Genomic DNA, 57,671 nt, shown 5'->3' with positions numbered 1-57,671 from the left:
TATCGTGGGTATTGCACAGTATTCTACATACAACAGACAAGCTGATATAGCTGCAAATGCAAATAAATTATCCCAATATCAATATAGATTTGAATTTTATGAAAAATTGGAAAATATACAAAAAACTACTGCTATAATAAAGAAAGAGCCGCAACTAGATTTAGAAGAATTTTCTGAGTTGAATTTTGAAATATTATCTCTACTTAGAGAGTCAGAACTGCTTTTTAACAAAGATATATCTCAGAATATAAAAAAAATTTTAACGGAACATATGGACTTTTTAGTAAAGCTAAGCAATGAAGGAATGTATCATGATGACTATACAAAGGAAATGTTTAAATTGAATACGGACTATGGGGATTTTTTAAATAGCGTTAGTTTTAAAAAGTATTTAGATATCAATATAATAGAATGATATGACTATCAGCTAAAACATATATAATTAAAATTTACTGTTGTAAAAAACAACATTGACTAAGATCAATAAACACATTAAATAATAAAGCAATTCTGTGTGTCTAAGATTCAGTTTAGTATCTTGAAAATAGATGAATGCTTTATGTAATAATGAACTGCATTCCCCAAGTTGGCTGAGGACGCGATGCGGCTTGTTCGGTCTGCTATGGGGTTATAAGGGGCGAGAATATAAGGAGTTAAGATAAAGTGTACAATACTAAATAAAATAAGAGTGGTACGTAGGCCAGCAATGCCTCACGTCCCGCTCTTATTTGCTGACTTAGTCTTTATTTTGAATATTCTCATATTCACTCTCTATTATCTTAAAAAAGTCAGAGGGCCGTATATGGAGGGGCGGCCCGAAGCAGCAAATTCATTAGTACTTTCATATAGAACTGACGAGCGAGATCAAAGAAGGGCCATCCCGTGAAGGATGGCCTTAAAACATGCCGCTTCAACCATCTCGGAGAACCTTATCATAAGTAGGGCAAGTTTTCTCAAAAGATTGAACTTAATATAATAGATAATCGAGTTCATCCTTCTTATAAAATCAAATAAATCGTATAATATTCTTAGCATTAATTTTCCATGAAGGGGAAAGATAAATAAAACTGATATAACTTTTGCTGCAAATTAAAAGGCGCAATCTATAAAACAGGCAGAAACTAAAAAGACGCCTTTAGCCAAAATCGTTGATTTAGCATCAATTCGGAGAAAAGAGAGGATTCAAGCGAGGAACATGTGCTTAGGATCTATTACCGGCTCGCAATGCTTGAATATAGGAAATGACTGGGGGGTAAAGATTTGGATCTTGATATTTTTATTGAACAAGCGGAATATATTGCATCAAGTGAATTTCAAAAGTGGAGCGTTGAACATCCGGAGGAAGAGGATATCATTAGAAAACTATCTCATGGTGGAGCTAAACTTTTAGTGGGTCCGAGAGGATCGGGGAAAACTACTTTGATGTTAAAGACATACTACAAATTGTCAGCTAACGGAAATGTGAGTAATCCCAAATCCTCCTTTCCTGTTTACGTTAACTTTAAATCATCACTAAAAATTGAGCCTTTATATAAGCTAAATGCAAATGCTGTATATTGGTTTAATCAATGGATGTTATTTAAGGTTTACCTTGGTTTATACCAATCATTAGAAGATTTTAAAATCGATAGCTTAGGGATGTTAAAATATACAAAGAGTAATGTTGAAAAAATCATTAGTAATATTGAGTTTAGACATGTGGAATTAGTCCAAGATGAAGTGCTTATTACTGTTGAACAAATAGAAGAAGAGATATCCAAGATATTACAAGCTCTAAATAAATCACACTGTGTACTCTTGCTGGACGATGCAGCTCATGCTTTTTCAGCTGAGCAACAAAGAGACTTCTTCGAATTTTTTAGAACAATTAAAAGTAGGATAGTATCTCCAAAAGCTGCTGTTTATCCAGGTGTTACAGTATACTCACCAACCTTCCATATAGGTCACGATGCAGAGGAGATTGATGTTTGGATAAAGCCAGATTCTATAGGATATATTGAATTTATGTTAGGATTATTAGAAAGAAGACTTCCCGAGAATGTTTTCAATGAGTTTTATAAGAAACGGGATCTATTAGAAGTCGTTTGTTATGCTTCATTTGGTATGCCGAGGGCACTGCTTAATATGATTAGAAATTTCTATAAAATTGCTGAAGAAGATGACGATGATTTTACTTATTCTTTTAACAGGAAGGCTGTTAATAGTGCAATTAGCAACAATTTGAAGCAAACATTGGGAGTCTACTCATCTCTAAGGGTTAAACTTCCAACTTATGCTGAATTTATTACAAAAGGTGAGCAATTATTTGTAAAAATGACAGAGCTAATTAAAGACTATAATAAGGATAAAGAAGCAACTTCTCAAAGCGTATCAATAGCAATAAGCAAGTCTTATCCAGTAGAGTTCGGGAAAGTACTAGGGTTTTATCAGTATGCAGGTTTGGTGATGCCTAAAGGAGAAGTAAGTAAAGGACGTGAAGAAGGAGTCTATGAACTTTTTACCATCCATTACGCATCGTTAATTGATAGAAATGCATTTATCGGTAAAAAAAATATAAAAGTTCAGGACTTAGCTCTGTCATTAAGTAAAAGAAGCTCACACTTATTTAAAAAAGTAACACCTCAAGTTCTGCTTGGAACTGAGAAAGTAGGGGATATGTTCCCTCTCTCACTCCCACCATGTCATAACTGTAAAGCCCCTAGGACAGATGAGAATGCAAAATTTTGTCCTAATTGTGGAACTATGTTAAAAAGTGTTTCTATATTTGAAGCTCTAATCTCAAATGATATTGATAAGTTACCTTTAACAACACGGCGGGTAGAGAATATAAAGCTCAATTCAAATATAAGAACTATCAAAGATATATTAATGGATACTGATAATAGTGAGTTGCGTAAAGTACCACGAATTGGACCGGGTTGGACAAAAAAAATATATTCCTACGCAGAGGAATTCATAGTATGAATAGTACTGAGTGGTATAACTCCATTAACCAAGTAACCGGTACACAGAAGATTGAAAATATATTTAATTATATTGTCGAAGAAACATATCCCTTCCCATCGCCCATTGATAGCTATTACTTTTCTCTAAGAGAATTACTTAGGGTTGGGTCTAGGGAAGTACTTGATAAGAACAAGACCCTGGGTCCATTGCTCTTAGTGGGAATAATCTCAGCCACAGAAAATTATTTTAGAGATATATTAGCTAATATCATTAGGATATGTCCATCTGCTCAGGAATCTGCATCTAAGCAAAATATAAACTTAGGCTCAGTAGTTTGGCATGGTACTAGCAATTTCGAAAGAAGTGCTTTTGAGAATACATCCTTTGCTGGTGTTGATGGAATCACAACTGCGTGTAAAAATTTCATAAAGTTTGAATTGAAAAATAATAGCTTAATTTCAGGAATACTTGAGGATTTTGGTCACATTTGTGAGATGCGTCATGGAATTGTACACTCAAATTCTATTCTTTCGGGAAAAAACGCAATAAAACTAGGGGTTCCAAGGAAATTAGGGTCTGTTAAGCTTAAAGTTAGTTATAAAGAATTTCAAGAGTGCGCATCCATCTGTACAGTGCTAGTCGCTAGTTTTAACATAGAGCTTTTTAAGGAGATGGCTAAGAGATGGGCAATTGATTGGAGAAGAAAAATAAGCGTTGATGAATCAAATGAGAAGGAACTTTTTAAGCAGATTTGGGACTTGTTTCTATCTAATATTGATGCCAATGAGAGTAATGTGGCGGTAAAACTAACTATGGAAGAATGTATTGAATCAATAAAAACCCAATTCCAAATATGAACGTTCCTTTCGATAGGAGGATTAATTAGCTTAGTTAATGAGATGATAATTCACAGTGTTAATAAATTATTTCAGTAAGTATTGTAAAGAGGGGAACCTGTGCCCCTCTTTACATCTCTTTTTAAAAGTTGCTTACTCTGAATATGTTTCAGTTCAGAGATAAATCAAAGTATATCTTTATTACTGCTGCTCACCATTTTTAAATATCCCCATAGCAGCAATCACTTCCCGCACCACCCGAGTGATTGCTGCTATTTCTTCTGCACTCTTATTGCTAATCAAAGTCATATGCTCATCGAGCGCCTTTCGGTGCTCGGTCTCATCATCGAAACGAAAAACTTCAATGGCGGGAACTTGAAACGCTGCAATGATTTTTTCCAGCGTCTCTAAAGAAATGTTTCGATCTCCCCGCTCGACACCGCCTATGTAACTGTAGTGAAGCGATGCTGCTTCAGCCAGTTGTTCTTGAGTCCATCCTTTTGCTTTTCTAAGCTCACGTATGCGATTGCCGACGTTTTCTGGTAAATTCATAGGATCACCTCTACATTAAGGTTAGAAGAGGGGAGTCAACCGTTACAGACTACTATAATCAAAAAGAAAATTAATTAAAAAGTACTTATGAGTACTTTTTATATTGACCCTCTGAATCCTGAAATATACAATGAAGGTATAAATGGATAAAAAAGGAGGGTTTTCGCATGCATCTCTCTATCCTCAAAGCCTTTAACCCGGATATTCTTGTTGAAATGCTGAAAACCGCGTATTCGTTTGAAGAATGGAATAAGTTGCTTTATACGGCGGATATCCTGCATAACTATGCTCAGCGTATTTATGAAGAGGGGCAGTATTGCAAGGCGATGGGGCTGACTAGAACCCTAATTAAGATGCAGCATCCGATTGTTTATTATTTTGGGTTTAGTCAGCAGATGCGGGGAATTGCATATCAACAGCTAGGGGATTACGAGCAGGCCAAAGATAGCATTTACAGATACGCAGAACTTGGCTGGTTGGAGGATTTGGGGAAAGAAGGCCTAGAGATCGCTCGTGAATTTCGGTTTTTAGCAAAAGTGAATTTATACGCCGTAGAGATTCTGTCAGGAAAAACAGAACTCCTGAACGACTATGTGCGCTTTGTTCAGACCTATCCGAAGGGAATTCCGGATGGACTGGTTGTAATTATGCAAACTGCGCTGTGTTATGATTTAAATGTGGACGAGCAACTGCGTCTCTTAACTGATGAAATAACAGGAATCAAGTCTGAACAGGATGGAGACGTGCAGTCGAAGTACAGAAGATTTTGTTATCTCAGGGGTTTATATAATAGGAGGACGGCGAAAAATTTTGTTACGGAAAGTTGTAGAGTGTTGTAGAGATTCGGAATAGTTCGACAGAGGGTGTCCCAAAAGGCACTCACGAGGGTGCCCTTTTTGATTTCGCAGAATGGATGTTACGGTGAACCGTATCATTAGCCTAGCAATTGCGCAATGCCGTTCTCCTTTTCCACAAGGGTTTGTGAAATTGCTTTGCATCCTTGATAAGTTCAGCTTATATAGCCTACTTTTTTTGGAGAAAAATTATTGTCTACTGTATTGATTTGGAGTATAGTATATTCCCATGTTGGAAGGGAGAGGTTACTATGAAAAATAGGATTGAATCATTTAGAGGCTCCGAGCATTTTCGGCTGAATTATATCGCTGATAGTGTAATTGCAGCGATTGCAGTTCCGGGTACCGGTTCTTTGGGGAATGCAGCAATCATTGATCTAGGCGATATAACTCTTGTCGTGGATACATTCTCGACAATACAGGCTGCAGAGGATTTGAAAGCTGCTGCAGAGTACCTCACGGGAAACCCTGTATCCTATGTAATCAACACGCATTGGCACAGTGATCATACCTCTGGAAATCAAGTGTTTTTACCTGCGGCTAATATTATTTCAACATCAACTACTCGTGAGATTATGAATACTTTTGCCAGAGACAGGTTAGCCCAATATCGGGAAAACACGGTGCAGATGTATCAGGCTATCAAAGAATTTGAAGAGCAAATACAACAAGAGACGGATGAAAAGTTAAAAAGGGAAATGGCATGGGAAAGTGCTAGTGACCGTGAGTTTATGAAGATGCTACCCAATCTAGTACATTCGCTGCCGACAATAACTTTTGATCAGCAGATGACCATACATGGCAGTAATCGTAGCATTCAACTCATTACCTTTGGTGGGGGACACACGCAAAGTGATGCAATCGTGTACATTCCGGAAGACAAAATTGTCGTAATAGGGGATCTGGTGCTCTCAAAACATCACCCGGTTTTGGCGTATGCAAATCCTCAGGAATGGCTGAATATTTTGGAGCAGGTCGAACTGCTGGATGTAGAAACTATCGTACCGGGACATGGCGAAGTATGCTCTTTGCAAGAACTTCACGAAGTGAAGGGATATATAACCGATATAATGGCAATTGTGGCAGAAGCCGTTCAAAGTAAGAAAAGCATTGATGAGATTGAAGTGCCGGAATTGTATCATAACTGGTACTTTACTACATACTTTAAGACGAATTTGAGTAAGGTGTATGACATGATCACTAAATTAGAGGGTTAACGAAGAATATTCTTTATTGGAAGTGGTTTGATCGTTATTTTAAAATGATATCGCAATATAACGACAAGAGCGGAACACAGGTCAACAGCCTTATGTCCCGCTCTTATTTACATTCACTCGTTCTCTCGCGCTTTCTCATACTCCACCTCAACCATTTTGAAAAAGTCGGATGGCTGGATTTTTAGCCCTTTGCAAAGGTCAAAAATTTTTTTGACGGAAGGTTCGTTTCTGCCAACCTCAATCATGGAAATATAGGATCGGTCGACATTGCATTCATGCGCTAGATCTTCTTGGCTTAAGCCTTGTTTGATACGTATCGCTTTCACCGTTTTACCGATAATTTGCTTAATGATATTGGACGGATCGCTCAAGGAAATTTACCCCTTTTAAGTCCATTATCAATCTGATATAATGGCCACAACAGATAAAGTATTCAACAAAAAGTAAAATATATACAATTTATATAACAATCAACCCGGATGTCATTGTGGAGATGTTAGAGATGGCTTGCCGCCTGGAGAAGTGGAACAAGGTGAAAGAGACGGCGGAGATTTTGTACGAATGCGTGCAGTGCTTGTACCAGGAGCAGCAGTACCGGAAGGCTAAGTCCTTGCCACTGTTGACATTCGAGCTGGAGCATCCAATGGTCTATTACTACGGCTTCAGTCATTTGATGAGGGGAATGGCTTGCCAGGAGAAGGGACAGTATGAGGAATCGCGTGCGTACATTGATAAGTATGCCGAACTGGGATGGCTGGAGGATCTGGGTGAGGATGGGCTGGAGGTTGTAGAGGAGTTCCGATCCCTGGCCCAAGCGAATGGGCATGCGCTGGAGCTGCTGTCTGGCCATGTGGAGGTGCTGGCTGCCTATACCGATTTTTTGCGGGAGAATCCCGAAGAAGTGTTACCGGGGCTGGATACAATTCTGCGGGCCGCGCTGCGGCATGGACTGAATGTGGATGAGCTGCTGGAGACATTTTCGGACCAGACGGCTGAATTCGGTACATATGAGGATGAGGGCAATCTCGCGCACTATTACAGCTTCAGCCATCACCTGGCGTTGTATCTGAAGCGGGCGAGAAGAACGGAGGAGGCACTGGAGCAGGTACTGCAAGCCGTAAGGCTAGCCCATAGGTCGGGGAACGACAGTTATTTTACAAGAAGTCTGGCGCTCTTCGAATCGCTGCGGGATTGGGCGACGGCAGAGCAGGTGCGGGAGGTTCAGAGGAAGATTAAGGAACGATGACCTAAGGGGCGTGTTTGCCCTGAATCAACTGCGGGAGTCAGTATGCGTACTTGTCGAAGTCATGCCGCCGGATGAGATCAATACCGAAATCGCCCTGCGTTTGAATCGGGTGGAATCTCCGGGGAGTTAATTGAAGCGTTGAGCCGGGATTAAGATTACTATCACCAAGAGAATAGAAGAGAAGTAAGGAGAGGGACTATGTACACAATAGGTCAGATCGCTAACATCATGGGAATTTCCAAGGATAAGTTAAGATATTATGAAGAAAAAGAGATTTTGACACCAATACAAAATGATGAAAATAATTATAGACAATATGATTTTAAAGATATAGATACTGTATTGGCAATAGAGTTCTATAGATCATTGGATTTGGAATTTAAGGCTATTCAGAAGCTATGCAAAGAAAGTGATATAAAAGATATGCAAGGTATTTTGGATGAAAAACACAATGAAATAATTCAAAATATAGCCAGATTAAATACTATAGCCCATAGAATTGAAAAGGCTAAAAAGGATTGCAACGATATTGAAAAACACTTAAATAATTATTCGATTAGGCCCATGGCACCTATAAAAATATTGGGGGAAATATCAGATTTCAGAGCTTATAAGGAATTTGAAGTTATACATAATAACAGAGATCAATTAGCTGAGGAACCAATTTTCAAGAGTTTAAAACGGTATATCATTTTTAATGAAGAGGGAATACAATCCAATACAATGCTGGTTACGAAAGATATAGAGGCTGATAATGCTGTAGGGGAAAAGGATATTTTAGACTATGAAAAATGTATATATACGATTGTTGAAGATGGAGTACAGTATGAAGACGTGATGGAGGATAACTTTATAAAGGGTGAGAAGTGGATGGATGCCAATAATTATAAACATAAAGGCATAGTAATTATAGGGATGTTATTAGTAGGCTACCACGAAGGAATATTAAAGTCATATTTAGAAGTTTATATCCCCATTGAATAAGGTTGTTTAAGTAATTTATTGACCTTGGGATGGCCCCATAGTTTAAGTTATAGAAGAATTAAATTATGGGGGGAACAGGATATGAATAATGAAAATGAGATCAGAAGCATATGGAAGCTTATAATACTTCACTTATTTCCAGGAATAGCGTTAAGTCTATTTTATATATTTTTATTAAAAGCGGGCAGTTTAACAGAATATCCTAAAATTGTTACGCTAGGCATAGCCGGTTTTTTCTCAGTATTTCCTATAGAACTGGGATATTTATTTTATGTCGCCAAAAAGGAAACGGGGAATTTCAATATCTTTAAGGTACTGGGCCTAAAAAGTAAGATGAAGGTTGAAGAATATGTAGTCTACACTCTTCTATTGCTTACAGTGGCAGGAATACTTATGAAGGCATTACAGCCATTTTCAAATTACATATTAAATACAGTATTTCATTGGCTTCCAAGTGAGTACAATTATGTCCAGGACATGAGCCTATTCAGTAAAAATTTTATCATAATCGCAATAATAGTAAGCTTTTTCTTTATTACACTTATACTACCCATAACGGAGGAACTCTATTTTCGAGGATTTCTACTGGCGCGTATGAAATGGATGGGCAAGTATAGTGTACTGGTCAATCTCGTATTATTTGCAGTTTATCATTTCTGGTCTCCTTGGCTTATAGTCTCAAGAATTGTGGCATTTTCACCATTATTTTATTTGGTATACAAAAAAGATTCTTTGAAATTGGGAATATTCGTACATTGCTTGGCTAACTTTACAGATGTAATAGCTTTAGTGATGTTATTGTGAACCGTACTGTAATCCCGTTAAAAAAGGATTATCACTATTCGGGGATCAGGGATGTGTGGCGCTGGCTTAGCTCTCATGTCGTTCTGCGTCTTGAACCAATTGACTTTGAAAAAACCTCATGATACATTGTGTATACACGGAATACACAATTTGTTGAGGAGGTATGGTATGCTGGCATTAGATATTAGAAATTTAAATAAAAGATATCCTCACTTTCAGATCAAAGATGTATCATTTCAATTGGAGAAGGGTTATATTATGGGTTTTATCGGGGTCAATGGCGCGGGAAAAACGACCACGATAAAATCAATCTTGAACATGGTTCAAGCCGATAGTGGCGAGATCAGCATTTTTGGCAAGAACATCGCTGAACATGAAATCGAATTGAAGCAGGAAATTGGATGCGCATTCGGTGATATCGATTTCTATACACGCAGCAAGATAAAAACGCTAACCAATATTACAAAGAAGTTCTATAAGAATTGGAATGATGAAACTTACTACAACTATCTAAAAAGATTCAAATTGGATGAAAATAAAAAAATAGCGGAACTGTCTACAGGAATGAAAGTAAAGTACAGCTTGACCCTTGCTTTATCGCATGGCGCAAAGCTGCTTATCCTTGATGAACCGACCAGTGGACTCGATCCTGTCTCAAGAGACGATCTTCTAGATATCTTTCAGGAGCTTATCATTGGCGGCGAGATCAGTATTCTTTTCTCTACCCATATTACATCCGACTTGGAAAGATGTGCGGATTATATAACCTTCATTGAACACGGGCAAATCGTCGCCAGTTCCGAGAAAAACGAGTTTAAGGAGTCCTATCGTTTAATCAGCGGCAGCGAGGCCCAATTGAGCGAAGTAAAGGAATATTTGATTTCCTACAAAATCAACTCGTTCGGCTTTACCGGATTGATTCATGCCAATGATTTCGATCCATCCTCCAACCTAAGGGCAACCACGCCCAGCCTCGATGAAATCATGATCTACTTCGCGAAAAAGGAGGATGTATATGTATAATTTGGTGATGAAGGATTTGAAATTAGGAGTAAATCCCTGGTTCTTCGTATTACCCTTAATTCTGGGTGGCCTAATGCTTATTCCCGGTTGGGTCTACTTTCTTGTCCCGCTATATTTCTGCTTCATAACTGTACCGAACATGTTTGGCGGATTTAAAAGTCAGAACGATTTGATGTTTAGTACGATGATGCCAGTGGCCAAAACAGATATCGTGAAGTCCAGGATAGCCGTTGTTGTCATTCTTGAACTAATGCATCTTCTTGTTGCGATGATCTTCAGTATATTTACGTTTCTCTTATACCCTCATCTGACTTACATTTTCTATGCACCACACATGGGTTTTTGGGGATTATGCTTTATCATGCTTGCGATCTTCAACATCATATTTATATCCATGTACTACAAGACGGCGTATAAGTATGGCGCGGCAACGACCGCATCCACTACGGCCGCTATACTTTTTGCCGGAGTGGCCCAATGGGCCGGAATCCAAAGTCCTTGGATGAACGACATTTTCTATGGCTCCGGGACGGATAATAAAGCGCTGCAGCTATCCATTCTGATCGCGGGCCTCGTAATTTTTATTTCATTCACCCTGATTGCCTATCGGATTGCGGTAAAGAGATTCCTAAGAGTGGAGATATTATGAACGTAACGATTTCGAGCACATCCGAGAAACCGATTTATCAGCAGCTTTACGAACAGATCAGCGCACAAATTCTGAAAGGTGAGCTGGAAAGCGGCTATTGTTTACCGCCCATTCGTCAGGCAGCCCTGGAACTTCATGTTAGTGTTATCACCGTAAAGAAAGCGTGGGAAGAACTTGAGCGAAGCGGTTTGATCAATACGGTAACAGGTAAAGGATGTTTTGTAGCCGAATTCTCGCCCGATGAGATGCTGCGGATACGCAACGAAATGATCCTGAAGCAAATGGACAGCGACACATCATATTACAAGTCCTTTGGCCTCACCCTTGATGAAGTGATTGGGCTGCTGAACAAGATTTATTAACAGTACAGAAAAATGAAATAAGGTATCATGAAAAAGCTCGCAGGAGCCTGTATTTATGCTGCAGATTAATGATTTACCTTGAAGGGACTTTTACAGGTCCTGGGTGGGTCTTTGGTATGGTCGAAACAAGCGGCCGACTGAGACTATGCGACGATTTTTTTCCGAAATGCGTTTGGGATGTTGTCATGGCGGGGGTGGCCGGGTAATAGACATGATTAGAACTTTCAAATTTGGCTGAATTTGGAGTAGGAGCCAAGGAAACGGAGGGGAAGATCATGGCGACACAGATGGTATCAGGCATCAGCCCGGTACAGGCCATTACAGCTTACGGTGGCACACAAAGCGATGTCAGTTCCCTGGAGAAGCAGCGGAACCGGTTGCTGATGGAACTGGACAAGGTGAATGCAGCGCAGGGCGGAGAGATGCAGACTCCTTATCGCCGGGAGCAGCTGCAGCGGCAAATTCGACTGATGGAGGCCCAACTGGTGCAGAAAAGTGGGAGTAGCACCCCGGTCGATTTTGTACTGGCTCCTCCGCTTCAAGACCATCTCCCGCTCTGGCGGACTGAAGGAAAGGGAGACCTCAAGGGCGTCGGTCTGACCGATCCCCGGACGGCGACGGTCAACTCAGAGGGCCATTTCAACGCGTTGATTTAGACAAAAAAGCGAAGGTGCGAAAAGCGTCCGGTGATGAACCGGCTTCTCGCACCTTCTTTTTTTTAAGAGGCCGCAGAACTCCAAGGTTGGCTGATCTGGCTGTTATATAACTTCTACTGTACCAAACTATCCAATTCCGGCTGCAATTTGTTCCGCAGAACATACAGCATGACGGCACCGACAAGGAATGCGGCGGCATCCGCAATGACAATCGACCAGACCACCCCGTGGAAGCCGTTCATTTGATTGGCGATATAAAGCACAGGAATCAGCGTAACTCCTTGAATAATTGACATAATAAACGCGGCCGTTCCTTGCGCTGTTGCCTGGAAGACCCCGGTAAACAGAGTGGTCATTCCTGTAATGAACAAGGATAAGAACGTCACATGCAGAATGTAGCTGCCCATTTCAATTAATTGCGGGTCATTTGTAAAAAGACCAATTAAATGGTCGGAAACTAAATAGACGATGATGCCGAATACGGCTGCTAACCCCACAATCACTTTGATCGTAAATCCAATGGTATTCTTCATGCGCAATTTATCCGCTGTAAAAGAGAAGGCAATGAGCGGCACGACTCCCTCGCATAAGCCCATCAGAATAAACTCAGGAAATTGCAATAAACGTGATGAAATTCCGTAAGCCGCTACGGCCGAATCTCCGTATTCGACAAGAAAATGGTTGAAGATAAGCGACATTGCCCCCAAAAAGATGCTCATAATAAAGACGGGAACCCCGATTTTGAATACATTGCCCAGAATGTCTTTGGTAGCCTTGAACCATTTTACGGAGACAGTTAAGAATTGGCTTTTATATCCCATATGGAAGGCGTAGTATACACTCGCAACCAAATTAGAAATGACCGTAGCTGACGCAACGCCGATCACGTCCCAGTGGAACACAAAGATGACGAGCGCATCGAGAATGATATTTACAACAACACTGAGAATCATACCGATCATTGACGTGATGGCTGCACCCTCCGAGCGCACGATATTCTCCAGCGTGAAAAATAACACGACGAACGGTGAACCGATAAGCATAACCGTGACATAGTCCTTCGTGAATCCGAAGGAGTCAGGCGTTGCCCCCAGGCCATGAACGATGGGATCGATCAACGGGAGACCCGCGGCCATCACGAGAAGACCGAGAACTAAGCTGCTGTAAAAAGCGAATGAAGACACATGCTTTACGTCATCATACTTTTTCTCTCCTAACATACGGGAGATGTAGGTACCGCTGCCCATGCCAATCAAGTTGCCCAGCGCCATAATGATTGCGAATAGCGGCAAGGTTAGCGCGAGTGCGGTTAACATAGCAGTATTATGGAGTGTACCAAGGAAATAGGCATTCAAGATGGAGTATATGACATTCATTGATGTGCCTAGCATCATCGGTACAGCGAAGTGAGCTACGGCCTTTGCGACCGGTGCTTTCTCAAAATAATAAAGGTTTTCTGCATCCATGTTGGATCACCACTTTCTTTATTTTATCCAATCTAACGGCGTTAGATTGAACCTTACAGTGTTAGATGATATCATGAAGCTATAAACCTGTAAAGCATAAACTTACACTGTTAGATAAAGGGCGGATAACGATGAAAAAGCAGCAGCCTCAAATTTCGGAGGACAGGATTCTGGAAGCCTCGTGGGAGCTTCTTGGAGAGGAGGACATCGAGAAATTCAGCATGAGACGATTGGCCGACAGGCTGGGGATTCAGGCTCCCTCCCTGTACTGGTACTTCAAGAGCAAACAGAATCTTTACCAGCGCCTGGCCAATCAGGTATCGAAGGTGATTCTGGAGGAGTTCCACTCCGAGGGAGATTGGAAGGAGCAACTGACAGGGCTTGCGGTAACAGTACGGAGCGTGCTCAGCCGATATCCCTGCTCTACGCAGCTCATGATGATGACGCTGCCCCACGAACCAGACATCATCCGGTTCACCAACCGTATGCTGCTCTGCGTGGAATCGACGCCGCTTGCGCAAGCGCAGAAAATGCAAGTGATTACTACGCTTGTGAACTATGTCTACTACTTCGTCCTAGACGATTATCAGCATGAGCGCAATGTCTCCGCTATCCTTAAGGAGGACCCGGGAGCAGCTCCGGGTGAGGAGATGATTCGCCTTCTGGATTCCATGAGCGAGACGGATACGGGCCTGTTCAGGAGGATGTTTACGAACGGGCTGTTCGAGCTAATGGGGACCGACGGGGCGTTTGAGTTCGGCCTGAAGCTGATTCTGCTCGGGATTGAGCAGGTGATAAAGGAGCAGGAGAAGTAGAATGTCATCTGGAGAGTTTGACATGCTCAAGGAGTTGCGTTCTGAACTAATCGGTTATTGTTATCGGATGACGGGGTCCATTTTTGAAGCGGAAGACGCGGTACAGGATACCATGCTCTGCGCTTGGCAGAACTGGGACCAGTACGATTGAATTATGCCTACCAGCAAGAGGTTGCAGTCTTCTATGAACAGGATGCGGGGCAGGCGTTTACCGTTATGGAGCAGGGGCTCTTATCGAAAGGGAGCGAAGCGATTTCAGAAAATAACAGATGATCTGGGCCTCTATAAGAATATTAAGCGGAGGATCTTCGCAAAGTAACCGTAGGCAGATTCTCGCCTTTGCTCGCGAAGCTGTGCAGCCCTGTGCCTGAGGTGGACCAGCTTGAGCAGAAGATCCGTAAAGTCTGTACCCGAATCGTTGAAGAGAGGGGATCCTCGTTATTTCCTTTGAATAAAGAAAATAATCTCAATATACAACTCTGTCATTTCTTTAGGGGTTTTATCTAAACCATTTCGAATCCATTGTTCAATTAATCCTAAAAAAGCAGAGGTTATAAAGGATAAAAAGTATTCCATTGGGACCTTTAAATTTGCATAGAAGCTTTCATGCTTTTCTAAATTAAAACGTACCTTTTCTGAAAAGGCATCATTAAATCGAATGTGAAAACCCGCTCTACCATGATTGCTTAAAAATATCTTTAAAATTGGCTCATTGATTTCGATAAAACTGAACAATGAATCAGCTAATTGTTTTTGTTCTATATCGAACGTACGAGTAGGCAAATAGCGAGATTGTAATTCATCAATATGATTTCCTATATCTGAAAATAACTGCTCTTCCATTTGATCCAGTAAATCGAATTTATCTAAATAATGCAAATAAAATGTCCCGCGATTGATTTGTGCTATTTTCGTAATGTCCCCTATCGTAGTCGATTCAAATTTCTTTTTTTCTAAAACTTGGAGAAATGATTTTTGAATAAGATATTTTGTTTTTTGTTTCTTCTCTTTATATATACTCATTAAAAATCACCTTCTTCTTTAAATACAACAATTTCCCTACTTCTGTTTATTGCTTATGCTATTCCCAGATTATAAGATAATCACATGCTGAAAATCAACGTATTGAAAAATGAGAAGGATAAAATTTATTGAAATTATTTATAGAAAAATTAGCATGGGCCGCTCCCGTTACTGTTATTTTAATCATCGCTTTATTTGGTAAACTTACTCGTTCAAGGAGATCCAAAAGCAACAAACCTACCATGTGCGTGATTCTTGGTTTCTAACAATTTCACAATTTCTGCAAACGATGACAAATAGTACTTCATGTTACCTCGAGAGAGACTAGATGGGAGTGAGGCATAATGAGAGGGAAGAAGTTCATGATGACGATCAGGAACAAAGTAATTCTAACGGTCGTCGTTACTGTAATCACCAGCCTTGTGATCGGAGGCGCTGGGATTTACAATTTGAAGCGGGTGCAATCCTCGCTTGAGGAGAGCCTCAGTGTCAGAGCGGAAGTCATCGATATCATTCGTACAGCGGACGTCGACCTATATCAGATGCTGTTGGCAGAACGTTCGCTGTATAGTTATGAACCAGGGTCGGAACAATTTTTAGAGCAACTGGAGGATTATGGAAAACAGAAGGAGTCGGCGAAGAAGAGACTTAATAAGTATAAGTCAATCGGAACTATTTTTGATAATGAGGAAAAGTTGATTCAAGACCACGAAGCAGCGGTTGTAGCGTATGAATCGGTCTCCAAGAGAGTGATTGACGGATTATCGTCAAAGGATTCAACTGTCCGTGAAAGGGCGAATCTTCTTTCGTATCAGGAGGGCAGCGAAAAGTTTGACCAGATGGAAGACACGTTGGATGACATAGGCGATCTGTACTACGATGATAATCAAATCATGTTGGAAAGCACACAAAAACAATACAGCTTCCTGCGATTGATCACTATCCTCTTAACATTGGCAGGCTTGATCGCTTCATCGTTGCTTGGTTATTTGATCATCCGATCCATCCATCATCCGATCCGTTATTTGCGCGGACGTGTCCGAGAGATGGCGGAGGGCAATCTGGCCGTCGATATACGTACCTTCTCCCAGGATGAGCTTGGGGAATTAACCGCTGATTTTAATATAATGGCATCTCATATGAAAGAACTCATTTCGATAGTAAGCCAATCGATTGGCGATGTAAATACTTCCGCTCATGAACTTACCTCTATTGCGGAACAAACAACGGCAACCGGCGAGGAAATGACATTGGGCATTAATGAAATTGCATTTGGTGCTTCCGAGCAGGCGTCCTTGGCAGAGACAACGAGCCGTGAAGCGATGGCGCTATCGGACACGATTGAAAAGGTAAATGTAAGGAACAAAAAAATGACCAGCTTGTCTTCGGAGGCGGAAATCGTCTTAAGAGGCGGCATGGATAAAGTAAAGAAATTGCAGGATCACAATCTCCAAACGACAGAAGCAAACCAACTGGTCGTACAGCATATTGAAGGCCTGGCAGGACAGATGCTTACGATTTCCACAATCGTACAAACGATTAATGAAGTATCCGAGCAAACGAAGCTCCTCGCATTAAATGCGAGCATAGAAGCGGCGCGTGCCGGCGACTCCGGAAAAGGATTTGCAGTCGTCGCTACAGAGATTCGCAAGCTGTCGACCATGACTTATGACTCAACAGAGAGAATTAACACAACTATTGCACGCCTCAAGGAAGAAGTTTCTCAAACGTTGCAGGTCATGAATCAGACAGAGGTGGTTATCTCCGAACAATCTCTTATTGTTCAGGAGTCGGGAACGGTATTTGAATCGATTACGGATATGCTAAAGGAAATCATCTGCTCGATTCAAGAGATGGATGGGGATATAGGGCAGATGAATGTTAACAGGGAACAGGTGGTCTCATCCATTATCAAGATATCCGATGTAGCTCGAGATGCAGCGTCTGCCACAGAAGAGATCAGTTCGGCTTCTAACGATCAGAGTCAAGCGTATTCCCATCTGCATAGTGCAGCTGAACAATTGAAACAATCAAGCCAACAAGTGAGCGAAATGATCAGCAGGTTTCGAATTGTACAAAAATAATTAGTACTGAGAATAAGAAAAGGAGCTATCTGACTACGCTTTGGACAAAAATTAATAATATAACACTCATTGCGTTAGCAGCAATCACTTCTCGGGTTAGCCGGGTGATTGCTGCTATTTTTTCTGCACTTTTATTGCTAATCAAAGTCGTTGAAGTACAGAAGATTTTGTTATCTCAGGGGTTTATATAATAGAAGGAAGGCTCAATACAATGTTCTGCCTTATTTAGTTTGACTATTCCCAACCCCCATAATATTCTTACTATGAAGCATATAACAAGGCCAAAGCATGGCCGTGACCTGACCATTCAGAGGCGTATCCCCCCGGAAAGGGGAGAACCGCCTCTTTTTAACATTGTTTCATTAATAGTTTCAAAACTCTACTACGCTCTCTGCGCAGTTTCGCTGTTCGGGTGCGGAGGGATTTAGAAAGGTTGGATTCAAATGCTGTTGACGACTGAGGACCAATTAGTCAACGAAATCGCGGACTGGCTGAAAAAGCATTTTTCGGCTGAGTTGCTGTCCGCCGAGCGTGTTAAGCGTGGGCTATTGAACGAGAAGTGGATTGTCGAGACGAACAAGGGGTGGCTGTTCGCCAAAAGCTATCACCCTGAGCGGTTTAAGATGCATGATCCGGAATTTCGCGGCAAGATTGAAAATGCGCTGCAACTGCAACTTCTTTTTTACCAGTCGGGAGGACCGTGTCCTGAGCCGCTGACTTTGGATGGGCGCTGCATGCACATTCTGCCGTGCGGAAGGTACATGACCGTCATGACGTGTTGTCCGGGCGCTATGGTGCCTGCTGGCAAGATCGGTGAGCATAGGATGCACGCACTCGGACGGGCTGCCGCGGATATGCATACCGTCTGGGATTCCGCGATGGCATCAGGCCTCGGAGCAGCAGTGCCGCCAGAGGAACCTGTTTGGCGGTTGTCTCGCGAGGAGCTGGAGCGCACCTGGGAGGTAAGTTGGGAGGCGGCTCGTAACTCGTCTGAGCGCGTCCGGAACGCATTGCAATTACAGAAGGCGATTGTTGATTCCCTTGGAGATGATGACTTTAAGCCTCTGACTGCCGGCTGGGCTCACCTCGATCTGTGGGCAGACAATTTGCTTTTCGAAGGAGATGCTCTGGCAGCCATCGTTGATTTCGACCGGGCACGCTACTCGTTTCCGGCGCTGGACCTCGGGCGGGCTGTCCTTTCCGGCACGCTCAGCGAGCGCGGATTCCACAAGGATGCAGTGGTCGCTTTCACTGAAGGCTACCGTAGTGTGCGGCGGCTACCGCCGGGCTCGCTTTTGAGGGCAATCAAGTACGACTGGTGTATCGAATCGCTTTGGTGGATTCAGCCGTCGTTCGAATCGTCCAGCATGGTCCCTGTCCGTTTTGCCGAAGAAATGATCCACACTGCGGAGCGGTGGGAGCAACTCGACGCTCTTCTTGGGGACATCTAACTGGATGTACACTAACCTAATGCACGGATACGGTAGTTGAATAAAGCGATTTTCGAAGAAAGGGGACTGATCAACAGGTCGCCTTGTCCCAAAAGAAAAACATTATACTTCGTCGTTCGAATCGTCCAGCGTAGTTCTTGTCCGCTTTGCCGACGCTTTTCTGTGTGATCTCCCCTGAAAATTTACTAAATCTTTAAACGTTCTTTAAAGGAACTTAGAAACTGCTGTTTATACTAAGTACATTCACCAAGAACACAACCAAAAAAATATTGGAGGGATGTACAATGAACAACAATCAGGATGGTAATAAGACAACGAAGAATGCAAGGAAAAAGTGGGTAGTGGGTACAGCGATAGCAGCAATATCATTAATGGCGATGGGAACCTCAGCGTTAGCTTCAACAGATAAGGCTGTTTTCAAAGAGTTTTTCAATGGAAATACCGAAATTTCTAGGGAATCTGCGACTTTGATTAATCAGTCTAAAGTAACGGCAGGGATTAAAACAACGGTAGAAGAAAGCATTATTGGAGAAAATAGTGCGATGATCATCGTTTCTTTTGAGAACGAAGACGGCACGGTTTTCCCTCAAGATGCGGCCATTGCTACGCCTGAACTAAATTGGGCAAAGGATGCTAGTTACATGGTGGAGCAACGAGTGACAGAGGATGGTAAAAAGATCATCGCCATGTTTGATGTCGACACACCAAGTCCTTTGAAAGGAAAGAAAGTTACGATTAAGGCGGATGCAGTAGTGAATAATACAGGAGCTGTTATTGCTAAAGGTCCATTCCAAAATACATTTACAGCACAAGAGAGCAGTACATCGTACAATATCGGAATTGATCAGACCCTTTCACAGCAACAAGAAAAGCTGTCCATTCAAACCATTAATATTTCTACGATTGGGATTGGCATTGAAGGTAATCGTTTAGATGGGCAAACGGATCAATTACCGAAATATAACCCCAAAGTTAGCATATCGACGTCAGATGGCAAGGATACTGAACTTCATTTAGGCTCGGCAAGCACATTAGATCAAGGGTTTAAATGGAACTATAATTTAGACCGAGAGGGAAAAAAAGTCTTCTTAAATACAGCGAAGATCACAAGTATATCGATCGATGGTCATATCATTCCGGTTACTAAATAATGATGGATTGATAAAATGGGGCTGTTTCAATCAGTCCCATTTTTTCTTGTCAAAATTAATGAAAGACAGTCACCTAAATTAGGAGGAAATAACGTGGAACAATCCATTGTGTTTACGATTCAATCAACATATTTTCTGGTACCCTTATTCTTATTAGTTCTTCTGTATCTGATTGTAGGTGCTCCGTGGAAAGAAAGAAAACTAAATGTAGGCCAATATTTTATAGTAATAACGTTTAGTATTTACTTACTGTGTGTCATCCAGTTAGTGTTCTTCCCCATCGATGTGAATATTGGCAAATATGCTAATCTAACTCCTTGGTACAAAACGATTAATTTCATTCCAATATTAACGATCGACGTAAAAACCTTTGTATTAAATATCATAATGTTGATGCCTTTTGGTGTGTATCTGCCACTGCTCAATAGAAAGTTTGACTCCTTAAAAAACGTAGCTTATCACGGATTCTTTTTAAGTTTATTCATTGAGGTATTTCAGATGATGATTAGAATTATTTTTGGCAACGGCAGGAGCACAGATATTAATGATCTTATTGCCAATACTGTTGGAGCGATTTTGGGATATATAGTAATAAACGGACTATTAAAGAGAAGCAATGGGAATAATTTATTTAATAAGATAAGATTATGATAGGGGGACGTTGGACATGGTTTTGAAGGGGGGAATATATGACTACCGAAATACTTATTGTAGACGATGATAAAGAGATTGCCGAGTTAATTGGGGTGTATTTGCGCAATGAAAGCTATCAAATTTATACAGTGCAGGATGGACTTGAAGCACTTCAATTCATGGAGCGTCACTCTATTGACCTCGTGATATTAGATATTATGATGCCCAAAATGAATGGACTGGATGTTTGTAGAGAAATTCGAAAAGAGCATGAAATTCCAGTCTTGATGTTAAGTGCAAAAGCAGAAGACATGGATAAAATTGTTGGTTTGATGACAGGTGCTGATGATTATATGATTAAGCCTTTTAATCCATTGGAATTAACAGCGAGAGTAAAGGCATTACTACGCAGAGCTAATTATCAACCAACGGTTAAAGATCCAGATAGCATCTATATTCACTCCTTGAAAATTGATAAACAAAGCCATGCTGTTCATGCTCAGGGACAAGAAATAAGGTTGACAGCTATTGAATTTGATATTTTATATTTGTTAGCCAAAAATCGCGGAAGAGTGTTCGGCTCAGAAGAGATTTTTGAAAAGGTATGGAATGAAATAGGATCAGGATCTAATAAGACCGTTATGGTTCATATTAGTAACCTAAGAGACAAAATTGCTGCTGCAACAGGAGAGACGATTATTCAAACGGTTTGGGGAGTTGGTTATAAAATTGAAAAATAATACGTTTTTCATTATAAAAACAATCCCAGTTTGGAAAGCAATTCTCTATGCTCTGCTATCGCTAATAGCATCAACGATAACGGTAGCTATGCTACTTCCTTCGATTTATTATTATGAGCAGCAGTATAGTGCGTTAGATTTCATAGCGAGTATCCTTTTTTCTCTAATGGGAAAGAGTATACTTGTACTTTTGTTTGTCTTGATTCTCTGTTTCTATCTGTTCTTGTTCTATCGAATGGAAAAGAAGCGCTATATTTCAACTGAATTTAATCGTATGATACGTGAAGTTGAGCTTATTGCTAACGGTTACTTTGATTATAGAATAGAAGAGAGAGCGGAAGCTGGTTTAGATGAACTTGCTGCCCACATTAATAATGTCGTAATTCAAGCCCAGAAGGCCATTGAGGAAGAGCGAAGATCAGAACAGATTAAAAATGATTTGGTGACGAATGTTGCCCATGACCTTAGATCACCTCTAACCTCTATCATCGGATACTTGAATCTTATAAATGAAGATGAATATAGGGACGAAGTGGAGCTTCGAGGTTATATACAGATTGTGTATGCAAAGGTCGAACGCTTACATCATTTAATAAATGATTTGTTTGAATATACCTATGTTCAAAACAAAGAAACCCTTATAAGCGATCAATTTATTAATATTGAAGAAATGATTAATCAATTAGTTGTACAACACAGGATTCAGATGCAAGAAGCGGGCATGCAGATGAGGACATTCATAACGACTGATAGTCCTGTCATAGTAGGAGATGGCAATAAAATTGCCAGGGTGTTTGAAAACCTTATTCAAAACGCTATGAGATATGGAAAAGAAGGAAAATACATTGATCTTATAGTAAGTGACTCGAGGCAAACCGTTGAAGTTGAAGTGAAAAATTATGGAAAAGCAATACCAAGTGTGGATCTCCCCTATATTTTTGAGAGATTTTATAGAGTAGAAAAGTCACGTTCTGAATACACGGGTGGATCAGGCCTAGGACTTGCTATTGCTAAAAGTATCGTTAAATTACATGGCGGGGAAATTGAGGCAAAAAGTTCGATGGGGAAAACCTCCTTTGTCGTTACATTATTGAAAAAACCATAAAATAATAGCACTTTACGTATAAGATGAAGCGTAATGGTTGGATTGCAATACTAGATGGTAAAAGTGAACCGTCAGCCCGCTGGGGAGGGAACCCGAAATCGGATTTACGAGGAAGCCGAAAAAATGCTAAAACGCTACTGACATCACGTTGTCAGTAGCGTTTTTATATATTAGGAGTATGCGAATTTCGCAGTGTTTTGGAGATAGGGCGACCTTTCTCAGAATCTTATCATAAAGGTGGAATTTATTCATGAGCAATGTCAATTGGGAAGTAGATCCGGACCACAGCTCCGTTGAGTTTTCGGTGACGCATTTAATGATCAATAAAATAAAAGGAGTATTCGAGCATTTCCAAGCGGCCTTAAGCTTTGACCCCAACGATTTAACAACCATGGGGATACAGGCTTCCATAGACGCAAATAGTCTCACAACTCGCCAACGGCAACGGGACGAACACCTGAGGAGCGACGACTTCTTTCATGCAGCTAAGTATCCAGCCATTACGTTTCAAAGCACCAGCTGCGTCCTAGCTGGCGAACGGCAATATGAACTTACGGGCAATTTAACTCTGCATGGAGTCACAAAGCCCATCACTTTTCATACCGTTTTTGAAGGGCTAAATAAAGACCCTCGTGGCCGGGAGCGTGCAGGTTTTCATTCAATAGCCAGTATCGAACGCAACGAATTTGGTTTGTCATTTAACTCGCCGCTGGAAACGGGTGGTATAATCGTCGGAAATGAAGTGAAGATCGAGCTTTATATCGAGGCAATTAGAATAGATTAGCGATATGAATATAGATCATTACGCTCAGAATCAAATAGAAGGAGTTAGAGAACAGTATACCTAAGGAGTGGTGAATATGGCGCGTGTCTTATTTATTAATGGCGGATCAGAGGGACATATCAATCCAACGATTGGAGTTGTGCAAGAGCTTATTCTGCGTGGAGAAGAGGTGGTGTACTTTTGTATAGAAGCTTTTCGGGAACGTATGGAGAAGACGGGGGCTTCGGTACGAACATTTGACGATCAAAAATTTATAAAAGCCTTTATCTCAGGCGGAAGAGACTATTTACCCGAGAGAATCAACGGTCTTTTACTTACGGCAGATATCGTCATACCAAGCGTTCTTGAACAGATCGAAGGAGAGCATTTCGATTACATCATCCATGATTCCATGTTTGGCTGCGGACATTTGCTTGCTCAAATTCTTAAGCTTCCTGCAGTCAACTCTTGCACTTCTTTTGCGCAGACAAAAGATTCATTCGATAAAATGCTGGAACCGTTTTTCATAGAAGTATCTACAGAAATAGCTAAACCTATAAACGATAAATTTCAAAGCCTGACGGCAAGGATGAAAGAAAAATACGATGTGGACATCCAATCTCCGTACGAAGTGTTTTGTAATCCTGCGCCGCTTACAATCGTTTATACAACAAGGGAGTTTCAACCGGATGGAGAAGCATTCGACCAAACTTATAAATTTGTAGGTCCATCCATCTCTTCGAGATTTACTCAAGAAAACTTCGACTTTCCTGCAATCAAGGAGAACAACCTCATTTACATTTCACTGGGTACGGTCTTTAACCAAGCCATTGATTTTTATAGGCTTTGTTTTGAGGCATTTAAGAACACAGATCATCCTATTGTCATGGCAATTGGGAATAAAGTTCAAATTTCAGATTTAGGGGAAATTCCTAAAAACTTCATCGTGAAAAATTACGTTCCACAAACCGATGTCCTGCAATACGCGAAATTATTCATTACCCATGGCGGAATGAACAGTACCCTTGAAAGTCTCTATTATGGGGTTCCGCTAATTGTAATCCCACAAAGCGCGGATCAGCCGGTCATTGCCAGGCAAGTCGCCAATATCGGAGCAGGCATTCAATTACAAATGCAGAGCTTGACCGCAAATCAACTCCGTGAGGCTGTAGATCATGTGATAGGCCTCTCATCTTTTAAGAAAGCTGCCGCAAAACTTAGGGAATCCTTTCGAAAAGCAGGCGGGTATCATCAAGCCGTTGACGAGATATTAGACTTTAAAAGTCAATATCACATCTAAATGTAACGCGGTATCAGGAGCGCAACCAGGATGGTGCTACATTGTAACGATTGTTCAGAAAGTGTTTATGCTGATGGCCATCATATGGTATCCGGTATGTTACCAAGAGTATTCGATGTGAACACCGTCAATAATGTTGCCACTTTTGCTGGAGCGGTTGGTATAAATGTAAAGGATGCGGAGAATCAGGATCAACATGACTTAAAACTGATTATCATAGAGAGAAGGAATACGTCTACTCACTATCCTTGAAAGCTTTATATGATGAGAAAAGGCAAATATGGAGTATTGATGAGGCGAATAAATACATTATCACGAGTGCGAAAAAATAGAATTGTACACGAACTAAGAATGGCCACAAATAATCTGCGTGGCCATTCTTGGTTTTTGTACACATTAATTGCTTCCGGTTTGAGCCGGCATCCCACGTTTTGTACACATATTATAGAGATACCCCACTACCAAGTTAGACTTTTGTACAGTTCTATACTTCGTCAAATACCTCTTTTAAAATATTGAGTGCTTTCTTTTGTTCCTTAGCACTTCTTTTTAACAGCAAAGCATGAATTGCCATAATATCTTCGCTTTCTTGTTTGCTTCCTAAATTCATTAGTTCAAAGAATTCTATATTCAGGGCGGTCGAAATCTTTATGATAGTTTCTATTGTTATGTTACTTTCACCGCGCTCAACTCTGCCCACAAAGGAGAAGGATGAGCCTATTTCATCTGCTATTTCCTGCTGGGTTAAACTCTTTTCAGTTCGTAACTTCCTTACAATAGCACCAATTTGTTCAGCAATAGTTTGATTCATATAAGTTATCTACTCCCTTACTAAGAAGTGTAGACAATAGACGGAATGTAGTGTAGCCATTAAAAGATTCAAAATAATAAAATGTTGTCCGTGTATGTATCGTGAGGTATACTGTAAATATCTTCAAAAGGACAGTGTTCTGTTGATATTTAGTTTAATGATTAATCTCAATGCTATTGGGATTTGACTGATGGGGAACACATTGGTTATATTTGTAATAATTTAGATAATATTTCTATAACTACACCTAAGAGGCTCCTTTTTAGTGAAAAATATATTTTACGGAGGCGTTGGTAGTGGGGAACGATATAGACAATGATGTTTATCTGCTTTCAGAGCATATACATGCCCTGGATAAAGGGTTCGACTTATTCCGACTGAGCTATAGACAGAACAATTGGGACGAAGCGGATCGTATTGCTAATCAAATTTTATCCTTGGCTGAACATTTGTATGAAAATAAGAAAAAATGGGGCGAAATTGTTAGTCCTTTGAACCAAATGATCAAGCGCCCTTTGATATTTTATTTTGGCTACGGGTATTTAGCGAAGTCTATAGTTTATCAGAAGCAAGGTCTTTTTGATCGGGCTAGAGAATACATAGCTAAATATGCGGATTTGGGATGGTATGAGAATGCTACAAATGAGGACATAGAGGAAATCGAGCGTTTTAAAGGATTTTCGAAGGCCAACGGGTATGCCGTTGATTTGTTGTCTGGCAAGAGGGGATTATTGAAAGAATATATTGATTTTATACAAGATAATGATGAAGAAACACTGCCCGGACTGATTACAATTTTTGAGGCTGCAAACTTGAATGAATGGAATATAGACGATTATTACTATAGCTCTATTCCTGAACAACTAGATGCTTTTTCCGAGCTTGAAGACCTTGGAAATCGGGTGTATTACGTAAAATTACTGAATCAACTTGCCGCCTATAGTTTGAACCAGCGGCGGAACGATATCGCAATAAATTATATGCTTGATTATATGCAAATAGCAGTTACAATGGACTTATACAGGGAATTTTTTACAATTATAACCATGTTTGAAAACGTTCGTCCACTCGCTACAACGGAGCAGCTGAGTAAGTACAAAAATATTTTACAGGAGGTGCATCATGAAAAAAGCATTAGTAGCTACATTTATGCTGATGACATTTCTTAGTATTTTAATTCCGGTATCCACTTCACCTTCAAATGCAAAAATCACTCCATTCAATCATGGTGTTAACGGGTAATGAAAGGCCACTTGCAATATGCAGGTGGCCTTTCATTTTTTGTATCTTGTCAATGTGTAGCGTTATTTCTCGATTTAGTCTGTGATGCTAAAAGCCAATATGGATCGGAATTGATACTAAAGAATAGATGATAAATGACAAATTGAAAATTGTCTTATGCTGAAAAGTCTGTGCTTGGATATGGTCACAAGATAGGTACATAAGTAATGCCGAAACAAAAACATATTTGTTAAATTTTTTTTGCTTGTACTGATCCGCAGGATTACCGCATGAAGCCACGATACAAAAGATAGAATGGCTATAGTAAATACCGTTGCCATCTCTTGATGCTCTCTTCTAGTGATATTATACCCATTATGTAAAAGTTCTAGCCCTGTACACATATTATCGGCTGCAGATCGGCGGGTCGAGGTTAACCGCTGAAGGAAGTGCGCCGTTACAGTGTTGCGGTAAACCATATCACAAATAAACACAAAGTAGAGGCATGGCTTACTGATTATAGTAATATTCCATCACAACCAACTTGGAAGACATTTGCTGATACTTTATACGCTTCAAAGATATATGAGTAGGTAAAAACAACCAAGCATTGCCCCAGGGCATCGCTTGGTTGTTTGCATTCCGCTTAATCAGCTCATCCCGCCTAAATCCCTACTCCGGAACTCCCTGTGTCACTCCATGCACATACGTCTGCCAAGGCGTGTCGAGCGCTCCTTGCCCCGGGTTGTAGGTGAAGGAGTATTCCACTGTATCCCCTTGCTGCAGGTTGAGGAGCGGGTAGGTGAAGTTGCCGTTCCCTGTAGAGGTCATGGCAACGTTGATCTGGCCGCCGCCATTGATCTTGTAGTGCAGGTCGGCGAAGGTCGCGCCGTTAACGTAGAATTGCAGGTTGTTGGCGGTCTTCTTCAGGCCGCGCACGCTGTCACCGATGACGACGGTACCGGGGGACGGCGTGACGACGGTGATAGTGCTGGCGGCCGTTTTGCTGCCGTCAGCGGTTGTGGCTGTTACGGTGACAACGCCCGGCGCGAGGCCGGCTACGCTGCCGGTTGCGTTGACGGAGGCGATGCCGGGATTGGAGACTGACCAGTTGACCGCTTTGTTGGTAGCGTTCGAAGGCGCTACGCCCGCAGTTAACTGGACGCTCTTGCCTACCTCTACTTGGGAAGAGGACGGTGTGACGGTGACTCCGCTAACTGGAACGTTGCCGGGATTTTCGCCGCCTGTGCCTTCTTTGTACACCCGTACATAATCCACCTGCATTGTAGCCGGGATACTGGATGGGTCCGGTATGCGGCCACCGTCGAAATGGCCGCCGACTGCCAGGTTCATGATGAGGTAGAACGGCTGATCGAACGGTGCGTCGGGATTGTTCGGCGCGGCGACAGAATACCATTGCTCACGGCTTACTTTGAAGAAGAATTTGCCGTCTACATACCATTTGATGTTGTCATCTTCCCACACCATAGAATAGACGTGGTAATCGTTCGCGAACGTCTGCCCTTGCGGGAAGTGATACTCACCGGCGATATAGCGGTTCACCGGCCATTGGCCGCCGAAATGGATAGCGCCGCTGGTGGTGCCGGGCAGCCGCCCTTTGGCTTCCATGATGTCGATTTCACCGGATGCAGCCCAGGCTCCATATACGGAATTCTCCGGCAGCATCCAGAGCGCCGGCCAGATGCCGTCGCCGGTAGGCAGCTTGGCGCGGATGTCCACCCGGCCGTATTCAAGTGACATATGAGCCTTGGTGTTGATTTTGCCGGAGGAATACTCCGCGTACCGGTTCGGGTCCTGCGGGAACGAACGGTGATCGTTCAAGGCCCGGATGTTCAGCTGTCCGCCAGTCACGAATACGTTCTGTGTGCTGTTCGTGTAGTGCTGCATTTCTGCATTGCCCCAGCCCCAGCTGTTAGCATCATCGCTGATGTAATAGCCTGTTTCATAATTCCATTTGCTTGTATCGAGTGCGGTGCCGCTGAATTCATCCTGCCAGATGAGGTTCATGCCGGCGATCGCCGAATCACTTGGCGTCCCGATGGCAATGTCTCCCTGGTCGGTTTCATCGGGACGCGGTGCATTGGGGTTGCCAATAAAGTTGTAATACACATAGTTGCTGCCGACGTTTCCGCCGGACTGCCCGTTTAACGGGTAGCCGATACGGATTTCCATGTTCTCCTGAATCGGCTGGAACCAGAGGCCGTAGACGTAGTCTGCCCAGTATCCCCACTGGTTGGCGGCGGACATGTTATTGTATCCATTGCCCGAGTAGATGAATCTGCTCTGGCCGGAGTTGCTGAGATCGACCCATTGCCCGCCTATTTTAATCTGATACACGAAGTTGCCTAGTTCGCTGCCAATCGGTGCGCCTCCGTCAATCTTAGGTAACGGGAAGCCGATGGCGCCGCTCTTGTCCGCCGTGTAGGTGGTACCGTCGTAAGCGGAGAGGAGGAATGAATTGCGGACAGGCTGATTGAAGGTAATGGTGTAGATGAGGCTGGCGGAAGAGGTCTTCGACTCCAGCTTGACGTTGATCGATTCTGTTACCTTAAACCAGTAACCGCCGCCCCCTTCAGTAAATTGGCCGAAATTGCTGTCATAGATCCAGCCGCTGGCCGCATTGTTGTCGATGTTAATCCACTGGCTGCTGCTAACAGGCTTGACGGACAGCTTCAGATCGTGAGCTACTGCATCATAGATGAGGCCCGGATTGTTGTTGAAGATGGGATACGTAAAACCTGCGCTGCCGGTGAAGTCCGCCGTAAGCGCCGGCCCTTGCGTCGGCGTCATCGACGTGATGGTTGCGGTGTTAACGTTCTGGAACACAAGCGTGTAATCCAGTGTAACTCCGCTATTGGCCTTGGAGTATAGCTGAATTTCTGTGGTGGCCGTTAGCGTGAACCAGTAGCCATTCGCGCCGCCGTCGCTCCAGTGTCCCCAGTTCTGGTTATAGACATAACCGCCTGCGCTGTCGATGTCTACCCAATTGCCACTTTTCTTCACCTTAACGCCCACATCGCCGGAAACGTCACTCCAGCTGGCGGCGCCTCCATTGAAGACCGGCATAACAAACCCGAAGCTGGCTTGCCCCACTCCGGATTTGGAGATGACCGGCCCGTCTGCTGCCGAGAAATAAGCCATGGACGTTACAGTGTTGCCCGCCGCCTGAACCCTGGAAGCTGGTAACAAGCCGATGCCCGACAGCATCACCAGCGCGAGGAACAGGCTCCATACTTTGCGTGTAAACCTAATCTCAGCCTTGAACATTCGTTTCATACTTGCCCTCCTTTAGAATCGTTTGGCACAATAGAAAACGCTTACAGATTATTACATCTATATTTTAACCAATGGAATAATTCGGTTAAAGGTACAGGATTTTATATGAAGGCCCATTATTTTGGCTTTAGGCAGGATGAACCCAAAAAATCCCCCATAAAGGGGGATCGGCACACTTATTTCCGCCGGATCATCTGTCTGTATTCCGTGGGCTGCATGCCCATGACTTCGCGGAAGGCCCGGGTGAAGCTTTTGTAGCTTTCATACCCGACCAGCGGCGTGATCTCGACGATTTTATATTCCGTCTCGGCCAGCAGCCGCCGGGCTTTATCCAGCCGCACATCACGCAAGTATTCAGCGAACCCTTTACCGACATTCTTTTTGAACAGGTTGGAGAAATAGGCGTAGTTCAGCGACACATGGTTGGAAACCATGGCGAGATCAAGCGGCTTGTGGTAATTTTCGTGGATGAAGCGGATCGCTTCGTTCAGGTCCTGCGAGTTACGGTAGCTGCACTTAAACTCGTAATAGAAATGGTTGAGACGCAGCATCTGTTGCTGCAGCGCCTGAATATAATCACGGATACCCGGATAGTCATACAGGTTACGCAGCGATTCAATATCGAGCGCATCCTCCCCCATGTAAGGGCGTATCACCCACTCGTACTCCTCCAGCATCTGCACCACAGCCCGGCATAACCGATCGGTATATTGAATGTGATAACGCTGCAGCACATCTTTGTGAAAAAGCATCGAGATGCCCTCGGCGATTTTGCCGTCGTTGTCAGCTCCAATGAAACGGAACAAAGCGTACAGCTCCTCATGGGGAAGCTGCCACTGCTGCATAAGCCCCGCGGTGTTCTCCGGCAGCAAGCAGCGCAGCTCGGGGAATAAATAGCTGTGCCGGTATAACTCCTGGACCTCGGTGTAGGCGCAGGGAAGCGCCTTTAACCCTTGCTGCGGCCCGGTCATGACGGCTGTAGCGCCAATCTGTGCGGTCTTGAGAGCGGCGGGCAGCTTGTCGGTCGGAACAGAGGCATCAACGGCTAATATCAGGTGCGGCCGGTGCTGAAGGCAGATGCAGCCCTCACTGCCATACACGCGGTAGGCGATGGATTCCATGCTGTGGGCGCTGCTGGCACCCGGCTGGTTAATCCGCCGCTCCTCGCGCAGCAGGCAGAGCCGGTAGCTGCGCCATAGCTCCGCATTTTGCTGCTCCGTCTCGCCCACCCACACCTCATCGCTTACCGAGCCCTGCATGTATAGGCTGAGTTCCTTGCGGTCCGTCTCCCGGGCGAGCCGGGATAGCTGCTCCATGTTGCGCGAAAGCGCCTGCCGGGTCCGGATTTCCTGCCACACATGCTCAACCGAGGCTTGCAGATCCTCACGGTTCACCGGCTTGAGCAAATAGCCCTTCGCCCCCAGTTCGATCGCCTTCTGGGCATAAGCAAAATCGCCGTATCCGCTAATGATCAGGTAATCAGCTGTGATGTGCTCTTCCCGTGCGTGCGCCATCAGCGTCAGTCCGTCCATATCGGGCATGCGGATATCGGTAATGACGAGCTGGATGCTGTTCTGGCGAAGCAGCTGCAGCGCCTCTATGCCATTCCCCGCGCAGTAAATGCTGTCCGGCTGGAGCGGGAATTGGCGCACCATAGCCTGCAGGCCGTCGCGGATATGCTTCTGATCGTCCACAATCAGCAGATTAATCAACTTTTACCATCCCCCCAGATTGACTTGTTCCCAAGGCAACCGTATCGTGACGCATGTATAGACGCCCGGTATGCTATCAATTGAAAGGCCGCTGCCCTTGCCGTAGTGCAGCTGCAGCCGTTTGTGCACATTCTCTAATCCTAGGCCGTTTTGGCTGGCGACAATCGGGTTATCCGACTCATCCTCCAGCGCCTCTTGCAGATTGCTGAGCGTCTGAGAATTGATGCCGGCTCCGTTGTCGCGGATTTCAATCAGAAGCATGAGGTTGTTCTCCACGGTTACGTTAATTTCGATGATCACGCTGCCCCCCTGGGGCGCCGCATGATGTACGGCGTTTTCCACAATGGGCTGCATGCACATTTTCGGAATAGGGTAGCGCAGCACCTCAGGCGGGAGGTCCGCCCGCAATTCGAAGCAGCTGCCTTCCATAAAGTTAATGAAGCGGATATAGCTCTGAATATTGGCTAGCTCATCCCCGAGACTGACGGTATCGCCCCGCCACTGCATGCTGTAACGCAGCAGCGAACCGAGTGACACCAACGCACCGGCGATAGCTGGCTGCCGTTCCACTTCCGCATGCATCCGGATCGACTCCAGTGCGTTGTAGAGGAAGTGGGAATTAATCTGCGAATGGAGCGAATGGAGCTGTGCGTTTTTGGCGATCAGCTGCTTATCAACGACCTGGGTCATCAGGCGCTGGATTTCATCAAGCATGTTGTTGTAGCTGACGGCGACATAGTCGATTTCATCGCCGGGTTCATTGTCGCCAAGACCTGTATGGATCTTGGCATCAAGCTGGCCTCTGCGCACCTTGCGCATGGAAGCCAGTACCATCTCCAGACGGCGGAAAATGCGCCGGGTCATATATGAAACTAACAGCAGCATCATCAGCAGCACGCAGGATGTAATGGCCACGACGAGCAGGTACCAGCTTCGCGGCCCCTTCATCAGATCATGGCGGGAAGCGATATCAATGACATAGGCATCCAGCGGCGCGATGTAACGGTATAGCGCATAATAGGTCTGATCACCGGCCCGGACCTCGACGGGATTGTTATGCTGCAGTACGTCGAGCTGCCCGTGAACGCGGGTAAGGATCTCATCCAGCTGCCCGCCTGCGTCCAGGGCAAAAGCATGCGAGGTATTATAAACATGGCGTGAAGGAGCGGTCCCATCCATGACAACAGAGAAGAAATTACCGCCTGTCTCCTCCTCCAAAAGATTGCTGAAAAAGATGCTGTGCCGGGTCCGGATTTCCATGATGGTAGGCCGCTTGTACTGTTGTCCCTGAAGGCGCACCAATCTGTAGTAGGATAACGTATGCTCCCCGTCCTGAAGGGAGAACAAGCGGTAAGCGGCTCCGTTCTCTCCACGCAGTGACATCCAGTAGTCCTGCGGCCAGAACCGGTCGTAATGATAGATTTCCGGCCAGATCTCGTACAGGTTCGGGTTATCGACATAGAAGCTTAGCTCGCTAACCATGTCGTAGCTTTGAATAATATTATGCATTTGCTCGTATTGATTCTGCCTGAACTTGACGAGCCGCAGACCGTCGGCCCGCATATCGGAATGAATGAAGTCCACAAATGCTTTCTGTGTCAGAGCTGTTGAGGAAGCGTTCTCAAGCATATCCATGCGGCTGCGCAGCTGTTCCTCCAGGCGCGAGACGTGGCTGCTGCCGGTGGCCATGGCGTCCTTGTAGAGCTGGGTTTCCTGCGCCCGGATAAACAGGAAGGATACCACAATGGCAGGAATGGCAATCATCAGGCTGAAAGCCAGAAATAATTTTTGTGATATACGGGAATTGCGGTAAAGCTTCCTTATTTTCATCCATACAGCCTTCATTCCCATACCTCCCTACATTTGTAATATACCATGGATTACAAACCTTCAGGCAGGTAAACAGGAGAATGGGCGAACTTGCTGAAACCCCTGCGTAAGCAGACAAGACCGGCTGCCCCTCAGGCAGCCGGCAGTGCTGTTAATCGGCCATTTTCGCTTTCCGCACATCCAGCTCGGTCTGGCGGAACTCCATTACCTGCTGGAAGCCGTAACTGTCACGGCGCTCAAGGAAGCTTGCGAAGATTTTGTCAAACGCAGCCTCATCCTTGGCTGTAATCAGCTCCGGCAGCACTTCCTCCCAGTTCTGTGAAATCCGTGACCAGGCTACTGCAACCTCGGAATCGCCCAGCGGGTCCAGCCCCTTGTAAATGCCGCTGTCAATATCGGCCTGAGCGTTGGCGAAGTCCTCCATCTGCTTGATCACAGGTGCTTTCTCCGGTCTCCACTGGTTAACGATAACCGGGTTACGCATCATCCAGTACGTATCGAGCACGCCATACTGTTTCTCCAGCGTCTCAATATCGCTCTCAATCAGGTTCAGCATATCAGCCTTGAGCTGAGGCTTGCCGTCCACCGTCTCCCACGTTTCTCCTTCTTTGCCGAGGAACAGATCGTGCTGCCCTTCTTCGCTGGAGAGATAGGTCAGGAAGCGGATGGCCCGTTCCGGATTTTTCGTCGACTTGCTGATCATTGTCACCATCCAGCCGTCCATATTGCCGGGGAACAGCTTGGCGCTGTCGCCGCTGCTGTTCTGCGGTCCATCCACAGCGATATAATACGAATCGGGATTGGTGCCGGCAGCCAGCATCGGATTCACGGCCGTCATACCGGACCATTCACGGATCATCATGAAATAGCGCGCGTTATTCGTTTTCTCCTCCACCTGCGTATCGGAATCCACCAGGAAGTCTACGTTGATCAGCCCGCGCTCGTAAGCGGTGCGGAATGTTTTCAGCCAGGCAATATATTCGGGATCGGTTACGCGGTCATATACTTTTCCGTCCTTCTCGTGCGGTATGGCCAACAGATTATGCAGATATTCAGTCATGCCGTATGGCACATTGCCTTGGGCGAAGAAGGGGCTCATCGGCTGGCCCTTATATTTCGAATATTTATCCTTGAACAGTTGCAGCGCGTTCAGAAAGCCCTCCGGGGTGCTGAGGTCTGGACTGCCCATTTCTTCATACAGATCCTTCCGTACAAGGAACGTCTGGTTGGCCGCCGTCATACCCGTTTCATGCATCAGGTTCGGGCTGTAGGAGTCGTTCGGAATGCCATAGGTGTTGCCGTTTTCCTGCCGGTACCATTTCAGGGTCCCGTCACCCGCCACCTTGTAGAAGTAAGGGTCATACTGGTCAGCCAGTTCGTTTAAGGCATAGACATGGTCGCCTTCCCACAGTTTTTTGACAGCAGTTTCCCATGATCCCATGGAGATAAGGTCCGGCAGCTGGCCGGAGGTCATCATTAAGGTGATATGCTCGTTCGCTTCGCCGGAAGGGACTTCGAGCTTAACATTGACGCCTGTTTTCTCTGTAATGTACTTGGAGGTCAAGCTTTCGCCCCAGGAGTGGGCGTACCAGTTGGCACCGACGAACCAGGTTAAATCGATTGGACTCGTATCCAGTTTCCATGCGGGCTCATCGGGATTCAGCGTTGCTTCGTTCTGCGGCGCTTGTGTAGAGTCTGCGGGCTGTGCGGTCGGGGCGCTTTCATTATTGCCGGAATTGCCGCTGCACGCGGCCAGAGCCAGCGACAGCATCAAGGCCAGCATGATAGTCAGACTTCTTTTAACGGGTTTACGCTTCATAAGAAGATCATCCTTTCGGTTTTTTGTAAGTTACTGATTAGGGAATCCGGTTCACCCCTTAATAGCGCCGATCATAACCCCTTTGACCAGATAACGCTGAATGAAGGGATAGAACACCAGAATTGGCAGGGTAGCCACCATCATGGAGGCGAACTTTATGGAGTTGCCGGGCAGTCTTGCCCCGAACTGGGCCATCGCCTGCTGCTGCATGAAGGACATGGAGTTTTCGGCAATGATTTTGTACAAAATGGTCTGCAAAGGCAGAATCTCCTGCGAGCGGATATAGATAACGCCCTGATAATAATCGTTCCAGTGATAGACTGCCGAGAACAGCGAGATGGTAGCGATCACAGCCATGCTGTTAGGCAGTACAATCCGGAACAGCACGCCGTAATCTGATGCCCCGTCTACCTTGGCCGATTCCTCGAGACTGTCTGGAATGGTGCGGAAAAAGCTCATGAAGATGACCATATTAAAAAAGCTGTACATGCCGGGAATGACGAATACCCAGAAGTTGTCGTACAGGCCCAGCTTCGTCATCAGGATAAACGTTGGAATGAGTCCGCCTGAAAAGAGCATGGTAATCAGGGCGATTTTCATATACAGCTTGCGGCCGATCAGCGTCGTCTTGCTCATGCCGTAAGCTATTATGGCGGTAAAAAAGACATGTGCAGCCGACCCGATTACGGTGCGCAGGGTTGTAATTACGAACCCGTTCATCATTGTCTTGTCGTTAAATACGACGCTGTAGCTGGCCAGCGAGAACTGCTCCGGGAACCAGTTGACGGTGCCCAGCAACGCCTGCTCCGGCGCATTAAGCGAGTTAATAAGCACGAACCACATGGGGTACAGCGTCAGAAAGCATACCCCTAGCATCAGGAGGGTGTTGCAGACTTCAAATACTCCGATGCTCCTTAGTCCTGAGCGTCTTTTCACCGGTTGGCCCCCTTTCTAGAAAATGCCGTCGCCAGTCAATTTTTTGGATGTCTGATTCGCCATAAACAGCAGCCCCAGCGCCACGATGGAACGGGCAAATAAAACGGCTGTTGAGAAAGAATGGCGTCCCGACACAAGTCCCATGTTATAGATATAGAGATCGAGACTCTCGGCCATCTTCATGTTCATATTGTTTTTTAACATAAAGATCTGCTCAAAGTTACTGCCGAGAATGCCGCTGACGGCGAGGATGAACAGAATAGCGATGGTCGGACGGATGCTCTGCACGGTAATGTGCCACATGCGCTGCCAGCGGCCCGCTCCGTCAAGCTCTGCGGCCTCGTACAGACCAGGGTCGATGCCGGATATAGCCGCGATGTAGATGATGGCGCTCCAGCCTGTTTCCTTCAGCGTATCGGTAAAAAAGGTAATCCACCAGAAATATTTCGGGTCACTGTTAAAGAGAATTTCGCGGTTCTGCAGTCCGAGTGTGATCATCAGCTGGTTGACCACACCACCTTCGCCCAGCCAGTTGAGCGCGATGCCGCCGAAGATCGTCCAGGCGATAAAGTGCGGCAGGTACGAAATGGTCTGCACAGTGCGCTTGAAGCGCAGGCTGCGGATTTCGCCCAGCAGCAGAGCAAACAAAATCGGAATCGGAAACCCCAGCACAAGCTTGATGCTGCTCATCCCCAGCGTATTACGGATCGAACGCCAGAACCGGTCGTCCGTCACAAAATCCTGAAAGTGCTTCAGTCCGACAAACGGCGACTCTAGCATAGGCTTCGCGATACTATAGTCCATAAAGCCGATAATGAGCCACAGCATCGGAAAATAACAAAAGATCAACATCCAGATGATTCCCGGAATGACCATGCTTTGCATCTGCCACTGTCTAAAAAACGCTTTCATTTGTTTCGTTTGAAATTGAAACATGTCTCGTGTCCCCCCCTTCCTTTTCATCGTAAGAAAAAAGACCCAGGAAAAAAAGGGCATGATTTTTGACCCTATCCCATTTTTTTGGATTCATTCGGGCCGGGCACTGAAATGCATTATGCTGTGGTTAAATGGAAAGGAGAGTGTCTTGGATGAGTAAGCTGATATGGGAGCAGGATTTTGTGAACGGCGGAGGTGATTTGAGTCTCTGGAACATCCGTATAGGCAACGATCTGCTTGATAATAACGATAATCCCATCTATGCCGGTTGGGGGAACGGCGAGCAGCAGTTCTATACGGATCACCCGAACAATCTCTATTTCGATGAGTACGGCTTAAACCTGCGCGCGTGTCTTGAAACAGTTGAGAAGGATGGAAGGAGCTTTGCGTATACATCGGCCCGTTTAGATACAAGGAATCACTTCTCTTTCTGCTACGGTAAGCTTGTCATACGCGCCAAGCTGCCGGTAGGGCAGGGTCTATGGCCTGCCATCTGGCTGCTGCCGCAGGATCTGGCATACGGGCCTTGGCCAGCCTCCGGAGAGCTCGACATTCTAGAGGCCAAGGGCCGCCTTCCCCGGCAGATCGCCGGCACGCTGCACTACGGAAAGGACCTTGACAGCAAAGTGGTTGAGGAATTCACCCACGAGCTTGAAGACGGAATCATCAATGAGTTCCGCGATTATACGCTGGAATGGGATGCGGGTTCTATTCGCTGGCTGGTAGACGGGTATTGCTTCGCGCAGCGCCAGCTGGAGCCGGGCATCATGCCGTTCGACCAGCCCTTCTATCTGCTGCTTAACCTGGCCGTGGGCGGATGGTACGACAACGTGGAGGTGGACGAGGCAGTGCTGCCCGGGTTGATGACGGTGGCGGGGGTTTGGCTTTATGCGTAGGATGAAATTGACTATTTAGATTGAACTTGAGAATATACATTTAGGGAAAAGAAATCGAAACCTAACAGCGGTTGGAAGTCCAAACATTCTCTGTAGTCACGGCCAATAATCCCAAAATAGAAGAATTATAAGTTCAATCTATATAGCAATGAATCAATTATGCTCAGGTGTCTTTTTGATAAACCAACCGAGCACCAAAATAAGTATTGCAAGAATAAATTCAATCCAAAAAACCGTTTGTAGACCGGAAACCATGCTTTGTGTCTTCTCATGCATTGCAGTGGGATCGAGCGAATGGTGAAGATAACGAGTGGCTCCAGACGACATGATGCCGACGAACAATGCAATGCCAATTCCACCTGCAATCTGTTGAAGCGTATTGTATATGGCTGTGCCATGAGGGACCAGGTGACGTGGAAGTTGATTCAATCCTGCCGTCTGAGCCGGCATGACGACGAATGACATGCCTACGAATAAGAGGACATGATTGAACAGCACAGAACCTTGTGTTGTATCACTGTCGATGCCGGCAAACAGCCACAACGATATGGCGATCAGGAGCAGACCGGGCACAATTACGCGTCTCGGCCCGAATTTATCGAATAATTTCCCCGACACCGGCATCAGGATCCCGTTCAAAATGCTACCTGGCATAAGAAGTAAGCCTGTCGCGAATGCTGTCAACTTCATCACATCCTGCATATAGAACGGCAGCAATGTTGTTGTGGAGAATAGAACCATCATCAGAATAACAATCAATACCGCAACGAGAGAAAAAGTATGATGCCGGAATACTGAAAGATCGATCAACGGCTCTTTGATCTTGAGCTGTCGCCATACTAGCAAGAGCAAGAAAAGGCTGCCTATTGCAATCAATCCGTAACCTTTAGGCCCAAGAGAGACACTTGTTTGGCTGAAGCCGTAGGTGACGCAGCCGAAACCGGCGGTTGACATCACAATGGACACAAGATCGACCCTTGGCTTGGTCAGTTCTGTCACATTCTTTAAGTAGATGAATGCATAAATCATCGAAAACAGTGCGACAGGAATCACCATGTAGAACAGCCAGCGCCAGTGTAAGGTATCGATAATCAAACCAGACAAAGTCGGCCCGATGACAGGGGCAAGCATGATGACCAGCCCCATGAGACCCATGGCGGCACCCCGGCGTTCTGGAGGATAGAGGGCGAGAATCGTATTCATCATCAACGGGATCAATAATCCTGTACCGCAAGCCTGAATAACCCTGCCCGTCAGCAAGATTCCGAATCCCGGGGATACTGCACACAAGCAGGTACCGGCCAAAAATAATGCCATCGCAGACATAAACATCTGGCGAGTTGTGAACCATTGCTGCAGTAATGCGGTCACCGGCACGAGTACACCGATAACGAGCATATAACCTGTCGATAACCACTGTATGGTCGCGGCAGCAACATTGAATTCCCGCATCAATCCAGGAAGCGCATTAGCAAGCAAATTTTCGTTAAGAAAGGCAACAAATGCACCGATGAGTAGTGCGGTTAACATCGGCCCTCTCTTCATTCCACTTGCCTCTTGAATCCGGTTGTCCATTTTCTACCTCCCGAATAGTTATTTCGTAGTGCCTTGATACCAAACCGCCAGCTTGCCGTGCAGATTACCCCACACCATCACTTTCTAACAAGGAGTAAAAATTATCGCGGTCTTCGTTATCGAATTTGCCAAGCGTCCGCACCCTGATAAATTCATGTCCGCCATACATGTCTATTTCCTCGCCATACCTGTTATAGAGCGCGATCATATTGCCATCCCGATTCAACTCCATGTACCCGTAACAATCTGCTTCAGGTGCTTCGCCGTAAAAGAGCGTAAATTTGATTTTGATCACTTTGTGCATGCAGAGCCTCCTTTTCCCCATCAACCTGAAGTAAATTTTACGTGAAACCGGATGAATTGGAAAAAGCGATATCGCTCTTCCTACCCGGAAATTCATTCATATTTCGAAAGCATGAGGGGGATACCCCGCTACGCCGCTAATTCACACATTATCTCTTGACGGGATGAGATTAGGGGAGTATTATAACGTGCCAGTTAACTCTGCAAGATAAATCAAACGAAAGAGTATGCCGCGGCCGCTCCTTTAGCAATCAGCTTACGGGAGACAATAGTAGACTGATGATGAGGAGAGAGTAGAACATGTTCCTTTTTAAGAAAAATAAAGGTATCACTCAAGAGGAGCTGCAGGCCACAGTTGAAGGCTTGGAGCAGGCTTATATGGATAAGGATGAACAAGGTTTGATCAAAAGATTTCATCCGGATAAGAGGGGGATGTCCTTCTTAAATCACTTTCAACTGATGCTGACATTTCAAATCTATAATATAAAATCTGAAATCCTCAAATTTGAATTACTGTCGGTAGACGCCAATAAAGCAGTCTTTACTTACACCCGGAAGCACATGCATACCTGTGTCAATCCCGCCGATGAACGTGAGGAAAAAAGAAATCAAATTAACAGTTATTACGTTGAGGCTGTGAAGGAGAACGGTTCAATTTGGATTACGAGGTACAGCTCTTATAGCACGATTTATGTAGATAAGCAGGGTGAACTCCTTATGGGCGTGGATGCGGTCATTCCTCCTGGTGAAGAGATCGACCCAAGCATTGCCCGGTTCATCCCGTATTTTCAGCTTGATAGCTATGTACCTGCAACATTCCATGTTTACAGTAACAGTCAATTTATCGGATATTATCCGCTGGGCGAATACCATCGGTACCAGCCTTCGTGTACGTTCACGATTAATTATTTTGATGAGATGGAGGCTGCCTCTGTAGAAAAGCATACAGCAGATTATGTCTCCCAAGAGACCATAGTGGCTGCTCAAGTACTGCATCAGACGGATTGCAGCTCTATAGTTGAGACGCAAATAATGAACAATAATGTATTAGAGCATGAACTTGTTACCAGCCTGCTTACCAAGGATGGGTTCTACATGGTTAGATTTCTGTATGATAAAGGGCTTCTTGTGAACATGACCCTATAAGATCAGCTCCGCAAGACGATGGATTCCCTGCTCAATCGATGCTTCATCTACTTTTGCAAACCCCAACACCCAGCCCTTCCTTTTGCTTTCCAAACAATAAGGTCCAAGAGGGTATACACGTATTCCCTGTTGAAGGGCTAACTTTGTCACGGTTTCTTCGTCGTATGATTCTTCAGCTTCAAGTAACATATGCAATCCCGTTTCTACTCCACTTAGTGTGAAGCGTTCCCCTAAACCGCTAGCCATAATAGCCTTTGTCATAGCTTCGTGTCTTCGCCGGTACACATTTCTGACTCTTCGCATATGGCGCATAAAATGCCCATTCTTGATGAAGTGGGTTAGTGTGAGCTGATCCATAATCGGAAGATGACGGTAAGTCAGTTCCTGTACCCTGGCAAGTTGAGCAATTGCCCGGGCAGATCCAACGATAGCCGAAATACGGATGCCTGGAGCAATCATTTTAGAAAAACTCATGAGGTACAAGGTATTATTAGATGCCTGACTAAAGAGTGTGGGAAGCGGGTCCCCACGATATCGAAATTCACTGTCATAATCGTCCTCAATGATCCAAAATTGTTCTTGCACGGCCTTATGCAGCAATTGTTGCCTGCGCGGCTCCGACATAACAACCCCGACCGCGCACTGGTGCGAGGGAGTCGCAAAGATCAGTTTGGATTGTGGATGAATACGGTCAACTACAAGACCATGCGCATCAACGGGGACGGGCACCACATTCATACGCCGATAGTTCATCGCCATCCAGGAAGCTGGAAAACCGGGATCTTCTACAGAGACAGTGTCCCCATCAGATAAAAGCGATTGTGCGATTAAGTCAATGCTATGCTGAGCTCCTGAGGTCAACAGAATCTGATTTGTTTGGATATGGATACCTCGTTCAAGTGATAAATAACGCTGAATTTGCTCACGTAATGGTGTGAGGCCATAGGGGTTGCCGTAAGCCCAGTTTGATAAGTCCATTGCAGCGGATGCGTGGAGAAACGATTGTCGCCAGTTCTTTTGAAAATGTCCATCCAAATAAGGTTCGTGGGGACTAAAATCAATATCCGCTTCTCCATGTTCTTTGCCTCTGAACCAGTCCTGTAATTGATCGACCGCCGAGTCCAACAAGGGAAGTGAGGGAGGCAGAGGGCCATTTGCTATGATTTCCTTCGTTGACTCAGTGATTTGATTCCATTTACTAACCCGCGTTCCTCCTCGTCGGGATGTAACCGTATAGCCTCGACTTAGCAATTCCTCATAGACGATCTGTATAGTAGAGCGAGAGACGCCTATCTGGTGAGCGAGTTCGCGGGAAGGAATCAGCAATTCTCCTGGAGCCCAGATTCCACTTGTAATATTATGAATGGCTTGATCAAGCAATTGCTGCCAGATCGGTCTCTTATCATTACGAATTACTTTCATCATCGTGTATACCTCCAAATAGTAGCTCCAACCATAAAATATTAAGTAATTATGGATTGCTCATAACCTTGATGTTTGGATCTTAAAAGGCACTCCATTCACTGATATACTACCGTAATAACGCTGGTATTTGCAATCTGAGTCGTTGCCGCACTCTAGAAGAGTATCGGAGTTCAAACTATTGGAGTGGGATGAATATCTCATGAGTGAAAGGAGAGATTTCGAAATGGATCCAGTTCGTTACAAGACCAGGGAATGCAAGGATCAGGAGAAAATTGAAAGCTTCCTGCAGCAAGCGAGAATTGGATATCTTGGGTTGGTTGATGGGAACCTCCCTTATGTTGTACCGCTAAATTATGTATGGTCTGAGGGGAAGCTCTATATTCACGGGGCTGGCGATGGAAGACGTAATCAGGTCATGAGCGAAAATCCAGAGGTGTGTTTTACGGTGTGTGAGGAATACGGGACCATTACGGATCCGGTACCTGCTAAAACGGATACGGCTTATATGAGCGTAATGATATTTGGACAAGCAGAGCCGATCACAGATTTGGACGAAGCCACTCATGTACTTCAGGGATTGATCAATAAATACGTACCCGGCTATTATAACCGCCCTTTGTCCAAGCAACATGTGGACAAGTATAGGTCGGCTGTATTCGGCGGACCGGTTCAAGTTTACCGGGTTATTCCGCACCATATGACAGCAAAAGAAAGTCCTATTGAAGCAGAAAAAATGTATAGAACGGACACGATTGTGCGAGAGATTTAACGACAAGATATGCTTTCATATTTCTTCAAAATTTAGCGCGAATGCCCTATGACTATGTGATATAGTTTTAGGGTATTTTTTCGGTATAAATTTTAATTATTTTGATTGAATTCAACAGGTTAAGCTGAACATTTTTGAAGTGAAATCCGATAAAGGTAAGGAATGGCACTTATTCAATGTGCTTGAAAAGGAGAGTGTATATGCCTGCTAAGCTAATGAAAAATATCATCGTGATTTGTTTGGTTCTCGTATTCTTACCGGCAACATCCATTTGGGCCGCATCCGTCATTACAGACCCGGCTTTGGCGAAAGCCGTTCGCGCGGAATTAGAGCTGCCGGCTAAGAAAGAGCTGAAGGCAGTTGATTTGAAGAAGTTGGAATCTTTGTATCCTAGCGAATCTAAGGCTAAAATCACCAGTTTACAGGGTCTTGAATATGCGGTTAACATGGAGAGCTTATTTCTGCCCGGCCAAAAGATAAAGAATATTAACCCGCTAAGCAGGTTGAAAAAGTTAACGTTCTTAGCAGTTGAGGAGAATCAGATTACGGATCTTTCACCGATTTCCGGGTTAAGTTCTCTAGAGAAGCTGGTTGTTGACGGTAACAAGATAAAAAGTCTAGTGCCGTTAAAAAATCTAAATAAGCTGACCGATCTTCTTGCCAGCAACAATCAGGTGGAAGACCTAAGTCCCATTAAAAAATTGAAGTTAGAATGGCTCTTACTGAGCGGAAATAAAATTCAAGATTTGACGCCGTTAAAAAATCATCCAACATTGGAACATCTCTATCTAGACGATAACCTCATCCAGGATATTGAAGTGCTCGAAACGTTGCCCCAATTACAAGAAGTATCTTTGGCAAACAACCCGCTGAATGAACAAGCGGAGCAGGTTATCCAAGAGCTGGAGAACAATGGTGTCATAGTAAATTTGGAAGATAACAGGGATACTCAGCCAGAGTAGCTTGAAAGCGAGGAAGTGAAGCAATACGTCGATCTGAACCGGATTTGCCTGAGCCCGCAATGCGGCTTTGCTTTCACGGAAGAGGGCAACTAATCGAGAATTTAACGTTGGATCAAAGAAAAGTTATTAAAGCAAAAAATAGTGAGGGGGTGTACCAAGCCATTTGAGGGCTATTGGGACACCCCCTAAAAGCTTGGCGTTACAGACAGCTATTTTTTTCATTGGAGGGACCCCCAGATTGATGAAGGTTATCCGGTTTTTTTTCATTCTCACTTTTCTTTTCATTGTCGGATGCAATAACAGTAATTCGTCAGATGATGAGATCCTTTCCTTTGTTCTTAAATACAGCGATTTAAACGAAACTACAGTAAAACTAAAGGATTGGCCTGATACAAATGAAGACGAAGAACAATTAAGCGATCCTATTTATTTTGTTGTAGTCGAAAAAAGACCAGATAATAAAAGTAATGAGGTAGATCAAAGGGATTATTACAGTATTTACTTTGGTGAGAATTATGGGGATCATATTGCCAGGTCCTTACGGATATTTGTAAAATATGATCTGAGCGAGATTGTCTTATCCGAAGCTGGATATTTTGATGAACAGACGGAAGTTATCTATCCGTAGGTAGTAAAGAGTCACTTCCGAACACATTTTCGCGAGGAAAGAAGGTGCTCCCGTTGGCAAAATGGGATAATATGCTATCCATGCTTTGGATGCTACGCTCCGGTAGGAAACTCACCGCCGCTCAGATCGCGGACAGTTTGGAGATCAGCATCCGCACCGTATACCGGTATATCGACGCATTATGCGCCAGCGGTGTGCCAGTCATTGCGGAATCGGGCCATGACGGCGGCATTCACATTCTGGAAAGCTTCAGGGAGACTCCATTGTTCTTCAATTCCGTAGAGCTGAAGGCACTTGTGGATGCGTTTAAATTTGCGCAAGGTGCCGGCTATCCGTATACGGAAGAATTGGAAAGCGCATTGGAGAAAGTGAAGAATGGGCTGCACGAAGAGCAGCGCGACGATCTGTCCCGTCAGACGAGTGGCTTGGATGTGATTTCTCCGGTGCGTCCGCCTTCCGGTGTTCTGTTGTTGCGGGACCTGGAGCAGGCGGCGAAGGATGGGCGAACGGTCTGCATCGCCTATCGTAAGGAGCACGCGGGACAGGCCGACGAACGTAAAGTCGATCCATACGGGTTGGCTTACGACCGGAACGAATGGTACGTCGTCGCGTTTTGCCATCGGTCGCTGGCAATGCGGACGTTCCGCGTAGATCGTATCGCGCGGTTGGAGTCAACCGAAGCGCGGTTCGAAAAGCCGGAGCATTTCTCCGCGTCTGCCTATTTCCACGACCAGTCTAAGCGGGAACGGGAGGCGGACGGACCGCTAACGGTCATCCGTATCGAGGGGGAGCCCGACACGTTGAACGCGGTTTGCCGCCACTGGCATCTACGCCACTATTTGACGGAAAGGACCGATCGTGAGGCGCGGTTTCTGCTCGACGTTCCGACGATGAACAAGTACCTTCCGATGTATCTGCTGACGTTTGGTCCGGCCATTTGTATACGGGAGCCGCTGGAGCTGAAGCGTCAGATTCAGGAAATGGCTTACGGAATCGCAAAACATTACGAAGACGATCCCGATTGAACTCCGCTGACAACGGTTGTCAGCGAACCCGGCATACGATAGAGATAAGGCTGCGGCAGTGGCGGCCAAACGACGATGAATAAAGGAAAGGTGGATTCATACATGCTTCAACATCCGCAGCAATTATACGAATATCATGTTTGGGCGAATGACCAGCTATTCACCCATCTGGAGCAGCTTCCGAAGGATGTTTTCCATGCGGAAGTGACGAGTGTGTTCCCGTCCGTGTCGAAAACGTTTGGGCACATGTATTTGTACGAAAAGCTCTATATGTCCGTACTGGCGGAAGCTCCGAACGAGGAGATTTTCCCGAAAATCCCGGGCTGGGCGGAAGAAGCACAGGGCAAAACCGTGGACGAGATGCGGCGGCTGTTCGCTGGCGTCGCCGAACAGTTTCGCGATTTGCTGCGGCGTACGCCAGACCCGGACAAGGCGATGACGATCGAGCATCCGAAGTACGGTCGTCTCGATACGCATTTCTCCGGCATCCTGCAGCATGTGGTCAACCATGGGACATATCACCGGGGCAATGTGACCGCGATGCTGAGGCAGCAGGGGTACGCCGGGGTCCCGACCGATTATTTGTTCTATTTAATAGAACGGCAGGAAGGTCAGCGGTAAGCTGGGCGGCACGTATGGCGGGGCCATTATGAAATAAAACAGAATTTTGAGAGTGGAGGCGGGGCTGCGGCATGGACATCAATGATCTTATGGTTTCTTGGAATCACGCGAATTGCAAAGTCATAGATATTCGCCGCACCACGATTAGCACTGGCGAATCCATTCGTTCCTATTCTGTACCCTCAAACCTGTTTCTCATGTCGGTTCGCGGCAAGGCTACAGCTTATCTGGGAGAGCAATTTCATCGCCTGCAGCGGTTTACAGTGCTTCATACAGGTAAAGGCGATGTGCTCAACATGGTCGCGGGCAGCGAAGGCATGGATTATTATAGCGTTTATTATAAAGTGAGTATGAATCCTCCGGTACCCGCAGAGCTTGCCGCATTATTAGATCCGGCTCGTTCCTTTGATCATTCGTACAGTATAACGCCGGACAATCCGGTAGCGCTGCATCGGATATTGAGTGAAATGTTCAAGGAGTGGGAGAAACAGAAACCACTTGTGCATCTGCGCGTTCGGACCTTACTCTATCAGTTTGTGCATGATCTGCTTCATCAAATGCAGGTGCACGGTGTAAGCCCGGCGAAACGTGATTTGGCAGCTCAGGTCGCCGCTATTATCCATGAACATTATGCGGAGTCTATTACGCTGGAATCACTGGCGGAAAGCGTGAATTACAGCATTCCCCATTTATCCTCTTATTTTAAAATCCGTACAGGACTTAGCCCAATTGACTACTTAATCAAGGTGCGCATGGATAAGGCAGCGGCACTGCTGCTTGAAACAGATGCTACGCTGAAGGAAATTGCAGAGGGCATCGGCTATCAAGACCCAAGCTATTTGGGCAGGCTGTTCAAAAAATACAAGGGTGTTTCTCCAATTCGCTATAGAGAAGTGCATGCCGGCAAGAAGATACTAGAAGATTGTCCTGCCATAACCATGGAATCCTCCATTGTCCCTCCTGAACCATTTAACTATACTAATATCATTGATAACGATTATCAGTATCATGGCATCAGAGAGGGAGATTCATTCATGTTTAAACATTCAAGGCCTACGCTGGCATCAGTATTGCTGCTAAGCTTTATTCTGATGCTGAGCGCATGCGGCACGAATGATGCTGTGGAGCAGCCGCAGACCAAAATCGTTACAACAGTTAACGGTGATGTGGAGGTACCGCTTCATCCGAAACGAATCGTTGCGGGGGAGTATCTTGGTAGTCTTATTGCGCTTGGCATTACACCCATCGGAACATCCGATCATCATATTAAAAATCCTTACTTTCAGGAATATTTGAAAGACGTTGATAATATAGGGGACGGGAATGGCAACGTAGAGAAAATCTTATCGCTTGAACCGGACTTGATTATTATGGACGACTTCTATCCTGAGCTGAATGAGCAGATGTCGAAAATTGCGCCTACTGTCGTCATTCCGTACGCTTCCTTAAAAACGGTACATGAGGAGGTCGCTTATTTCGGCGAGCTGCTTGGCCAAGAAGAAAAGGCGAAAGCCTGGCTTGCCGATTATGACACCCGTACCGCCAGTGCCAAAGAAGACGTATTGAAGGTTATACCTGCGGACAGCACATTTTCAGTTATTGAAATGAGTGAAAAAAGCTTGATGGCTGTCGGAACCGGCTTCGGTAAAGGCGGACAGCCGGTATACAATGGATTCGGCTTTAAGCCTCCAGCGGCTGTCGCAGCCGAAATGACCGATCCCGGCTGGGCTTCATTTTCTGCGGAAGTACTGCCAAAGTATGCGGGAGATTATATTATACTGACCTCCGATTCGGAAACGCTGGATGAACTCAAAGCAGACCCGATCTGGGGGGCGCTTCCAGCAGTCAAAAATGATCATGTGTTTTTATGGACAAGCGATCGCTCCGGCTACTGGGACCCGATAGCTATTCTGAGCCAGACCGAAGAATTGGCAGACTGGCTGACAAGCCTCTAAATTCCTTTGCACAGCCAATGTCTGCCGCTCCACACTCCTGTTCCAAACGTTAGGGCATCCAATCGGGTGCCCTATAATTTTGCCTTGCAAATGTTTCGGTGAACCTTATCATAAGTAGGGGCAAGTAATCTCATTTTAGAGAAGGAACACTCTTGAAGTTGTCGCAGCGTCAAGTGCTATTATAACTTTGAGAGCTCGGAAAGGAGACCAGGATGAACAGATCTGTTGCAATCAATAAATTGTCGGAGCAGATGGGACTGACGAGTCGCACATTGCGCCACTGGGAATCAGAGGGACTATTTAAAAGTTCAAGGGATACCTCCTCTGGCTGGAGAATTTATGATGAAAATGCACTCTTATGTATACGAATTACTGCAGTACTTCGCAAAATGGATATTTCGATAAAGGATATAAAATCTGTTATCGCAAACAAGTCCCCTTCACTCCTGCCCATAACCATCCCCGCCTCTAGTAGAAACAGGAATGCTCATAGTTACCTTCCCTCCACTGGAGGAGGACATATTTGCGATAGTTAAGCTCCCTCCATGCTGCTGGGCGGCGGACTCGGCAATGTACAGTCCCATCCCGTGATGATTGCCGGAGCTTCGGCTCTGGTCCCCTCTGTAGAACTGAGTGGCGGCTTCTTTCAGATCGGTTGACGAGAAGCCGTTTCCCGTATCCGTAACCGTGAAATGGACAGCAGCGTCATCTCCCCTGACTAGCAAAGCAACACTCCCCTGCGCAGGCGTATGCTCGACCGCATTGGCGATCACATTGATGATTCCCCGCTGAAACAGCTCCTTATCTATAAAAAGAAATGCTGGAAAGGTATCCTTCTGGACAAGCGTATGCAGGTCCTTGCCGGAGGACAGAGCCTTCATCTGCAGCTCTAATTCTCCAAGAATCTCCGCTGTACTTACCAGCGATTTCTGACGAACAAAGCTGGCCTGCATGCTGGACAGATCAATAACCTCTTGTACGAAGGCTTCAATATCCTCGGCGCTGCGAAGAATGTATCCGTTATATTCCAGCTGGGCAGCATTCTGTGTCGTCTCCTGCAGCAGCTCCGCATTTCCCCGAATGACGGTAAGCGGGGTTTTGATATCGTGGGCCAGCGCGGAAATCTGCTCTCTGCGGGAACGCTCCAGCTCCCACTGCCGCTTAAGTGAAGTGTGCAGGGCTTCTTTCATCCGGTCCAGTGAGACCAGCACATCGTCGATTTCGCGGATACCGCTGGGCTTGACGGTAAACTCAAGATTCTCGCGCTGGATGTTCTCTGTCGCTTCCTGTAATCCTGCCATTTTCTCCGTGAGTTTTCTGCCGAACCGGGCGGCAAGCAAGGCCGCTTGGAGCAAAATTCCCAAGATGAAGAGCAGCACTCCCAGCAGCTGAGGATTCGGCAGATAGCTGCGCAGCAAGGAAGATGCATACTGCGGTGTTAAGCTATACCGGAATATCCAGATCTCCTGTCCGTGCTGGGCGGTTGTATAGAAATGAGAGTCCTGAGTATTGCCTTGCTGTATAATCTCCCAGGCATGTGCTGCTTCACTCCGGCTCAGATTACCGGCGAGAAGTTCTCCTTCCTGGGTGAAAACCGTATAATCTACCATTCCCGGAACGCTATCGGGCGTTACTGTTCTGCTTGAGGCAAGACGCTCCTTGAACGCAGCAATCTCCTTCTCGGCATAGTTAGCAGGCAGTATAACATTGGAGGAAAACGCCAGTGTGAACAAGCCAAGCACAAGTATCAGCAGCAGAATGGTCCCCGCGCTTAAGAACAGGAGGTATTGCAGGAAAAAGGTGCGAAGCCGCACTGTTTTGATTCGTTTCACAGATTCCACTTATATCCAATCCCCCAGATGGTCTCAATCGCGTCGATCCCGTATTTGCTCAGCTTGGCGCGGATGTTCTTGATATGCTCTGTAATGGCGCTGCGGTCGCTTTCTCCGTCAAACCCGAAGACCGTTTCATAAATATGTTCTTTGGAGAAGACCTGTCCGCGGCTGCGGGCCAGAAATTCGCAAATTTCATATTCGCTTTTGGTCAGAGGCACTTTGTCCTCTTGGACCAACAGTTCTTTACCGGAGAGGTTGAAGTGTACATTCTCCAGATATAGAACATTCCGCCGCTCCCTGCTTTCCCGCCTGAGATGGGCGCCAATCCGTGCCCGCAGCGCACCTATGCCAAAGGGCTTCACAATATAATCATCTGCCCCCAGTCCCAGGCCGTACATCAGATCGCTTTCCAGTGTTTTGGCCGTTAAAAAAAGGATCGGGCAATCCACCGCCGCACGTATCTCCCGGCAAAGTGTAAAGCCGTCCACACCCGGCATCATCACATCCAGCAAAATAAGATCATACGCGCCAAGGTCGTTCCGGCACACCTGTGTAGAATCGGAGATCGTTGTCACCAGATGATTGTCAGTAATAAGTGCGTTGCGGATCAGCGACAGGATGGCGGGTTCATCGTCTACCACGAGTATTTTTGCCATATTCGTTCCCTCGATTGTAAGTTGTATGTCTAATTATCGGCTGAGCGTCCCTCCCACCGCTGGAACCATGCAGCGCACAGAAGGGCAGCCAGTATTGTTCCCAGCAGCCAGACCGTAATTCCGGCGCTCAGCCCCGATACAGCGGGGGATAGCATGGTACCGGAAGCGTGGATTGTCCACAGAGAGATGAAGCGGACGCCCCATGCGAAGGGAATATACGGCCAGATGGTATCGCCTAGCCCGGTAAGCATTAAGGCAGCCACCAGACTCCCCACAATCCCCACCCCGATGGAAGCGCCTCTTCCGAAGCGCAGGCTGGCTGTCAGATGAAGAAGATAGAGAAACATATTGCTCGTGAACAGAATAACCGCTCCGGTGATGTAAAAGGGCATTCCCAGTCTGTCCTGCTGCAGAATCCCGCCGAACCCCAGGCCAAAAAGGGTGTAAGCAAACAGGACGGCTCCAAAGCCAAACAACAGTAGGAGAAGCAGCTTACTTATAAAGGTTGTGATTTTATTTGCGGGAATGGCAAGCATACCTTGAAATTGTCCTGCATTCGCCTCCTGTTCCACCGACATGGAGCAGACCAGCCCGATCAGGGTAGGAAATGCGCATCCTAGAGACTGAATAAACGCCAGTGCTTTGTCGTTTGCACTCCATGGGGAGTACGAATAGTACGCCAAGAATACGCCAACTCCGATAAGAGGAGCCAGCAGATGAATTAGCAGAAACGGCGTATGCCGGCTTTTGAGCAGATCCGCTCTCAGCAATCCCAGTAGTGAAGCCATGTTACTTCGCCTCCTGTTTACGGAACCATAGCGCAGTAAGGAGGGAAAGCAATCCGAACCAGGCCAGGGAGATCAGGGCATCCGGAAGAATCATTTCCGTGCTTCTCAGCGGACTGTCCACCGGTACGCTGAGACCGTTCGGCAGGATAGACAGAACTGGGCACATGAGCCTGGCAGTAATAGTATAAGGCACAAAATCCCACAGTCCTCCGGTATCGAAGGCAACGACACCCATGACATTACCGAATATATTAAGCAGAACAGCAGCGAATAATCCGAGTCGTGCAGCCAGGAACAGACACAATGGAATCTGCCACAGAAACGTGACGAAGATCAGGAAGCTGCCAGCCATGCTGTTCAGCGGCGGAATGGTTTGGCCGAACAGTATTCCGCCGAAAGTAATGCCAACCAGGAACAGGAGGATAGTGACTAATAGCCATTCTGCGCAGGCAATTATTTTCCCGGTCCAGAGTGTCTTCAGATCAACGGGCAGAGCCAGCAGTCCATGGTATTTCATCTTGGCGTCCTTATGCAGAGCCAGTGAACAGGTAAGGGTCAGTGCTCCGGGCAAGAGCATCGTGTACCACCAGTTGTAAGCCCCCATTTGAAATAAGGCTCCGCCCGTTAAAATAGCGCAAAGGAGCAGCGTGAACACAGGTGCTAGCCAGACAAGCTTGGGGATAGCCGTGCCCCGCCATTTTAAACGTTCAGCCCTAATATGACAAAGCATGTTATTCACCAGCCCTTCGGTTGGCTGCGGCGACCTGCATGAATAAGGCTTCCAGCTCTTGCCCGTGGGGAACGGCTCCCTGATACCCCAGAACACCCCCGGCGATAATTCCGATCTGGTCCACTACCTGTTCGACCTCGGAGAGAATATGACTCGACAGAATAACGGTGATTCCTTGCCCGGGAAAAGAACGGATCAGCTCCCGCAGCTCCTGAATCCCGATGGGGTCCAGCCCGTTGGTCGGTTCGTCCAGAATCAGCAGCTTCGGCTGGTTTAAGAGTGCAATCGCGATTCCCAGCCGCTGCTTCATGCCCATGGAGAACTGTCCGGCACGTTTCTTTCCGGTATCGGTTAAATCCACAACGGAGAGGGTCTCCTCGATCCGGGACTGCGGCAGTCCGAGGGCAAGCGTACGCACCTTAAGATTCTCTCTGGCAGTCAGATTCTCATAGAGCGGTGGCGCCTCAATTAATACGCCAATCTCGCCTAAATCCTTCCGGGTCCATTCATGCCCATGAATACGAATACTCCCGGAATCGGGGCGCAGCATGCCTGCGATCATTTTGAGCGTTGTCGATTTGCCTGCACCATTTGGTCCTAAGAGCCCATAGATCGAGTTACTCGGTACTGCTAACGATACTTTGTTGACGGCTGGTTGATGTTTGAAGCTTTTGCAAAGATTCTGGGTTTCTAAAATATTGTCCCGCATATTATATCATCCTTTCCACTTCCACAGTGTAAGGGGAGATTCTAAGGATTCTGTAAGGATAATGGGGGATACACCCGAAGAATTAAGAGGTAATCTATAAATAGGGCAAGATTGACATGGAGAGGTGAATACCGTAATGGATAAGGAAATCTTAAAGCTCGTAGGAACCCGTATTCGTGCTCTTCGGAAAGAGCGGGGCTTGTCTCAGGAAGCCCTTGGTGAGAAAGGCGGATTTCATTTTTCATACATAGGGCAGATTGAACGTGGGGAGAAAAACGTATCTTTGCTGAATTTAAATAAGATTGCGGAATCCCTTGAAGTGAATTTAATACAGTTGTTTGCATATCTGGATGAAGATTTCATCGTTACATCAGCAGAGAGCGATATTCAAGACATTGTGGCTTTACTTCGTGATGCCAATGATGAGAAGATACGGCTGGCTAAAAATGTACTAAAAGAATTATTATGAAACAAAAGTATGGCCGCGGCCTAACCAGCTGTTAAATTACGAATAAGGAAAGGGTGACGATATGGTTTTATCTTCAAAAGCCGAAAAGACTCCGACCTCTGTAGGCGGAGAGGAATCGGCGGTTTTCAACTATTCAGCGAACATACGTGCTATACTGTAAGAAAATACTACAAATGGGGGTGTCGCACATGATCGTTCATCAAGCCTATAAATACCGCATCTACCCGAATACCGGGCAACAGCAACTCATTCGTCGAATGTTTGGCTGCTGCCGCTTTGTGTTCAATCATTTCCTGGAAGAGTGGAATCAAACCTATGCCGAGACAGGCAAAGGTTTGTCCTATCAGACCTGTGCGACACAGCTCCCCGTCCTAAAAACACAATATGACTGGCTCAAAGAAGTCGATAGTATTGCTTTACAGTCCGCCGTTCGGCATGTGGCAGATAGCTTTGACCGCTTTTTCAAAAAGCAAAATCAAGCGCCTCGCTTCAAAAGCCGGAAGCATCCAGTACAAAGCTACACCACGAAATTCACGAACGGAAATATCGCCATTGAAGGCAACCGATTGAAGCTTCCCAAGCTCGGCTGGATGCGTTTCGCCAACTCCCGGAAGCTGGAGGGTCGTATACTGTCCGCTACGGTACGGCAAAACGCCAGCGATAAGTATTTTGTCTCCCTGGTTTGCGAGGTCGAAAAGACCCCACTCCCACAAGCAGATGCACATATCGGCATTGACTTGGGGCTTAAGGAATATGCTGTGTGCTCCAACGGCGAACATTTTGCCAACCCCAGGTTTTACCGTCAATACGAGAAAAAGCTTGCGCTGTGGCAGCGGCGTTTGGCGAGACGCACACCAGGGGGCTCCAACTGGAAGAAAGCCAAGAAACACATTGCTTGTATTCACGAACACATTGCAAATTCCCGGAAGGATTTTCTCCACAAGATGACAACGAAGCTGATCCGTGAGTGCCAAACGATCAGTATCGAACATCTGCATGTGGCGAATATGATACAAAATCCCAAACTCTCCAAGTCCATCGCTGATGCGTCCTGGGGCGAATGGGTGCGTCAACTGACGTATAAAGCATCCTGGTATGGACGAACCCTCCGGGTTGCCGACACCTTCGAGCCGACCAGTCAGCAGTGCCACGTATGCGGCACAATCCATCCCGAAGTGAAGAACCTCTCGATTCGAGAATGGACATGTGTAACTTGCGGAACACACCATGATCGGGATGAAAATGCGGCTTATAATATCAAACAGGTAGCGGTATAGCTATTACCTATAAAAATAAACGTAGAACTGCGAGAACGCAGGGATCGCTTGCCCATAAGAGGAGGTTGCTCCTCTGTTCGCAAGAATCCACCCCTTCAAGCGTCAGCTAAGTGGTGGAGATTCAACAAAAAGAGCTTGTGATTATCTTGCACACTCCGAATGGAAAGACTCTGTTAAGGATGAGAAGGAGATAATCAATGCTTTTCAAGCGGCAACAATCATACCTACAGCTCAGTTAATAGATTTCCAGACAAGATTCGGCGGATTAATCGTAATGGAACCGGAGGATGATATCGTCATACGCCACTTTAATTGTGCAGATACGTTGTATCAAGAGATATTTTCAATTGATGAGCAAGGCAGATATTATGAGGGATACGACTTGAAATGCAACAATTTTGAGACCCATATAGAGAGTTCAGCCATGCTGAATCAGGTCAACAAAGGGAAATGGCAGACCGTTTTTAAATATGAGTTAGACGCATATAGGGACTACTATGAGATTGTGGATGAGAACAAGTATGGTGAATTAGTCAAACTGCTGGGGCTAAAAAAGGTGGAAGATTTCCCTGAGGATATTATTAGTTGGGATACGAATGGAGAAATTCTTGTCTGGAAAAGGGCCGATTCCGTGGTTGTACTTAGTGAAAACGGAATTAAGCCCCGGGAACTAGAGGGAATTAAGGCGATTTTCCAAGAAGAGTAGGGTAACTAGGGGGGATATTCTATGGATTATACGAAGTGTTTTAAGGAAGTCTTACTGAAGTATTCTTTTATTGACCCTTTCGTGGAATTGATCCGTCATAACGAGAACATCACATACAAGGTCACAGAAAAGTATTCTGGAGACACTTATTTGTTGCGGATGCATAAACCCATTACAAAAAACATGCAGGGTGTACATAATACGCGTGGGGCTGTTCAATCGGAGTTGGATTATCTGTTAGCTTGGTCTTCTCATTCCGAATTACCTGTTCAAATCCCTGTTCCGAATTTAAACGGTGAACTGGTAACAACTGTTGTCATTGAACACGAAGAAGTGCACTGTTCCGTCTTAAAATGGATTTTTGGGGAAATCATGTCCAAGCAAGACTTGAACAGTGAGGGAACAGTTCGTACCTTTGGGACGCGTATTGCCTACTTGCATCAGTTTTCAATGCGCTATCAACAGGGCTCAAGTTTTATTAGACCCGAATATGAAATAGAGTGGACAAATACCATACTGGCCAAATTGCGATCCGGTGAAGAAATGGGTATTATCGCTACCAAGGATTTTTATATTCTTGAAAATACATTTTCGTTGATCAATGATCGTATTAAAATATTGAGCAAAACGATGGAGACATGGGGATTCATCCATGCAGACATCAACTATAGTAACTTAATCCTCACACCAAAGGGGACTTCGTTCATCGACTTTGGCTTGTCGGGTTCTGGATATTACGCGATGGATATCGCTATGGGTGCCCTTTTGACTGAAGGAGAATTGCGAAACGCTCTACTAGCCGGCTACACTACTATCATTTCCAGAAAAATAGACACTGAGCAGCTAGAGGGTTTCATGTTTTTGGTGATATTTGCCTACTACGCTTTTCTGGTAAGTAACCAAGATAAGCATATGTGGATACGTAAACAAATGCCGGATTTGATTGAGAATTATTGCAAACCCTTCCTAAACGGTGAAGCGGTTTTCTACAGTTTTTAATTCAATCGAAGCAATCCATTCTTAATTAAAGTGGTGATCTTAATGCAGAACGTTTATCAAGGAATAGACAACGTTTTGGAGAAAATGCAATCAGCTTTAGAGAAGACAAGGCAGCAAAACCCCGATTTTTACGCGAAGTATCCGATGCAGCTGCTAACCGATCAATCTATTTATTTACGGTGCCAAGGACTTGGTTGAAGGCCAATCGGGCTACAATTATAATCCCGTTACGGAAGAGGTCATTACCGATTGGCCGCGCGATTATCTCGTTATTGCGTCGGATGAAGGAGATCCGTATTGCCTGGATCTCTCCAGAGGAGATACCGTGATTTATACTGCAAGGCATGGAGAGGGTTCTTGGGATTTCTCCGTTGCTTATGATAATCTTACCGAATTTCTTCGCAGCGTCTTACTTCCTAGGGGGATTGAGGAGGAAGGGGAGATGGGCGAAGACGAGCAGTTGGATTACTACAAAGTGTTCATTACAGGCCCGGGCGCCGACAAAATAAAAATATTGGTGTTTATCAAAAAGGTATTCTCCTGCGATTATGCGCTGGCAAAAACTTATCTGGAGGCGGCACCTCTACTGGTGTATAAGGGCATTGCCCGGGGTTCCGCTAAAATAGAGGATCAATTAAAAAGCATCGGCGCGGAGTATGAGTTACAGCAAATCAGTGTGGATGAATTTTTGAAGCAATAGATTTATGAGGCGGGCAGATTGGAGCGGAATTTCCACGTGGAACATTTGAATAGCATAAAAAACCACCGGATTCCAGCGAACACCGAAAGGGCCGCATCAGGAAGGCTATTCTGGAAATAGAGGTAAAAATCGACTATCATATAGGCTATAGAACATCTAAATGACAGGCGATTAAGGATAATACAAGGAGAAAAAATGGATAATTCAATAAATATTCTCGTGGCCGAGGACGACAATGACATTAGCCGGCTGCTGTGCAGCATTATTCGAAAAAG

The 57,671-nt window shown here is 45.3% G+C and carries 59 protein-coding genes (2 of these 59 cut by a window edge); 40 read left to right on the top strand and 19 right to left on the bottom strand.

Annotation, left to right across the window (positions count from 1 at the left end):
- The 3 genes from MHI45_RS18135 to MHI45_RS18125 all read left to right on the top strand — a co-directional run.
- On the top strand, window positions 1-415 hold the 3' portion of the coding sequence (locus tag MHI45_RS18135; RefSeq protein WP_340895861.1) for a hypothetical protein. 200 nt of this gene lie to the left of the window's left edge; 415 of the gene's 615 nt are visible here — the last part of the coding sequence; the start codon falls outside the window, past its left edge; it ends in the stop codon at window positions 413-415.
- Window positions 416-1,260: 845 nt separating this feature from the next.
- Entirely contained in the window at window positions 1,261-2,964 is a 1,704-nt protein-coding gene (locus MHI45_RS18130) for a hypothetical protein (RefSeq protein WP_340895862.1), read from the top strand.
- Entirely contained in the window at window positions 2,961-3,803 is an 843-nt protein-coding gene (locus MHI45_RS18125) for a hypothetical protein (RefSeq protein ID WP_340895864.1), read from the top strand. The genes MHI45_RS18130 and MHI45_RS18125 overlap by 4 nt, the downstream gene beginning before the upstream one ends.
- Window positions 3,804-3,983: 180 nt before the next feature.
- Here MHI45_RS18125 and MHI45_RS18120 read toward each other — a convergent pair whose 3' ends face one another.
- Window positions 3,984-4,334, bottom strand: coding sequence for a helix-turn-helix domain-containing protein (locus MHI45_RS18120; protein ID WP_340895866.1), 351 nt, complete (start codon window positions 4,332-4,334; stop codon window positions 3,984-3,986).
- Window positions 4,335-4,501: 167 nt separating this feature from the next.
- Between MHI45_RS18120 and MHI45_RS18115 the strand changes: the two genes are divergently transcribed.
- Window positions 4,502-5,173, top strand: a complete 672-nt coding sequence (locus MHI45_RS18115; RefSeq protein WP_340895868.1) for a DNA-binding protein — start codon at window positions 4,502-4,504, stop codon at window positions 5,171-5,173.
- 266 nt (window positions 5,174-5,439) lie between these two features.
- Window positions 5,440-6,405: an MBL fold metallo-hydrolase gene (locus MHI45_RS18110; RefSeq protein ID WP_038598153.1), complete on the top strand. Its 966-nt coding sequence runs from the start codon at window positions 5,440-5,442 to the stop codon at window positions 6,403-6,405.
- Window positions 6,406-6,518: 113 nt separating this feature from the next.
- Here MHI45_RS18110 and MHI45_RS18105 read toward each other — a convergent pair whose 3' ends face one another.
- Entirely contained in the window at window positions 6,519-6,776 is a 258-nt protein-coding gene (locus MHI45_RS18105; RefSeq protein WP_340895871.1) for a helix-turn-helix domain-containing protein, read from the bottom strand.
- A gap of 131 nt (window positions 6,777-6,907) precedes the next feature.
- Here MHI45_RS18105 and MHI45_RS18100 point away from each other — a divergent pair, with 131 nt between their 5' ends.
- The 8 genes from MHI45_RS18100 to MHI45_RS18065 all read left to right on the top strand — a co-directional run bounded on the left by MHI45_RS18100 (window position 6,908) and on the right by MHI45_RS18065 (window position 12,129).
- Entirely contained in the window at window positions 6,908-7,651 is a 744-nt protein-coding gene (locus MHI45_RS18100; protein WP_340895873.1) for a DNA-binding protein, read from the top strand.
- A 10-nt stretch (window positions 7,652-7,661) separates the two neighbouring features.
- Entirely contained in the window at window positions 7,662-7,781 is a 120-nt protein-coding gene (locus MHI45_RS18095; protein ID WP_340895875.1) for a DUF4303 domain-containing protein, read from the top strand.
- A 68-nt stretch (window positions 7,782-7,849) separates the two neighbouring features.
- Complete coding sequence (locus MHI45_RS18090; protein WP_340895876.1) at window positions 7,850-8,635, top strand: MerR family transcriptional regulator; 786 nt, start codon at window positions 7,850-7,852, stop codon at window positions 8,633-8,635.
- 81 nt (window positions 8,636-8,716) lie between these two features.
- Entirely contained in the window at window positions 8,717-9,439 is a 723-nt protein-coding gene (locus MHI45_RS18085) for a CPBP family intramembrane glutamic endopeptidase (RefSeq protein WP_340895877.1), read from the top strand.
- Between the two features lie 168 nt (window positions 9,440-9,607).
- Window positions 9,608-10,462 (top strand): ABC transporter ATP-binding protein, encoded by an 855-nt coding sequence (locus tag MHI45_RS18080; protein WP_038598143.1) that lies wholly within the window; start codon window positions 9,608-9,610, stop codon window positions 10,460-10,462.
- Window positions 10,455-11,111, top strand: coding sequence for an ABC-2 transporter permease (locus MHI45_RS18075; RefSeq protein WP_340895878.1), 657 nt, complete (start codon window positions 10,455-10,457; stop codon window positions 11,109-11,111). Before MHI45_RS18080 ends, MHI45_RS18075 begins: the two co-directional genes overlap by 8 nt.
- Window positions 11,108-11,473 carry a GntR family transcriptional regulator gene (locus MHI45_RS18070; RefSeq protein WP_038598139.1) on the top strand — a complete coding sequence of 122 codons (366 nt, stop codon included), beginning with the start codon at window positions 11,108-11,110 and terminating at the stop codon, window positions 11,471-11,473. Before MHI45_RS18075 ends, MHI45_RS18070 begins: the two co-directional genes overlap by 4 nt.
- A gap of 275 nt (window positions 11,474-11,748) precedes the next feature.
- Window positions 11,749-12,129 (top strand): hypothetical protein, encoded by a 381-nt coding sequence (locus MHI45_RS18065; protein ID WP_076111781.1) that lies wholly within the window; start codon window positions 11,749-11,751, stop codon window positions 12,127-12,129.
- Window positions 12,130-12,242: 113 nt separating this feature from the next.
- Here the strand turns inward: MHI45_RS18065 and MHI45_RS18060 are convergent, their stop codons facing one another.
- Window positions 12,243-13,595: an MATE family efflux transporter gene (locus MHI45_RS18060; protein WP_076111783.1), complete on the bottom strand. Its 1,353-nt coding sequence runs from the start codon at window positions 13,593-13,595 to the stop codon at window positions 12,243-12,245.
- Window positions 13,596-13,726: 131 nt separating this feature from the next.
- Here MHI45_RS18060 and MHI45_RS18055 point away from each other — a divergent pair, with 131 nt between their 5' ends.
- Together MHI45_RS18055 and MHI45_RS18050 are read left to right on the top strand one after the other, a co-directional pair.
- On the top strand, window positions 13,727-14,410 hold the full coding sequence (locus MHI45_RS18055) for a TetR/AcrR family transcriptional regulator (RefSeq protein WP_076111785.1): 684 nt from the start codon (window positions 13,727-13,729) through the stop codon (window positions 14,408-14,410).
- A 1-nt stretch (window position 14,411) separates the two neighbouring features.
- Window positions 14,412-14,561, top strand: a complete 150-nt coding sequence (locus MHI45_RS18050) for a sigma factor (protein ID WP_218642527.1) — start codon at window positions 14,412-14,414, stop codon at window positions 14,559-14,561.
- A 287-nt stretch (window positions 14,562-14,848) separates the two neighbouring features.
- Here MHI45_RS18050 and MHI45_RS18045 read toward each other — a convergent pair whose 3' ends face one another.
- A complete protein-coding gene (locus tag MHI45_RS18045; RefSeq protein ID WP_076111787.1) occupies window positions 14,849-15,433 on the bottom strand; it encodes a TetR/AcrR family transcriptional regulator in 585 nt (194 codons plus the stop codon).
- Between the two features lie 344 nt (window positions 15,434-15,777).
- Here MHI45_RS18045 and MHI45_RS18040 point away from each other — a divergent pair, with 344 nt between their 5' ends.
- From MHI45_RS18040 to MHI45_RS18005, 8 genes are all read left to right on the top strand, one after another.
- A complete protein-coding gene (locus MHI45_RS18040) occupies window positions 15,778-17,517 on the top strand; it encodes a methyl-accepting chemotaxis protein (protein WP_256718153.1) in 1,740 nt (579 codons plus the stop codon).
- 443 nt (window positions 17,518-17,960) lie between these two features.
- On the top strand, window positions 17,961-18,968 hold the full coding sequence (locus MHI45_RS18035) for a phosphotransferase (protein WP_076111789.1): 1,008 nt from the start codon (window positions 17,961-17,963) through the stop codon (window positions 18,966-18,968).
- A 284-nt stretch (window positions 18,969-19,252) separates the two neighbouring features.
- Complete coding sequence (locus MHI45_RS18030; RefSeq protein ID WP_076111791.1) at window positions 19,253-20,119, top strand: hypothetical protein; 867 nt, start codon at window positions 19,253-19,255, stop codon at window positions 20,117-20,119.
- Window positions 20,120-20,212: 93 nt separating this feature from the next.
- Window positions 20,213-20,770, top strand: a complete 558-nt coding sequence (locus MHI45_RS18025) for a VanZ family protein (RefSeq protein ID WP_076111793.1) — start codon at window positions 20,213-20,215, stop codon at window positions 20,768-20,770.
- Between the two features lie 38 nt (window positions 20,771-20,808).
- Entirely contained in the window at window positions 20,809-21,492 is a 684-nt protein-coding gene (locus MHI45_RS18020) for a response regulator transcription factor (protein WP_039832860.1), read from the top strand.
- The gene (locus MHI45_RS18015) at window positions 21,482-22,597 is read left to right on the top strand and encodes a sensor histidine kinase (protein WP_076111866.1); all 1,116 of its coding nucleotides are present in this window, start codon (window positions 21,482-21,484) and stop codon (window positions 22,595-22,597) included. The genes MHI45_RS18020 and MHI45_RS18015 overlap by 11 nt, the downstream gene beginning before the upstream one ends.
- A 250-nt stretch (window positions 22,598-22,847) precedes the next feature.
- The gene (locus MHI45_RS18010; RefSeq protein ID WP_076111795.1) at window positions 22,848-23,381 is read left to right on the top strand and encodes a YceI family protein; all 534 of its coding nucleotides are present in this window, start codon (window positions 22,848-22,850) and stop codon (window positions 23,379-23,381) included.
- A 76-nt stretch (window positions 23,382-23,457) separates the two neighbouring features.
- Window positions 23,458-24,660 (top strand): macrolide family glycosyltransferase, encoded by a 1,203-nt coding sequence (locus MHI45_RS18005; RefSeq protein ID WP_076111798.1) that lies wholly within the window; start codon window positions 23,458-23,460, stop codon window positions 24,658-24,660.
- A gap of 484 nt (window positions 24,661-25,144) precedes the next feature.
- Here the strand turns inward: MHI45_RS18005 and MHI45_RS18000 are convergent, their stop codons facing one another.
- Entirely contained in the window at window positions 25,145-25,471 is a 327-nt protein-coding gene (locus MHI45_RS18000; protein ID WP_076111801.1) for a helix-turn-helix domain-containing protein, read from the bottom strand.
- 296 nt (window positions 25,472-25,767) lie between these two features.
- Between MHI45_RS18000 and MHI45_RS17995 the strand changes: the two genes are divergently transcribed.
- The gene (locus MHI45_RS17995) at window positions 25,768-26,640 is read left to right on the top strand and encodes a DNA-binding protein (protein WP_076111803.1); all 873 of its coding nucleotides are present in this window, start codon (window positions 25,768-25,770) and stop codon (window positions 26,638-26,640) included.
- Window positions 26,641-27,141: 501 nt separating this feature from the next.
- Complete coding sequence (locus tag MHI45_RS35210; RefSeq protein WP_439823171.1) at window positions 27,142-27,285, top strand: DUF7660 family protein; 144 nt, start codon at window positions 27,142-27,144, stop codon at window positions 27,283-27,285.
- 79 nt (window positions 27,286-27,364) lie between these two features.
- Here MHI45_RS35210 and MHI45_RS17990 read toward each other — a convergent pair whose 3' ends face one another.
- The 6 genes from MHI45_RS17990 to MHI45_RS17965 all read right to left on the bottom strand — a co-directional run bounded on the left by MHI45_RS17990 (window position 27,365) and on the right by MHI45_RS17965 (window position 37,222).
- Window positions 27,365-29,989, bottom strand: coding sequence for a family 16 glycosylhydrolase (locus MHI45_RS17990; protein ID WP_076111805.1), 2,625 nt, complete (start codon window positions 29,987-29,989; stop codon window positions 27,365-27,367).
- A gap of 176 nt (window positions 29,990-30,165) precedes the next feature.
- Window positions 30,166-31,701: a response regulator gene (locus tag MHI45_RS17985; protein WP_076111807.1), complete on the bottom strand. Its 1,536-nt coding sequence runs from the start codon at window positions 31,699-31,701 to the stop codon at window positions 30,166-30,168.
- Between the two features lie 3 nt (window positions 31,702-31,704).
- Window positions 31,705-33,546: a sensor histidine kinase gene (locus MHI45_RS17980; protein WP_076111808.1), complete on the bottom strand. Its 1,842-nt coding sequence runs from the start codon at window positions 33,544-33,546 to the stop codon at window positions 31,705-31,707.
- 136 nt (window positions 33,547-33,682) lie between these two features.
- A complete protein-coding gene (locus MHI45_RS17975; RefSeq protein WP_076111810.1) occupies window positions 33,683-35,350 on the bottom strand; it encodes an extracellular solute-binding protein in 1,668 nt (555 codons plus the stop codon).
- A 51-nt stretch (window positions 35,351-35,401) separates the two neighbouring features.
- Window positions 35,402-36,286 (bottom strand): carbohydrate ABC transporter permease, encoded by an 885-nt coding sequence (locus MHI45_RS17970; protein WP_076111812.1) that lies wholly within the window; start codon window positions 36,284-36,286, stop codon window positions 35,402-35,404.
- A gap of 15 nt (window positions 36,287-36,301) precedes the next feature.
- Window positions 36,302-37,222, bottom strand: a complete 921-nt coding sequence (locus tag MHI45_RS17965; RefSeq protein WP_076111814.1) for an ABC transporter permease — start codon at window positions 37,220-37,222, stop codon at window positions 36,302-36,304.
- A 152-nt stretch (window positions 37,223-37,374) separates the two neighbouring features.
- On the opposite strand from MHI45_RS17965, the gene MHI45_RS17960 reads away from it, so the two are divergent.
- Window positions 37,375-38,118 (top strand): glycoside hydrolase family 16 protein, encoded by a 744-nt coding sequence (locus MHI45_RS17960; RefSeq protein WP_341119246.1) that lies wholly within the window; start codon window positions 37,375-37,377, stop codon window positions 38,116-38,118.
- Between the two features lie 153 nt (window positions 38,119-38,271).
- Here the strand turns inward: MHI45_RS17960 and MHI45_RS17955 are convergent, their stop codons facing one another.
- Both MHI45_RS17955 and MHI45_RS17950 read right to left on the bottom strand, forming a co-directional pair.
- Window positions 38,272-39,693, bottom strand: coding sequence for an MDR family MFS transporter (locus tag MHI45_RS17955; protein ID WP_038598109.1), 1,422 nt, complete (start codon window positions 39,691-39,693; stop codon window positions 38,272-38,274).
- A 64-nt stretch (window positions 39,694-39,757) separates the two neighbouring features.
- The gene (locus MHI45_RS17950) at window positions 39,758-39,997 is read right to left on the bottom strand and encodes a hypothetical protein (protein ID WP_038598107.1); all 240 of its coding nucleotides are present in this window, start codon (window positions 39,995-39,997) and stop codon (window positions 39,758-39,760) included.
- A gap of 299 nt (window positions 39,998-40,296) precedes the next feature.
- Between MHI45_RS17950 and MHI45_RS17945 the strand changes: the two genes are divergently transcribed.
- Window positions 40,297-41,142, top strand: a complete 846-nt coding sequence (locus MHI45_RS17945; RefSeq protein ID WP_341119245.1) for a hypothetical protein — start codon at window positions 40,297-40,299, stop codon at window positions 41,140-41,142.
- Here the strand turns inward: MHI45_RS17945 and pdxR are convergent.
- Window positions 41,137-42,567 carry a MocR-like pyridoxine biosynthesis transcription factor PdxR gene (pdxR, locus tag MHI45_RS17940; RefSeq protein ID WP_076111828.1) on the bottom strand — a complete coding sequence of 477 codons (1,431 nt, stop codon included), beginning with the start codon at window positions 42,565-42,567 and terminating at the stop codon, window positions 41,137-41,139. The two genes, MHI45_RS17945 and pdxR, sit on opposite strands and share 6 nt — an antisense overlap.
- Window positions 42,568-42,790: 223 nt before the next feature.
- Between pdxR and MHI45_RS17935 the strand changes: the two genes are divergently transcribed.
- The 7 genes from MHI45_RS17935 to MHI45_RS35205 all read left to right on the top strand — a co-directional run bounded on the left by MHI45_RS17935 (window position 42,791) and on the right by MHI45_RS35205 (window position 49,063).
- Window positions 42,791-43,336, top strand: coding sequence for a pyridoxamine 5'-phosphate oxidase family protein (locus MHI45_RS17935; protein ID WP_076111830.1), 546 nt, complete (start codon window positions 42,791-42,793; stop codon window positions 43,334-43,336).
- A gap of 200 nt (window positions 43,337-43,536) precedes the next feature.
- Window positions 43,537-44,298, top strand: a complete 762-nt coding sequence (locus MHI45_RS17930) for a leucine-rich repeat domain-containing protein (protein WP_076111832.1) — start codon at window positions 43,537-43,539, stop codon at window positions 44,296-44,298.
- Between the two features lie 238 nt (window positions 44,299-44,536).
- A complete protein-coding gene (locus MHI45_RS17925; protein WP_340895904.1) occupies window positions 44,537-44,926 on the top strand; it encodes a hypothetical protein in 390 nt (129 codons plus the stop codon).
- 53 nt (window positions 44,927-44,979) lie between these two features.
- Window positions 44,980-45,951: a helix-turn-helix transcriptional regulator gene (locus tag MHI45_RS17920; protein ID WP_076111835.1), complete on the top strand. Its 972-nt coding sequence runs from the start codon at window positions 44,980-44,982 to the stop codon at window positions 45,949-45,951.
- Between the two features lie 102 nt (window positions 45,952-46,053).
- Window positions 46,054-46,572 (top strand): DinB family protein, encoded by a 519-nt coding sequence (locus tag MHI45_RS17915; RefSeq protein WP_076111837.1) that lies wholly within the window; start codon window positions 46,054-46,056, stop codon window positions 46,570-46,572.
- A 71-nt stretch (window positions 46,573-46,643) separates the two neighbouring features.
- A complete protein-coding gene (locus MHI45_RS17910) occupies window positions 46,644-48,527 on the top strand; it encodes an AraC family transcriptional regulator (RefSeq protein WP_076111839.1) in 1,884 nt (627 codons plus the stop codon).
- 212 nt (window positions 48,528-48,739) lie between these two features.
- On the top strand, window positions 48,740-49,063 hold the full coding sequence (locus tag MHI45_RS35205; protein ID WP_076111841.1) for a MerR family transcriptional regulator: 324 nt from the start codon (window positions 48,740-48,742) through the stop codon (window positions 49,061-49,063).
- Here the strand turns inward: MHI45_RS35205 and MHI45_RS17905 are convergent.
- The 5 genes from MHI45_RS17905 to MHI45_RS17885 are packed head-to-tail and all read right to left on the bottom strand — an operon-like array spanning window position 48,968 to window position 53,245.
- Entirely contained in the window at window positions 48,968-50,368 is a 1,401-nt protein-coding gene (locus MHI45_RS17905) for a HAMP domain-containing sensor histidine kinase (RefSeq protein WP_076111843.1), read from the bottom strand. The two genes, MHI45_RS35205 and MHI45_RS17905, sit on opposite strands and share 96 nt — an antisense overlap.
- Complete coding sequence (locus tag MHI45_RS17900; RefSeq protein WP_076111844.1) at window positions 50,356-51,018, bottom strand: response regulator transcription factor; 663 nt, start codon at window positions 51,016-51,018, stop codon at window positions 50,356-50,358. Before MHI45_RS17900 ends, MHI45_RS17905 begins: the two co-directional genes overlap by 13 nt.
- Window positions 51,019-51,047: 29 nt before the next feature.
- Window positions 51,048-51,806 (bottom strand): lantibiotic immunity ABC transporter MutG family permease subunit, encoded by a 759-nt coding sequence (locus MHI45_RS17895; RefSeq protein ID WP_076111846.1) that lies wholly within the window; start codon window positions 51,804-51,806, stop codon window positions 51,048-51,050.
- Window position 51,807: 1 nt separating this feature from the next.
- On the bottom strand, window positions 51,808-52,536 hold the full coding sequence (locus tag MHI45_RS17890; protein ID WP_076111848.1) for a lantibiotic immunity ABC transporter MutE/EpiE family permease subunit: 729 nt from the start codon (window positions 52,534-52,536) through the stop codon (window positions 51,808-51,810).
- A gap of 1 nt (window position 52,537) precedes the next feature.
- Window positions 52,538-53,245 carry a lantibiotic protection ABC transporter ATP-binding protein gene (locus MHI45_RS17885; RefSeq protein ID WP_076111850.1) on the bottom strand — a complete coding sequence of 236 codons (708 nt, stop codon included), beginning with the start codon at window positions 53,243-53,245 and terminating at the stop codon, window positions 52,538-52,540.
- Window positions 53,246-53,381: 136 nt separating this feature from the next.
- On the opposite strand from MHI45_RS17885, the gene MHI45_RS17880 reads away from it, so the two are divergent.
- The 6 genes from MHI45_RS17880 to MHI45_RS17855 all read left to right on the top strand — a co-directional run.
- Window positions 53,382-53,714 carry a helix-turn-helix domain-containing protein gene (locus MHI45_RS17880; RefSeq protein WP_076111852.1) on the top strand — a complete coding sequence of 111 codons (333 nt, stop codon included), beginning with the start codon at window positions 53,382-53,384 and terminating at the stop codon, window positions 53,712-53,714.
- Window positions 53,715-53,902: 188 nt separating this feature from the next.
- Entirely contained in the window at window positions 53,903-54,991 is a 1,089-nt protein-coding gene (gene tnpB, locus MHI45_RS17875) for an IS200/IS605 family element RNA-guided endonuclease TnpB (protein WP_340895909.1), read from the top strand.
- Window positions 54,992-55,265: 274 nt separating this feature from the next.
- Window positions 55,266-55,697: a hypothetical protein gene (locus tag MHI45_RS17870; protein WP_340895910.1), complete on the top strand. Its 432-nt coding sequence runs from the start codon at window positions 55,266-55,268 to the stop codon at window positions 55,695-55,697.
- A 21-nt stretch (window positions 55,698-55,718) separates the two neighbouring features.
- A complete protein-coding gene (locus MHI45_RS17865) occupies window positions 55,719-56,696 on the top strand; it encodes a phosphotransferase enzyme family protein (RefSeq protein ID WP_340895911.1) in 978 nt (325 codons plus the stop codon).
- A gap of 190 nt (window positions 56,697-56,886) precedes the next feature.
- On the top strand, window positions 56,887-57,396 hold the full coding sequence (locus MHI45_RS17860) for an SMI1/KNR4 family protein (RefSeq protein WP_340895912.1): 510 nt from the start codon (window positions 56,887-56,889) through the stop codon (window positions 57,394-57,396).
- Window positions 57,397-57,591: 195 nt separating this feature from the next.
- Window positions 57,592-57,671, top strand: partial view of a response regulator transcription factor gene (locus MHI45_RS17855; protein WP_038598076.1) — the 5' portion only. The gene runs 613 nt beyond the window's last position; the window shows 80 of its 693 coding nt (coding positions 1-80); the start codon lies at window positions 57,592-57,594; its stop codon lies off the right edge, out of view.

It is taken from the genome of Paenibacillus sp. FSL H3-0321, assembly GCF_038002865.1.
Lineage (GTDB): Bacteria > Bacillota > Bacilli > Paenibacillales > Paenibacillaceae > Paenibacillus_AQ.
This window is presented reverse-complemented; position numbering and strand designations above follow the sequence as displayed.

Bases quoted from the DNA above. Each gene is read 5' to 3' on its own strand.
- MHI45_RS18125 (WP_340895864.1), top strand. From the start codon at position 2,961: ATGAATAGTACTGAGTGGTATAACTCCATTAACCAAGTAACCGGTACA.
- MHI45_RS18120 (WP_340895866.1), bottom strand. From the start codon at position 4,334: ATGAATTTACCAGAAAACGTCGGCAATCGCATACGTGAGCTTAGAAAA.
- MHI45_RS18115 (WP_340895868.1), top strand. From the start codon at position 4,502: ATGCATCTCTCTATCCTCAAAGCCTTTAACCCGGATATTCTTGTTGAA.
- MHI45_RS18110 (WP_038598153.1), top strand. From the start codon at position 5,440: ATGAAAAATAGGATTGAATCATTTAGAGGCTCCGAGCATTTTCGGCTG.
- MHI45_RS18100 (WP_340895873.1), top strand. From the start codon at position 6,908: ATGGCTTGCCGCCTGGAGAAGTGGAACAAGGTGAAAGAGACGGCGGAG.
- MHI45_RS18090 (WP_340895876.1), top strand. From the start codon at position 7,850: ATGTACACAATAGGTCAGATCGCTAACATCATGGGAATTTCCAAGGAT.
- MHI45_RS18085 (WP_340895877.1), top strand. From the start codon at position 8,717: ATGAATAATGAAAATGAGATCAGAAGCATATGGAAGCTTATAATACTT.
- MHI45_RS18080 (WP_038598143.1), top strand. From the start codon at position 9,608: ATGCTGGCATTAGATATTAGAAATTTAAATAAAAGATATCCTCACTTT.
- MHI45_RS18075 (WP_340895878.1), top strand. From the start codon at position 10,455: ATGTATAATTTGGTGATGAAGGATTTGAAATTAGGAGTAAATCCCTGG.
- MHI45_RS18070 (WP_038598139.1), top strand. From the start codon at position 11,108: ATGAACGTAACGATTTCGAGCACATCCGAGAAACCGATTTATCAGCAG.
- MHI45_RS18065 (WP_076111781.1), top strand. From the start codon at position 11,749: ATGGCGACACAGATGGTATCAGGCATCAGCCCGGTACAGGCCATTACA.
- MHI45_RS18060 (WP_076111783.1), bottom strand. From the start codon at position 13,595: ATGGATGCAGAAAACCTTTATTATTTTGAGAAAGCACCGGTCGCAAAG.
- MHI45_RS18055 (WP_076111785.1), top strand. From the start codon at position 13,727: ATGAAAAAGCAGCAGCCTCAAATTTCGGAGGACAGGATTCTGGAAGCC.
- MHI45_RS18050 (WP_218642527.1), top strand. From the start codon at position 14,412: ATGTCATCTGGAGAGTTTGACATGCTCAAGGAGTTGCGTTCTGAACTA.
- MHI45_RS18045 (WP_076111787.1), bottom strand. From the start codon at position 15,433: ATGAGTATATATAAAGAGAAGAAACAAAAAACAAAATATCTTATTCAA.
- MHI45_RS18040 (WP_256718153.1), top strand. From the start codon at position 15,778: ATGAGAGGGAAGAAGTTCATGATGACGATCAGGAACAAAGTAATTCTA.
- MHI45_RS18035 (WP_076111789.1), top strand. From the start codon at position 17,961: ATGCTGTTGACGACTGAGGACCAATTAGTCAACGAAATCGCGGACTGG.
- MHI45_RS18030 (WP_076111791.1), top strand. From the start codon at position 19,253: ATGAACAACAATCAGGATGGTAATAAGACAACGAAGAATGCAAGGAAA.
- MHI45_RS18020 (WP_039832860.1), top strand. From the start codon at position 20,809: ATGACTACCGAAATACTTATTGTAGACGATGATAAAGAGATTGCCGAG.
- MHI45_RS18010 (WP_076111795.1), top strand. From the start codon at position 22,848: ATGAGCAATGTCAATTGGGAAGTAGATCCGGACCACAGCTCCGTTGAG.
- MHI45_RS18005 (WP_076111798.1), top strand. From the start codon at position 23,458: ATGGCGCGTGTCTTATTTATTAATGGCGGATCAGAGGGACATATCAAT.
- MHI45_RS18000 (WP_076111801.1), bottom strand. From the start codon at position 25,471: ATGAATCAAACTATTGCTGAACAAATTGGTGCTATTGTAAGGAAGTTA.
- MHI45_RS17990 (WP_076111805.1), bottom strand. From the start codon at position 29,989: ATGAAACGAATGTTCAAGGCTGAGATTAGGTTTACACGCAAAGTATGG.
- MHI45_RS17980 (WP_076111808.1), bottom strand. From the start codon at position 33,546: ATGAAGGCTGTATGGATGAAAATAAGGAAGCTTTACCGCAATTCCCGT.
- MHI45_RS17975 (WP_076111810.1), bottom strand. From the start codon at position 35,350: ATGAAGCGTAAACCCGTTAAAAGAAGTCTGACTATCATGCTGGCCTTG.
- MHI45_RS17965 (WP_076111814.1), bottom strand. From the start codon at position 37,222: ATGTTTCAATTTCAAACGAAACAAATGAAAGCGTTTTTTAGACAGTGG.
- MHI45_RS17960 (WP_341119246.1), top strand. From the start codon at position 37,375: ATGAGTAAGCTGATATGGGAGCAGGATTTTGTGAACGGCGGAGGTGAT.
- MHI45_RS17955 (WP_038598109.1), bottom strand. From the start codon at position 39,693: ATGGACAACCGGATTCAAGAGGCAAGTGGAATGAAGAGAGGGCCGATG.
- MHI45_RS17950 (WP_038598107.1), bottom strand. From the start codon at position 39,997: ATGCACAAAGTGATCAAAATCAAATTTACGCTCTTTTACGGCGAAGCA.
- MHI45_RS17945 (WP_341119245.1), top strand. From the start codon at position 40,297: ATGTTCCTTTTTAAGAAAAATAAAGGTATCACTCAAGAGGAGCTGCAG.
- pdxR (WP_076111828.1), bottom strand. From the start codon at position 42,567: ATGATGAAAGTAATTCGTAATGATAAGAGACCGATCTGGCAGCAATTG.
- MHI45_RS17935 (WP_076111830.1), top strand. From the start codon at position 42,791: ATGGATCCAGTTCGTTACAAGACCAGGGAATGCAAGGATCAGGAGAAA.
- MHI45_RS17930 (WP_076111832.1), top strand. From the start codon at position 43,537: ATGCCTGCTAAGCTAATGAAAAATATCATCGTGATTTGTTTGGTTCTC.
- MHI45_RS17915 (WP_076111837.1), top strand. From the start codon at position 46,054: ATGCTTCAACATCCGCAGCAATTATACGAATATCATGTTTGGGCGAAT.
- MHI45_RS17910 (WP_076111839.1), top strand. From the start codon at position 46,644: ATGGACATCAATGATCTTATGGTTTCTTGGAATCACGCGAATTGCAAA.
- MHI45_RS35205 (WP_076111841.1), top strand. From the start codon at position 48,740: ATGAACAGATCTGTTGCAATCAATAAATTGTCGGAGCAGATGGGACTG.
- MHI45_RS17900 (WP_076111844.1), bottom strand. From the start codon at position 51,018: ATGGCAAAAATACTCGTGGTAGACGATGAACCCGCCATCCTGTCGCTG.
- MHI45_RS17895 (WP_076111846.1), bottom strand. From the start codon at position 51,806: ATGGCTTCACTACTGGGATTGCTGAGAGCGGATCTGCTCAAAAGCCGG.
- MHI45_RS17890 (WP_076111848.1), bottom strand. From the start codon at position 52,536: ATGCTTTGTCATATTAGGGCTGAACGTTTAAAATGGCGGGGCACGGCT.
- MHI45_RS17885 (WP_076111850.1), bottom strand. From the start codon at position 53,245: ATGCGGGACAATATTTTAGAAACCCAGAATCTTTGCAAAAGCTTCAAA.
- MHI45_RS17880 (WP_076111852.1), top strand. From the start codon at position 53,382: ATGGATAAGGAAATCTTAAAGCTCGTAGGAACCCGTATTCGTGCTCTT.
- tnpB (WP_340895909.1), top strand. From the start codon at position 53,903: ATGATCGTTCATCAAGCCTATAAATACCGCATCTACCCGAATACCGGG.
- MHI45_RS17870 (WP_340895910.1), top strand. From the start codon at position 55,266: ATGGAACCGGAGGATGATATCGTCATACGCCACTTTAATTGTGCAGAT.
- MHI45_RS17865 (WP_340895911.1), top strand. From the start codon at position 55,719: ATGGATTATACGAAGTGTTTTAAGGAAGTCTTACTGAAGTATTCTTTT.